This is a genomic window from Paraburkholderia sp. (assembly GCF_049581445.1).
Classification (GTDB): Bacteria; Pseudomonadota; Gammaproteobacteria; order Burkholderiales; family Burkholderiaceae; genus Paraburkholderia.
In genome coordinates this window covers 1-56,567 of record NZ_JBAURZ010000235.1, presented here as the reverse complement: position 1 = coordinate 56,567, position 56,567 = coordinate 1, and the positions used below count along the sequence as shown (strand labels likewise).

The 56,567-nt window shown below is 59.8% G+C and carries 52 protein-coding genes and 1 pseudogene; 36 read left to right on the top strand and 17 right to left on the bottom strand.

All coding sequences use genetic code 11. The features are described from left to right. The first annotated feature begins 4 nt into the window (after positions 1–4). From WCA85_RS20570 to WCA85_RS20550, 5 genes are all read left to right on the top strand, one after another. Positions 5–1,288, top strand: a complete 1,284-nt coding sequence (locus WCA85_RS20570; RefSeq protein WP_424066719.1) for a CaiB/BaiF CoA transferase family protein — start codon at positions 5–7, stop codon at positions 1,286–1,288. Then, positions 1,285–2,466 (top strand): thiolase C-terminal domain-containing protein, encoded by a 1,182-nt coding sequence (locus tag WCA85_RS20565; RefSeq protein ID WP_424066718.1) that lies wholly within the window; start codon positions 1,285–1,287, stop codon positions 2,464–2,466. Before WCA85_RS20570 ends, WCA85_RS20565 begins: the two co-directional genes overlap by 4 nt. Next, on the top strand, positions 2,463–2,918 hold the full coding sequence (locus tag WCA85_RS20560) for a Zn-ribbon domain-containing OB-fold protein (protein WP_424066717.1): 456 nt from the start codon (positions 2,463–2,465) through the stop codon (positions 2,916–2,918). The genes WCA85_RS20565 and WCA85_RS20560 overlap by 4 nt, the downstream gene beginning before the upstream one ends. 27 nt (positions 2,919–2,945) lie before the next feature. Then, on the top strand, positions 2,946–4,631 hold the full coding sequence (locus WCA85_RS20555; RefSeq protein ID WP_424066716.1) for an FAD-dependent oxidoreductase: 1,686 nt from the start codon (positions 2,946–2,948) through the stop codon (positions 4,629–4,631). A 105-nt stretch (positions 4,632–4,736) separates the two neighbouring features. Continuing rightward, the gene (locus WCA85_RS20550) at positions 4,737–5,519 is read left to right on the top strand and encodes a FadR/GntR family transcriptional regulator (protein WP_424066715.1); all 783 of its coding nucleotides are present in this window, start codon (positions 4,737–4,739) and stop codon (positions 5,517–5,519) included. Between the two features lie 45 nt (positions 5,520–5,564). Here the strand turns inward: WCA85_RS20550 and WCA85_RS20545 are convergent, their stop codons facing one another. Beyond that, positions 5,565–6,794 (bottom strand): porin, encoded by a 1,230-nt coding sequence (locus tag WCA85_RS20545; protein WP_424066714.1) that lies wholly within the window; start codon positions 6,792–6,794, stop codon positions 5,565–5,567. A 608-nt stretch (positions 6,795–7,402) separates the two neighbouring features. Between WCA85_RS20545 and arsB (WCA85_RS20540) the strand changes: the two are divergent. The 8 genes and pseudogenes from arsB (WCA85_RS20540) to WCA85_RS20505 form a co-directional block, all read left to right on the top strand. Beyond that, positions 7,403–8,366 (top strand): annotated as a pseudogene (arsB, locus tag WCA85_RS20540) (ACR3 family arsenite efflux transporter); the annotation flags it as partial. Positions 8,367–9,639: 1,273 nt separating this feature from the next. Further along, positions 9,640–10,020 carry a nuclear transport factor 2 family protein gene (locus WCA85_RS20535; RefSeq protein ID WP_424066713.1) on the top strand — a complete coding sequence of 127 codons (381 nt, stop codon included), beginning with the start codon at positions 9,640–9,642 and terminating at the stop codon, positions 10,018–10,020. A 114-nt stretch (positions 10,021–10,134) separates the two neighbouring features. Next, positions 10,135–10,620 carry a hypothetical protein gene (locus tag WCA85_RS20530; protein ID WP_424066712.1) on the top strand — a complete coding sequence of 162 codons (486 nt, stop codon included), beginning with the start codon at positions 10,135–10,137 and terminating at the stop codon, positions 10,618–10,620. A 454-nt stretch (positions 10,621–11,074) separates the two neighbouring features. Next, the gene (locus tag WCA85_RS20525; protein ID WP_424066733.1) at positions 11,075–12,619 is read left to right on the top strand and encodes a Rieske 2Fe-2S domain-containing protein; all 1,545 of its coding nucleotides are present in this window, start codon (positions 11,075–11,077) and stop codon (positions 12,617–12,619) included. A gap of 86 nt (positions 12,620–12,705) precedes the next feature. Next, positions 12,706–13,716 carry a PDR/VanB family oxidoreductase gene (locus WCA85_RS20520; RefSeq protein WP_424066711.1) on the top strand — a complete coding sequence of 337 codons (1,011 nt, stop codon included), beginning with the start codon at positions 12,706–12,708 and terminating at the stop codon, positions 13,714–13,716. A gap of 60 nt (positions 13,717–13,776) precedes the next feature. After that, positions 13,777–14,493: a GntR family transcriptional regulator gene (locus WCA85_RS20515; RefSeq protein ID WP_424066710.1), complete on the top strand. Its 717-nt coding sequence runs from the start codon at positions 13,777–13,779 to the stop codon at positions 14,491–14,493. A gap of 305 nt (positions 14,494–14,798) precedes the next feature. Continuing rightward, on the top strand, positions 14,799–15,644 hold the full coding sequence (locus WCA85_RS20510; RefSeq protein WP_424066709.1) for a class II aldolase/adducin family protein: 846 nt from the start codon (positions 14,799–14,801) through the stop codon (positions 15,642–15,644). Positions 15,645–15,764: 120 nt separating this feature from the next. Beyond that, complete coding sequence (locus WCA85_RS20505) at positions 15,765–17,072, top strand: MFS transporter (protein ID WP_424066732.1); 1,308 nt, start codon at positions 15,765–15,767, stop codon at positions 17,070–17,072. A gap of 87 nt (positions 17,073–17,159) precedes the next feature. On the opposite strand, the gene WCA85_RS20500 is transcribed toward WCA85_RS20505, so the two are convergent. The 7 genes from WCA85_RS20500 to WCA85_RS20470 all read right to left on the bottom strand — a co-directional run bounded on the left by WCA85_RS20500 (position 17,160) and on the right by WCA85_RS20470 (position 22,221). Further along, positions 17,160–17,855, bottom strand: a complete 696-nt coding sequence (locus tag WCA85_RS20500; protein WP_424066708.1) for a GntR family transcriptional regulator — start codon at positions 17,853–17,855, stop codon at positions 17,160–17,162. 251 nt (positions 17,856–18,106) lie between these two features. Beyond that, complete coding sequence (locus WCA85_RS20495; RefSeq protein WP_424066707.1) at positions 18,107–18,658, bottom strand: hypothetical protein; 552 nt, start codon at positions 18,656–18,658, stop codon at positions 18,107–18,109. 513 nt (positions 18,659–19,171) lie between these two features. After that, positions 19,172–19,936, bottom strand: coding sequence for an arsenical resistance protein ArsH (gene arsH, locus WCA85_RS20490; RefSeq protein WP_424066706.1), 765 nt, complete (start codon positions 19,934–19,936; stop codon positions 19,172–19,174). Further along, positions 19,936–20,358, bottom strand: a complete 423-nt coding sequence (arsC, locus tag WCA85_RS20485; RefSeq protein ID WP_424066705.1) for an arsenate reductase (glutaredoxin) — start codon at positions 20,356–20,358, stop codon at positions 19,936–19,938. Before arsC ends, arsH begins: the two co-directional genes overlap by 1 nt. A gap of 8 nt (positions 20,359–20,366) precedes the next feature. Then, entirely contained in the window at positions 20,367–21,437 is a 1,071-nt protein-coding gene (arsB, locus tag WCA85_RS20480; protein ID WP_424066704.1) for an ACR3 family arsenite efflux transporter, read from the bottom strand. Further along, the gene (locus WCA85_RS20475; RefSeq protein ID WP_424066703.1) at positions 21,434–21,892 is read right to left on the bottom strand and encodes an ArsI/CadI family heavy metal resistance metalloenzyme; all 459 of its coding nucleotides are present in this window, start codon (positions 21,890–21,892) and stop codon (positions 21,434–21,436) included. The genes arsB (WCA85_RS20480) and WCA85_RS20475 overlap by 4 nt, the downstream gene beginning before the upstream one ends. Further along, positions 21,889–22,221, bottom strand: a complete 333-nt coding sequence (locus WCA85_RS20470) for an ArsR/SmtB family transcription factor (RefSeq protein WP_424066702.1) — start codon at positions 22,219–22,221, stop codon at positions 21,889–21,891. The genes WCA85_RS20475 and WCA85_RS20470 overlap by 4 nt, the downstream gene beginning before the upstream one ends. Positions 22,222–22,977: 756 nt before the next feature. On the opposite strand from WCA85_RS20470, the gene WCA85_RS20465 reads away from it, so the two are divergent. The 6 genes from WCA85_RS20465 (at position 22,978) to WCA85_RS20440 (ending at position 28,552) form a co-directional block, all read left to right on the top strand. Continuing rightward, positions 22,978–23,838, top strand: a complete 861-nt coding sequence (locus WCA85_RS20465; RefSeq protein ID WP_424066701.1) for a MurR/RpiR family transcriptional regulator — start codon at positions 22,978–22,980, stop codon at positions 23,836–23,838. Between the two features lie 212 nt (positions 23,839–24,050). Further along, positions 24,051–25,103 (top strand): C45 family autoproteolytic acyltransferase/hydolase, encoded by a 1,053-nt coding sequence (locus tag WCA85_RS20460; RefSeq protein WP_424066700.1) that lies wholly within the window; start codon positions 24,051–24,053, stop codon positions 25,101–25,103. A 41-nt stretch (positions 25,104–25,144) separates the two neighbouring features. Next, entirely contained in the window at positions 25,145–26,491 is a 1,347-nt protein-coding gene (locus tag WCA85_RS20455) for an aspartate aminotransferase family protein (RefSeq protein ID WP_424066699.1), read from the top strand. A gap of 29 nt (positions 26,492–26,520) precedes the next feature. Further along, entirely contained in the window at positions 26,521–27,075 is a 555-nt protein-coding gene (locus WCA85_RS20450; protein WP_424066698.1) for a carboxymuconolactone decarboxylase family protein, read from the top strand. Between the two features lie 206 nt (positions 27,076–27,281). After that, positions 27,282–27,707, top strand: coding sequence for an OsmC family protein (locus WCA85_RS20445; RefSeq protein WP_424066697.1), 426 nt, complete (start codon positions 27,282–27,284; stop codon positions 27,705–27,707). A 563-nt stretch (positions 27,708–28,270) separates the two neighbouring features. Further along, a complete protein-coding gene (locus WCA85_RS20440; RefSeq protein ID WP_424066696.1) occupies positions 28,271–28,552 on the top strand; it encodes a YodC family protein in 282 nt (93 codons plus the stop codon). Positions 28,553–28,775: 223 nt separating this feature from the next. On the opposite strand, the gene WCA85_RS20435 is transcribed toward WCA85_RS20440, so the two are convergent. After that, positions 28,776–29,408 carry a LysE family translocator gene (locus WCA85_RS20435; RefSeq protein ID WP_424066695.1) on the bottom strand — a complete coding sequence of 211 codons (633 nt, stop codon included), beginning with the start codon at positions 29,406–29,408 and terminating at the stop codon, positions 28,776–28,778. Positions 29,409–29,435: 27 nt separating this feature from the next. Further along, on the bottom strand, positions 29,436–29,750 hold the full coding sequence (locus tag WCA85_RS20430; RefSeq protein WP_424066694.1) for a superinfection immunity protein: 315 nt from the start codon (positions 29,748–29,750) through the stop codon (positions 29,436–29,438). Between the two features lie 172 nt (positions 29,751–29,922). On the opposite strand from WCA85_RS20430, the gene WCA85_RS20425 reads away from it, so the two are divergent. Both WCA85_RS20425 and WCA85_RS20420 read left to right on the top strand, forming a co-directional pair. Further along, positions 29,923–31,386: a M20 family metallopeptidase gene (locus WCA85_RS20425; protein WP_424066693.1), complete on the top strand. Its 1,464-nt coding sequence runs from the start codon at positions 29,923–29,925 to the stop codon at positions 31,384–31,386. A gap of 13 nt (positions 31,387–31,399) precedes the next feature. After that, positions 31,400–32,503, top strand: a complete 1,104-nt coding sequence (locus WCA85_RS20420; protein ID WP_424066692.1) for a malate/lactate/ureidoglycolate dehydrogenase — start codon at positions 31,400–31,402, stop codon at positions 32,501–32,503. 28 nt (positions 32,504–32,531) lie between these two features. Here the strand turns inward: WCA85_RS20420 and WCA85_RS20415 are convergent, their stop codons facing one another. Continuing rightward, complete coding sequence (locus WCA85_RS20415) at positions 32,532–37,343, bottom strand: DEAD/DEAH box helicase (RefSeq protein WP_424066731.1); 4,812 nt, start codon at positions 37,341–37,343, stop codon at positions 32,532–32,534. Positions 37,344–37,559: 216 nt separating this feature from the next. Between WCA85_RS20415 and WCA85_RS20410 the strand changes: the two genes are divergently transcribed. Next, positions 37,560–38,612: an aldo/keto reductase gene (locus WCA85_RS20410; RefSeq protein WP_424066691.1), complete on the top strand. Its 1,053-nt coding sequence runs from the start codon at positions 37,560–37,562 to the stop codon at positions 38,610–38,612. Between the two features lie 76 nt (positions 38,613–38,688). Here WCA85_RS20410 and WCA85_RS20405 read toward each other — a convergent pair whose 3' ends face one another. Together WCA85_RS20405 and WCA85_RS20400 are read right to left on the bottom strand one after the other, a co-directional pair. Then, positions 38,689–39,270 carry an FUSC family protein gene (locus WCA85_RS20405; RefSeq protein ID WP_424066690.1) on the bottom strand — a complete coding sequence of 194 codons (582 nt, stop codon included), beginning with the start codon at positions 39,268–39,270 and terminating at the stop codon, positions 38,689–38,691. A gap of 75 nt (positions 39,271–39,345) precedes the next feature. Next, complete coding sequence (locus tag WCA85_RS20400; protein ID WP_424066689.1) at positions 39,346–39,885, bottom strand: PRC-barrel domain-containing protein; 540 nt, start codon at positions 39,883–39,885, stop codon at positions 39,346–39,348. A 638-nt stretch (positions 39,886–40,523) separates the two neighbouring features. Between WCA85_RS20400 and WCA85_RS20395 the strand changes: the two genes are divergently transcribed. Continuing rightward, positions 40,524–40,931 (top strand): hypothetical protein, encoded by a 408-nt coding sequence (locus WCA85_RS20395; RefSeq protein ID WP_424066688.1) that lies wholly within the window; start codon positions 40,524–40,526, stop codon positions 40,929–40,931. Positions 40,932–41,025: 94 nt separating this feature from the next. On the opposite strand, the gene WCA85_RS20390 is transcribed toward WCA85_RS20395, so the two are convergent. Both WCA85_RS20390 and WCA85_RS20385 read right to left on the bottom strand, forming a co-directional pair. After that, positions 41,026–41,700 (bottom strand): HAD family hydrolase, encoded by a 675-nt coding sequence (locus tag WCA85_RS20390; RefSeq protein ID WP_424066687.1) that lies wholly within the window; start codon positions 41,698–41,700, stop codon positions 41,026–41,028. Positions 41,701–41,818: 118 nt separating this feature from the next. Further along, positions 41,819–43,141: a DNA topoisomerase IB gene (locus WCA85_RS20385; protein WP_424066686.1), complete on the bottom strand. Its 1,323-nt coding sequence runs from the start codon at positions 43,139–43,141 to the stop codon at positions 41,819–41,821. A 287-nt stretch (positions 43,142–43,428) separates the two neighbouring features. Here WCA85_RS20385 and WCA85_RS20380 point away from each other — a divergent pair, with 287 nt between their 5' ends. The 5 genes from WCA85_RS20380 to WCA85_RS20360 all read left to right on the top strand — a co-directional run bounded on the left by WCA85_RS20380 (position 43,429) and on the right by WCA85_RS20360 (position 46,729). Next, complete coding sequence (locus WCA85_RS20380; protein WP_424066685.1) at positions 43,429–43,779, top strand: chemotaxis protein; 351 nt, start codon at positions 43,429–43,431, stop codon at positions 43,777–43,779. 130 nt (positions 43,780–43,909) lie between these two features. Further along, positions 43,910–44,461 carry a type 1 glutamine amidotransferase domain-containing protein gene (locus tag WCA85_RS20375; protein ID WP_424066684.1) on the top strand — a complete coding sequence of 184 codons (552 nt, stop codon included), beginning with the start codon at positions 43,910–43,912 and terminating at the stop codon, positions 44,459–44,461. Positions 44,462–44,529: 68 nt separating this feature from the next. Then, a complete protein-coding gene (locus WCA85_RS20370) occupies positions 44,530–44,874 on the top strand; it encodes a DUF1488 domain-containing protein (protein WP_424066683.1) in 345 nt (114 codons plus the stop codon). 64 nt (positions 44,875–44,938) lie between these two features. Next, positions 44,939–45,520 carry a glycine zipper domain-containing protein gene (locus WCA85_RS20365; protein WP_424066682.1) on the top strand — a complete coding sequence of 194 codons (582 nt, stop codon included), beginning with the start codon at positions 44,939–44,941 and terminating at the stop codon, positions 45,518–45,520. Between the two features lie 756 nt (positions 45,521–46,276). Beyond that, a complete protein-coding gene (locus tag WCA85_RS20360; protein WP_424066681.1) occupies positions 46,277–46,729 on the top strand; it encodes a PA2169 family four-helix-bundle protein in 453 nt (150 codons plus the stop codon). A gap of 218 nt (positions 46,730–46,947) precedes the next feature. Here the strand turns inward: WCA85_RS20360 and WCA85_RS20355 are convergent, their stop codons facing one another. Beyond that, the gene (locus WCA85_RS20355; protein ID WP_424066680.1) at positions 46,948–47,286 is read right to left on the bottom strand and encodes a BON domain-containing protein; all 339 of its coding nucleotides are present in this window, start codon (positions 47,284–47,286) and stop codon (positions 46,948–46,950) included. 505 nt (positions 47,287–47,791) lie between these two features. Here WCA85_RS20355 and WCA85_RS20350 point away from each other — a divergent pair. After that, a complete protein-coding gene (locus WCA85_RS20350; RefSeq protein WP_424066679.1) occupies positions 47,792–49,297 on the top strand; it encodes an RNA polymerase factor sigma-54 in 1,506 nt (501 codons plus the stop codon). 163 nt (positions 49,298–49,460) lie between these two features. Here WCA85_RS20350 and WCA85_RS20345 read toward each other — a convergent pair whose 3' ends face one another. Then, the gene (locus WCA85_RS20345; protein WP_424066678.1) at positions 49,461–49,622 is read right to left on the bottom strand and encodes a hypothetical protein; all 162 of its coding nucleotides are present in this window, start codon (positions 49,620–49,622) and stop codon (positions 49,461–49,463) included. A 160-nt stretch (positions 49,623–49,782) separates the two neighbouring features. On the opposite strand from WCA85_RS20345, the gene WCA85_RS20340 reads away from it, so the two are divergent. The 7 genes from WCA85_RS20340 (at position 49,783) to WCA85_RS20310 (ending at position 56,462) form a co-directional block, all read left to right on the top strand. Further along, complete coding sequence (locus tag WCA85_RS20340) at positions 49,783–50,967, top strand: pyridoxal phosphate-dependent aminotransferase (protein ID WP_424066677.1); 1,185 nt, start codon at positions 49,783–49,785, stop codon at positions 50,965–50,967. 100 nt (positions 50,968–51,067) lie between these two features. Next, positions 51,068–51,337, top strand: coding sequence for a transglycosylase SLT domain-containing protein (locus WCA85_RS20335; RefSeq protein WP_424066676.1), 270 nt, complete (start codon positions 51,068–51,070; stop codon positions 51,335–51,337). Positions 51,338–51,438: 101 nt separating this feature from the next. Next, positions 51,439–51,978 (top strand): hypothetical protein, encoded by a 540-nt coding sequence (locus tag WCA85_RS20330; RefSeq protein ID WP_424066675.1) that lies wholly within the window; start codon positions 51,439–51,441, stop codon positions 51,976–51,978. Then, positions 51,969–52,505, top strand: coding sequence for a hypothetical protein (locus WCA85_RS20325; protein WP_424066674.1), 537 nt, complete (start codon positions 51,969–51,971; stop codon positions 52,503–52,505). Before WCA85_RS20330 ends, WCA85_RS20325 begins: the two co-directional genes overlap by 10 nt. A gap of 854 nt (positions 52,506–53,359) precedes the next feature. Beyond that, on the top strand, positions 53,360–54,091 hold the full coding sequence (locus WCA85_RS20320) for a FadR/GntR family transcriptional regulator (protein WP_424066730.1): 732 nt from the start codon (positions 53,360–53,362) through the stop codon (positions 54,089–54,091). Positions 54,092–54,330: 239 nt separating this feature from the next. Next, entirely contained in the window at positions 54,331–55,074 is a 744-nt protein-coding gene (locus tag WCA85_RS20315) for a (Fe-S)-binding protein (protein WP_424066673.1), read from the top strand. Beyond that, complete coding sequence (locus tag WCA85_RS20310; RefSeq protein ID WP_424066672.1) at positions 55,071–56,462, top strand: lactate utilization protein B; 1,392 nt, start codon at positions 55,071–55,073, stop codon at positions 56,460–56,462. Before WCA85_RS20315 ends, WCA85_RS20310 begins: the two co-directional genes overlap by 4 nt. Positions 56,463–56,567 lie beyond the last annotated feature (105 nt).

Sequence of the window (56,567 nt, the reverse complement as noted above, 5' to 3'; positions counted from 1 at the left end):
CCTCATGCTTTCAACGTTTGCCGAAGAATTTCCCGAGCACGAGTCTCGGCCGAAAGACGCGCCGACGGCACTATCTGGCATTCGGGTGGTGGACTTTACACATTTCATTGCAGGCCCTTTCGCTACGATGATGCTGGCCGATATGGGGGCAGACGTTATCAAAATCGAAGCCCCAGGCCGCGGTGATGACTTTCGCCAATATCCGCCTATCAATCCCGAGCTTGGGCAAGGCGCGCCTTTTCTCTGGTCGAATCGCAACAAGCGAAGCATTGCCATTGACCTGAAGACGCCCGAAGGGCTCGCAGTTGCGCGTGAGCTCATTGCGAGCGCGGACGTTGTCGTCGAAAACTTCTCGACGGGCGTAATGGAGCGCTTCGGTCTCGACTATGCGAGTTGCAAGCACCCGCGCCTCGTCTATTGTTCGGTATCGGCATATGGCCGCAGCGGCGAATACTCCGACCGCCTTGGTTTCGACCCCGTTGCTCAAGCGGAAAGTGGCTTCGTGTCGATGAATGGCTATGCCGACCGCGAAGGGGTGCGGGCGTTGTCGCCGGTCATGGACATCAGTACGGCCATGATGGCTTGCAACGCCATCTTGGGCGCGCTCTTTTCGCGTGAAAAGTCTGGCAAGGGCCAAGCGGTTGAAATCGCGCTGTTCGACAACGCTGTATTGATGACGGGCTATGCCCCGATGCAGCACTTGTTCAGCGGTGCTGACCCTCAACGCCATGGCAACACGAGCCCCGACACGTGTCCGTCCGGCGTCTTCAAGGCGAAGGACCGCTCGTTCTACATCAACTCAGGCAACAACGGCATCTTCCAACGCCTGATGACCCAGGTCATTGGACGCCAGGACCTGGCGGCAGACCCCAATTATGCGACTGGCGACCTGCGCCGCGCGCGCCGCGAGGAACTGTTCGGGATTCTCGGGCAGGCATTCGCCGAACATCCGTGGAGCCACTGGCAGGGCCTCATGCGTTCCGCTGGCGTTCCCTGTGGTGAAGTACGCAGCGTGGGTGATGCGATTCGCTCGCCCGAAGCCAGAGAACGTCGAATTGTTAGCCGTATTCCGCATCCCAAGGTGGGATGGGTTCCCAATATCGCTTCGCCGATTCGCTATAGCGAGACGCCCATGGTCGACCCCGTTCCAGCGCCAGCCGTGGGACAGCACACTGTCGAAGTTCTTCGCGACGTGCTTGGCTACGACGATGGCAGGGTCGAAGAACTTCGGTCCGCCGGCGCACTGGGCGCAGACCAACGAGCGCTGTCCAAGGAATCTGCATCGTGACCAGAACTCTAAAGGGCGAGGTCGCGGTCATCGGGATTGGCGAGAGCCAGTATTACAGGCATGGCAAGTCGCCCGATAGCGAGTTTAAGCTTGCTCTCCAGGCAATCCTGGCCGCTTGCCAGGATGCCGGCATCAACCCGCGCGAGATTGACGGCTTCTCGTCCTTCAGCGATGACCGCAGCGAACCCTCAAGGATTGCTGCTGCGCTGGGGCTTCCGAGACTGCGCGCGACCACCATGCAATGGGGTGGCGGAGGAGGCGGTTGTTGCGGTGCCGTGGCAAACGGTGCGGCCTCCATTCAAGCAGGCCTGGCAGACTGCGTGGTGGTCTTTCGCTCGCTTGCTCAAGGTGAGTTTGGCCGCTTCGGACGCACAGCCGGCATCGACACGATTTCCGGTGAGAAGGCGTATCTCATGCCTTATGGCGTATTAGCGCCGCCGCAGCGTTTTGCGATGCGCGTCCAACGGTTCATGCATGACCACGGCGTTCGCCAGGAAGCGCTTCGCGCCATCGCCCTCGCGTCGTATCACCACGCGCAGTCAAATCCGCGTGCGGTCATGTACGGGAAGCCGCTCAGCGAAGCGAAGTACGACGAGTCTCGATGGATTGCCGAGCCATTCCACCTGTACGACTGCTGCATGGAGAACGACGGCGCCGCGGCACTGATTCTCGTGCCAGCAGAGCGCGCCAAGGAGTTTCCCGGCAAAGCGGCCTACATCCTGGGAGCCGCCTCAGGTTCCGGCTATCGAACCGGAGCGATTCCTCACAACTCGCCGTTGTACGGCAGTGCGAGCTTCGACACGGTTGCGCCTGACCTGTTCCGTATGGCGGGCGTTGGACCGAGCGACGTTGGCGTGGTGCAGAGTTATGAGAACTTCACCGGTGGCGTCGTGATGGCGCTTGCAGAACATGGATTCTTTAGGCCGGAAGAAGCAAACGAGTTCCTGACCTTGGAAAATCTCATGGCGCCCTCGGGAAAACTCCCGCTGAACACCAGTGGCGGGAACCTTGCCGAGTGCTACATGCACGGGTTCGAACTGGTTCTGGAAGCAGTTCGCCAGATTCGCGGGACATCGTGCAACCAGGCACCGAAGAACGATGTCGCGCTTGTCATCGGCGGGCCCATGGTTACCCCAGTAAGCAATCTGCTTCTGGCATCGGAAGAGGCAGCACGATGACCCACGAAGCCATCAACACTCCATACCTCCCGCCGGGCTTGCCCATTCCGGTTCCCGAACCCGATGGCCTTTCGGCGCCGTACTGGAATGGTCTGCGCGAGAGCCGCTTGCTCATCCAGCGTTGCCCAATCTGCGAGACGTGGCAGTTTGGCCCTGAATGGCTCTGTCACCGTTGCCACCGGTTCGACCCTGGCTGGCAGGAAGTGAGGCCACGCGGCCTCATCTACAGCTGGGAACGCGTCTGGCATGCGTCTCACGACGCACTATCCGGCCACCCGCCTTATCTGGCGGTAATCGTTGAATTGCCGCAAGCCGGTAATGTCCGACTCGTCGGAAATCTTCTGGGCGACCCGATGCAAGAGGTGGCTATCGGCTCGGAGGTGAAAGGGGTTTTTGAACATCACCCGGAGGTTGCGCCGTCGTTCTCACTGCTCCAGTGGCACCTCGTGTGATGACTTTGCCGACCGTGACTCAGAAATATGGCTGAATACGATGTTGTGGTGTGTGGTGCAGGTGCCGGCGGTATGACTGCCGCGCTTACTGCTGCACATAACGGGCTCAGTGTCCTGCTGTGCGAGGCGACCGAACAGGTCGGTGGAACGACTTCAACGTCTGCTGGCACGCTTTGGTTACCTGGGAACCGTCATGGGCGGGCTGCCGGTCATGACGACACGGTGCAAGCCGCTCGTGAGTATCTGGATGGTTTGATTGGACCGGACGACCATCTAGGCCGTCGGGAAGCGTTTCTTGAGACGGCCGACGACGCCATAGCGTTCCTCGAGGCTCGATGTGGGCTAGCCTTTGTTAGCTCCGGCCGCCATCCTGACTATCTCGAACGGCCGGGCGCTGCAATGTGTGGGCGGGCGATTTCGCCGGCTGAGTTCGATGGGCGCCGCCTTGGACCAGACTTCAATAGGGTTCGTCCGCCGCTAAAAGACTTTCTTCTCCTTGGCGGGATGATGGCGGGCAAAGCGGATGTACAGGCCCTTGTTCAACGCTACCGGTCTTGGCCAGCGTTCGTCCGAACCGGGCGGTTGATTACGCGGTACGCGCTCGACCGTCTTTCATACTCCCGAGGCACGAGACTCGTGATGGGTAATGCGCTTGTTGCGCAAATGCTGTTTGGACTTAGACAAGTCGGCGTTGAGATTCGCTTCGGGACTCGTCTTGTCAAGCTCGAGCTGACAGGTGGCCGGGTGAGTTCCGTCATTGCTGAATGCAGCGCAGCGAGCGAACGTATCGGTGCTCGGGTAGCCGTAGTGCTCGCCGCTGGCGGGATTGGCCACGACACCGGGATGCGTCAGAAAATGGCCCCTACCGAGTTTGATTCGTTAACACCTCCCGCTGTTCGCGGAGATGCTGTGATGGCCGCCAAGGAAGTAGGCGCGGTAGTTGAGCGTCAGGCCCGTGACTATCTCTGGCAGCCTGTATCACGGGTTCCCGACGGCGCTGGCGGATACCGCCTGTTTCCACACCTCTATCTCGACAGAGCCAAACCCGGGCTCATTGCCGTCAATAAGGCGGGCAAGCGCTTTGTCAACGAAGGTTGTTCGTACCATCACTTCGTCGAGGGGATGCTAGGCCTGGATGACACCGCACCAAGCAACCTACCGGCATATCTCGTCTGTGACCGCGACTTCGTCGAAAGATACGGCATCGGAGTCGTGCCGCCTGGAACAAAGAACCTCCGCGCATTCGAGCGCACTGGTTACCTTGTCTCTGCGCCAACTATCGTCGAACTCGCAAAGAAGCTCGACATTGAAGCTACAGACTTCGCAGCGACCGTCGCGCAACAGAACGAATTCGCGAGTCGAGGAAGCGACCCCCAGTTTGGAAAGGGAGCCACAGCCGTCAGCCGCTTCAATGGTGACGCGACGCAGGATGGCAATCCCTGCCTCGGACCAATTCAGTCTGCCCCGTTCTGCGCGGTCAGGTTGTTCCCCGCTGATGCGGCGAGCTGCACGGGCTTGAAAACCGACAAAGATGGTCGTGTACTCGGCAGCGACGACCTGCCGATTGATGGGCTATACGCTTGCGGCAACGATATGGCTTCTATCATGCGGGGCACGTACCCGGGGCCGGGAGCGACCCTTGGACCTGCAATTGTGTTTGGTTACAGAGTAGGAAGGCACGCATCGGCGTGTTCGAACCTCGGCCCGAGCTGACGTCGTTATCTGCCCCTTAAACTAGAATCCCCGGGACCAACGGGGCTTCGGAAGAGGTCGCCTGTATAATTCAAGGATACTCATAGGAACCCTTCGATAAGCGATATGGAACATACGCCTGCCGCAACGCGTGAAGCAAACCCGCGCTCAGAGCTTGTCGGGAAGATGCTCGCGTTCTTCAAGGAGCGCGGTTACGAAAGCGGTGAACGGTTGCCCTCTGAGCGAGCGCTGGCCGAACGTTTCGGCGTCGGGCGTAACGCGCTGCGCGAGGCGCTGTCGACATTGAGTGCGTTGCGGGTTATCGAATCCCGTCCGAACTCCGGCATCTATTTGCGCCGGATGTCGACCGACAGCAGCTTCGAGACGATTGTGCTCCTTACTGAGATGGGCTCTGAGCCATCAATGAAGGAGGTCAAGGAGACGCTCGAGGTACGATGGGCATTAGAACTTCGGGCGGTTCAGCTCGCTTGTGAGCGTCGTACCGAGGCAGACCTTGACGGCCTTGTGTCCATCATCGATGCGACGAAAGCAGTGCTGTCCAACAAGGGCAATATCTACGTCCAGGACACCGCGTTTCACATGGCGCTCGCGCGTTGCGCGCACAACGAAGTTCTCGTCCGCCTATTGAATTCGTTCTATCGAATATCCGAAAGTCGGCGATTCGCGCTGTTCGCGGATTCGGCAAGGGGAGAAACGTCTGCAGAGCATCATGCAAAGCTCTATGAGGCTGTGAAAAAGCGCGATGTGAAGAAGGCCATCGCGTTAATGGAGGGGCACTTTGCGAGCGCTGTTGGCGCCTGGAATGAAATTCTTGGAGATGAAGACGGCGTATCGCCCAAACGTGCCAAAAAAGCTCAATCGAGGAAGCCGGCAAACCAGGACAATTGATTTGCCGCGACTCGGCTCGATGACTAAACCACCAAAGCATAATGCTCAGAAGGTGTGGACAATGCCGAGGCGTACCAATAGTTGATGGTCCGTCGGCGATGCAGTCAATTGGGTGATTGACGCGACGGCAGGTTGCCCGAGCGAGTCTGTTCCTGATGCTTTCTGGTAGATTGCGAGCGCATAGAGTTCCGTGCGTTTCGAAAGTAGATACGCGGCCGAAAGCGTCCCTTGGTGATATGTTGCTTCGCCAGACGCTCCTACGCTTGCCTTCCGAGTATAGCTGTACGCCGCATTGACGCTGAAGGCAGGCGTGAAGGTGTACGTCGCATTGACCTCACCGTTATTGAACACCGCCGTTCCGGTGTATCTCTGGGGATTTGGGCCCGCCGTTGTGTCTCCAAGTCCGTCGAAGCTTGCGTGCGTGTAGGTTCCGCCGAGGGTCACCGCACCGAAGTGGTACTTCGTGCCAGCAATAAGAATCTGGTAAGTCGTTGCCGACGCAAAGCCTGAGTAGATAGGATTCGTCTGCCCTGTCGTCGCTGAGCCGAACGAGCCCATATTATTGGTTGTGCTCCCTCCAGCATTTCCATTCGTCCCGAAAAACGAGAGATTTGGGTCTCGCGCGTTCACATACCCAACACCGGCTCCGAACGGTCCTGCCGCATAAGTAGCCGCGAGAGCCCAGACTTGATTCCGACCGGGCGACCCTGCTACGCCGCCGACTGAATATAGCCCACCGACGGTCACGCCCGCGAATTGAGTGCTTCGGAACTTGATGCTGTTGTTCACGCGGATAGAGTGGCCCAAGTCATCGAAGTCGTCCGGATTTGCGCCCATATGGCCAGGAATCTCGCCCGCTTCAGAATAGGCAAAAAGCATGTCGCTCACGATGTCGTACTGACGACCAAACGTGATTTGACCAATGGGGGCGGCCAGTCCGACGAACGCTTGACGTCCAAACATCAGACCTCCTTGGGCGAGGCCTCCCGTATTGATGTTGAAGCCGTTCTCCAGCGTGAAAACGGCTTTGTACCCGCCGCCAAGGTCCTCCGACCCTTTGAGCCCCCACCGACTGCCTCCAATCCCCGTCGCGCCGTCCGACAGCGCGTACTGATGCTTGCCTGTAAGCGCTCCACCGCTCCGGCCCGTCTGAACGTTACTGACGTAGTTAAACCCTTGGTCGATAAGCCCGTACAGCGTGACCGATGATTGAGCGTGAGCCGGTAACGCAGTGATTCCGGCTAATGCGCTTACCGCGAGCGTGAGTTTTCTCAAAGTCCCCTCCGTGAAATTCCCGAACGTAAGTTTGCGGTGAGCCAAACTGGTCCAATCAAATTGGTCCACCAAAACTGGTGGACCAATCGTAAGAGTCCGGGCGCTATGCTGTCAAACTGAGGACAACCCTAATGAGCGAAATACAACGTAACGAGGAACCACTGCCGTGTTCCACGGTGGCGCGGCAGGCTCGTTCCACGCTAGATACCTTTCCCTGATTGGAGGGGAAGGGGCTGGAGAACGCGATGGATACCGCAGGAAGATTTTCGGCAGAGGCCTGGACCGCGAAGGTGATTTCAGCGATTGGTACCGACTCATTCGAAGACGGTCTCAACCAATACCTAAGTAGTATTTGTCGTGTTGATTTCTGCGCTTGCTATAGCGTTCGTGCAGATTCTGTAGTTTCGAGTTCCTCGAGTGACCCGGCGCGCTTCGGTTCCGCTGCGAGAATTACGTTGAACGGGCTCATCGGCTTCCTCACGGAAAACAGCTGCGCTGGCGCCGACTGCACTTTATGGGTATCGCCGCAATGCTATGGAGAGAAGAAATGAAGCGCATGCCTGGCAACAGGCCCGCAGAGGATGCAAGTGAGCAGCGCTGAAAATGTAATGCCGGCCGCCCGCACTGCAGCCATTGGCTTCTTCGAACGTTACCTCACTGTGTGGGTGGCGTTGTGTATTGTCGGTGGCATCCTGCTTGGTCAATGGGCGCCGGCGGTGTTCGCAAACATCGGTCGCATAGAAGTCGCGGAGGTCAAGATTCCGGTGGGAGTGCTCATCTGGGTGATGATTATTCCGATGCTGGTCAAGATTGACTTCAGCGCGATGGCACAGGTGAAAGGACACTGGCGGGGCATCGGAGTGACGCTCTTCGTGAACTGGCTCGTGAAGCCGTTCTTAATGGCGTTGCTCGGATGGATTTTCGTGCGTCATGTGTTCGCGCAATATCTTCCGGCTGCACAACTCGACAGCTACGTTGCCGGCCTGATTCTGCTGGGAGCCGCGCCATGCACTGCGATGGTCTTCGTCTGGTCGCAGCTTTGCAAAGGCGAGCGTACTTCACGCTGTCTCAGGTCACACTTAATGACGCAATCATGACTGTCGCGTTCGCACCCATCGTGGCGTTCTTGCTGGGCTTGTCCGCTATCACAGTGCCGCGGGAAACGCTGATTACTTCCGTCGGACTGTACATCATCATTCCGGCCATCATCGCGCAACTGATGTGTCGAGTATTGCTTGCCAAGGGCGACGCTCACTTTCAGCGGGTCGTATCGGCGCTCGGTCCGTATTCAATCTGCGCATTGCTTGGCACCCTCGTCTTGCTCTTTGCATTTTAGAGACAGGCTATTGTCAAAGAGCCGCTGGTTATCGCCATGCTCGCGGTGCCCATCCTCATTCAGGTGTTCTTGAATTCCGGCTTGGCATATGTGCTGAATCGACGACTCGGTGTCGCTCACCGTGTCGCTGGCCTACCTAGTCTGATTGGTGCGAGCAACTTTTCGAGCTGGCAGTTGCGACCGCCATCGGCCTGTTCGGTTTTCAATCTGGTACTGCGCTGGCGACGGTCGTTGGCGCGCGAAGAAAATGACCTGTGGACCGAAGTTCGCGTCCAGGTGGAACGCATGGATTAGTCATGGCACAGCACATCGAAATGCACTCTTTAAAAATAAAAGGACGCGTTTCGTCTATCGGTTTAAAGCACGGGGCCAGAAATAGGTAGTGAGGCCGCACTCCAGCGTCGAGCATTTGGCGGCCCGAATGATTGTCGGTGCTGCGCTTTTAAGGCAACAAGAACTTCTCACTGGCTTACTGCCGAGTCGTAACAGACTTCAGCAGGAATGCGATGGAGGTATTCCATGTCAGCAAATCATGCCCTCACACTCAATAGGCGGAGTCGTGCGGTTGCCCGGCGGGGTCTCGCCGTATCGGTTGCGTTGTGCAACTGTTTTGCCATCAGCGCAAATGCGGCTAACCCGGAGATTTTTCGGGTCAATCTGGAGAGCGATGCCATACAGGTTTCGTGGGGTTGGCCACCAAACATTTCACAAGGCGCAGATTTCTGGAATTTACGAATTTACAAGGAAGGCACTTTTGTCGGGCAATCAAAATATGATGCTACGGCTGACGGAATGCGAGGCGGCGAAGTATCAGTGGGAAATATCGACACGGGTGCCTATTACAGCTTTGAAGTCGAGGCTTGCTTCAGCGGCGGCCCATTTCAGTCGTCAAATTGTGGAGGCTGGTCAAACATGGCGTACTGGTCGCCGGCGCCTGGCTGGTGCTTGTCGGGGTATGTATGGCGTCAGGTTCGGCCTGATGACCACGTATGCGTAACGCCGCAAACGCGAACACAAGTCCAGGAAGACAATGCTGCGGCCGCGGAACGGAGAAATCCAGATGGCACGTGCCATGTTCCTTATGTTTGGCGCGAAGCTTTCGTCGGCGACGACGTTTGCGTAGCGGTGTCAACCCGGACACAGACACAGCAGGACAATAGCGAGGCAGTTCAACGCGTTGTTCCGCCATCTCCTTGACGACAAAAAGCAGGTTAGGAAAACGTCTACGAAGCGCCGTCGCGACTCAAATCGGGAGTGGGTGTGCATGCATTGGTAGGATGTTAAGGCAACGCATTGACGAACAACTCAACAGCAATGTCAGGACGAGGAGTTGATACCCGTCTCGAATACCAAAGCGAGTTCCGCATTTGGCTTTGGAACGCTCTGCCGCGCCGCAGCGCAGCGTGAATGTTAGGTTGGTCATTCATACACTGACGTGAACGAGTAGCGTTTTTCTAGCTCCTGCAAATACGGGAGCGTCAGCGGCGTAGTCGTCACAGGAGAATTGACATGAGCGAGGCGCTAACTGTCGTCAAGGAAGCTTACGCGGCCTTTGAAAAAGGTGATATCAACGGGCTCCTGCAAATTGTTTCCGAAGACGTTGACTGGCGAGTTGTCGCTTCTACTAGCCTGCCGTACTCCAACCATTGTCAGAAACGCGCTGAGGTGAAGCACTATTTCGAGGACCTTTTAGCGGCGGAGGAGATTACTAAATTCGAAGTTCGTGAATTTATTGACGCGGGTTCGCATGTCGTCGTTATCGGGTTTGTCGCTGCGACCATTAAGTCAACGGGAAAATCGTTCGAATCGGAATGGGCCCACATTTTCACGATACGGGATGGAATGATTACTCGCTGGCAGGAATTCTTCGATACTGCTGCACGCCTGTGACACTTGGAAGATACGTTGCACGCAATTACTACGTACTACTCGCTGTAGGTGGCATCGTCGGATGCGCCTGTCGAGGTTCCATATCGGCCAGCGATATCGCGCACGGAGAAACAAATGATGAAGAATGCGATTCGCTTAGGGTGGCTCCTACTAACGAGCATCATCTTCTCAGGATGTCAGGTTACCAACCCACCACCCACTGCGGTCGCACCGACGTTGACGTGGTTCGTGGACGATTTCTCACCAGAAACCGGCCATCACTTTCAGACACTGGACGGAAATGCTTCGCAAAACCTGGGCTTCCTAGTCAACAGCGCGAATGAAATAGATGTCAGTTTTCAGGCCGACGAAGCTTACGCGCCGGGCTTCCCGGATACCCCGACGTTCTGTCAATGGAGCTTTGCCGACCCGCTCGCCGTCGATGTAACCGATTTGGAACGGCAGCGTGCTTTGGAACAGGTCTTCCGCCAGATTCTGCGTCGCGTCAGTCTTTTTGTTGCTCTTCCTCTGCACTCGATGAGACCGTCGGAACGGCGTGCCGCGGGTGGCGCCATGGACGAACATCCATCGGCCGCGGTGTCTCTCGATGTGAATCCCTAGCGAGAGCAAAGCGTATGCATCAGCGCCGGCGTGCCGGGAAAGCAGTTCGTAACTGAACGGATGTCCCGTCCGTCTCTGCGGGTTCGGCAACGCTGGGCGACCGCGTAGGTTCACATCTTGAACATCTGTGCGGCCCCCTGAAGCTGCAGTGGCCATACCGTGCTGCTTTAGGCTTCGTACTTACGCCGTCTGCCCCCTTACTCCTCCAGCCCCTTCCGTCATTTTGTCACCGCATATCGCCGGGTTGGCAAGTGAATCTTTTCCGGTCGCAAAAATTCGAAGCAGCTGCCGAGGACTGTGCCACGGTGGTTTGCTGGCGTTTGGCCGGTATTTCAAGTCGCGCCTAAGTGTTAACCCATACAGACACATCGAGCTCTGAATACTAATCTCTGTATACAGAGTTCAGAACACAAACAGAAACTAACATCCCTATCAATCATTGGAGGCAGGAATCATGAACATTAAGTCAGACAAACTGGATGGCCAGAAGGGTTCGGGTGGCGGAACGCCTGTCGTCAAAAAGCTGATTCCCTTTGGCGGCTATTACACCAACAAGGTGCCAGAGCACGACCCCGAACTGACAGAGACCGGTCCCGGCACCCCGACAGGGGAGTACATGCGCCGGTTCTGGCATCCAGTCTGCATGTCGCTTGAGCTGACCGACACGCCGCGCTTCCTGAAAATACTGAACGAAGAACTCGTAGCATTCCGTGACGGCAGCGGCAGCGTTGGCCTGTTGCATGCCCATTGCGTACACCGTGGCGCATCGCTTGAATACGGCGCCATTCAGGAGCACGGCATCATGTGCTGCTACCACGGCATGGTCTTCGATGTCGACGGAACCTGTTTGCACGTTCCGTTTCCGAAGGGTGAGGAAAAGGAAGCCGAGAAGTTCGCCTGTTCGATTCGCCAAGGTGCTTACAAGGCGGTCGAGCGCAATGGACTCGTTTTCGCGTACATGGGGCCGCCCGACGAAGAGCCGCCTTTCCCCGAATGGGAGGGCGACTTTACGGTTATGGAGGGCGACGAACTGGTCGCGTACAGCAACTTCCAGCATTGCAACTGGATGCAGGTCCAAGACAACGCGGCCGACAACTACCACCCTACCGCGCTTCATGCAGGGAAGAATGTCGTTGGTGGAAACTATCAGGGGACGACTTTTGACGAGGTCGGTGCCGCGTCGATGGAGGTTGCACCCGACATGAACTTCGTCCCGGTGCAGGGCGGCCGTAGCCTTGCCTGTGCAGGTGCGCGCCGAGTCAACAAGGACAAGCTCTTCGTACGTGTGCAGCACCAGGTGCTGCCGAATCTCAGCCTGCACGCATATACCTCCGAAGATGGTTCGAAAAAGAAGCTATTCAGTCGATTCCACATCATTCGCTGGACCGTGCCGGTCGATGACGAAAACAGCAAGATGATTGGCTGGCGCGTCATGGGCCCAGGCATTGACACGCGCGGCATTGGGAACAAGGAGCTTGTTGGATACGAAACCATCGACTTCCTTGAGGGCCAGGTAGCGATGCGCCGTCCCGAGCGTTTCGGGAAATACAAACTCGAGGACCTACCGCCCATCCCGACGAACCACCGTGAGCGTGCGAATTACAAAGAAGCGCAATACGCGCCAGGCGACTACGAAGCAATCATCAGCCAGCGGCCGATTGCTGTTCACTCCCTGGAACATCCGACGCGCTTCGATGCTGGTCTGTACCAGTTCCGGAAGATGTTGCGTGATGCCGTTCGCGGTACCAACACGGCGGCCTCTGCCCAGGGGTTCGCGGAGTGGCTCCGCGAACTAGGTGGTGCACCCAACAGCTACTGCACGGGCAATGTCTTCGAGATTGCCGAAGGTGACTCGCTTGAAGAAGAAGTCGTGCGCCGTCGGAAAGTCCTGAAATCCGTCGTTGAAGCACTGACTCAGAGCGAGGGTTTGAAGAGCAAGGACCGTAGCGATTTCGTCCGCGCGAAGTTCGAAGAACTCGAGCAGTCCATGAAACGCTAATGGTAGGGCACGCTAGCAACGCTACCACGCGCCCTTTATGGCGATTGCGTGGCCGGTGTGCCCCGGGTCAAGCTCGGGAGGGGAAAATGGAATCCGTATTGGAAGCAGAAGAGGCCGTTGAAGACATCGAAACAGGAACACTCGACGTGAGGGTGAAGCAGATTCGATATGAAGGACGAGGGATTAACTCCTACGAATTCACGAGCCTGGCGGGGCGGCAATTGCCTCCTTTCGAGGCTGGCGCGCACCTGGATGTCCATCTGAAGAACGGCATCATCCGACAGTATTCTCTGTGCAATTCTTCGGCTGACCGAAATCGCTACGTTATCGCGGTCCTCAAGGACGAGAAAGGTCGAGGTGGCTCGCGTGCGGTGCACGAGCAAATAAGTGCAGGCGACGTCATCACTATTAGCAAACCTCGAAACCATTTTGCTCTCTCTCGAGACGCAAAGGAGGTAATCCTGATTGCTGGTGGGATTGGTGTCACACCGCTGAAAGCGATGGCGCACGAACTCGAAGCACGCGGCGTTAAGTTCCAGATGCATTACTGTGCCCGAAACGCGGATGCTGCCGCGTTCGGTCCCGAGTTTGACGGGATGCTTGGTGCGGGGAAGCTTCAATATCACTTTGACGACGGCGAAGCCGGCAAACAACTGGATATCAAAAAGCTTCTTGGCAACCCCACTCCAGGAACGCATCTGTATTACTGCGGCCCGGCGCCTTTCATGGCGGCATGTGCGGACGCTGCGAGCCACTGGCCCAAAGGCTCGGTTCACTTTGAACATTTCAAAGCTCCGGACCAGCCCAAGAAGGACCCAGCAGTTACCGAGAGCTCAGAGGGTTGCGATGTGACCATTGCAAGCACGGGACAGGTTATACACCTGACCCCGAACCAGAGCTTAGCCGATGCTCTCAATGAAGCAGGCGTCGAGGTGCCCACATCGTGTTGTTCGGGTCTCTGCGCAACATGCAAGGTTCGCTATCTCGAAGGCGAAGTCGAGCACGCCGACTACATTCTTGGCGAAGACGAGCGCCGCGAATACCTGACAACCTGCGTTTCAAGGCCAATCAGCAGCAAGCTGGTTCTGGACCTTTGATGCAGGTAAGCACAGCGCTTCTCGACCGGTATGCGTACAGCGTAGGCAACGGAGGACACCGTGACAACAAGGCTGTTTCAGATTCCTGCTAGAACCGATTACGTCGAGGAGGTCTACAAGGTGCTCGTCGACGCCATTTGTGACGGCTCTCTCGGCCCGGGTGCTCGTTTGACGCAGGAGGAAATAGCCGAGCAACTTTCGGTTTCACGGTCGCCCGTGCTTCAGGCCCTGCGGCTTCTCAAAAAAGATGGGTTGGTTCAGGATGCGCCGGGGAGAGGTGTAGTCGTTGCGCCGCTGGATGTCCAGTGGCTGGGCAACCTGTACGAAGTGCGAGGAACGCTGGACTCGCTTGCCGCGAAGCTGGCTGCGACGCGTCGGGCGCAGTTAGACCCTTCGCTAGTAGTTCGAGGGCGAGAGTCCTCGCGGAAGGGCAATATTCCCGCAATGATTGATGCAGACATGGAGTTTCACTTCGCCATCTACGCTGCTTCGGGGAACCCGCTCATTGGCGAGACCGCGCGGGTTCACTGGGTTCATCTTCGGCGAGTGATGGGCGCGACGCTACAGGCATCAAGTCAACGAGCTTCAATCTGGGACGAACACGCAACAATCGCCGCAGCGATAGAAAGCGGCGACGTCAAGCGTGCGATGAGCATGTCTGAATCGCACACGCGACGCGCGAATCTGCATCTAGTCGATGAACTCGGGATTGCTCTGAGCGGCGAGACCAGTTCTGTATTCGGAAAGATGCATCAGGCCGAGGAAATTCCTACCTGACGCGAAGGCGCCGTATGAACAGTCACGCCGCGCCATCGCGACCTACGTCTGTACGGCATATGTGAAGGTCTGCGGTCGTGCAACTACTTCGAACGCACGAAGCAATATAAAGTTAGGAATCCGTTACATATATTCGCAATTTGTATGAACCTCATTCATGTTTCTATGAACAGTTACTGTTTGTCGAGGCTGCTCGCAAGAGTGGACATGCCGGTATTGGCCCTGCTGATAGGAAGAAGCGACAGCTGCCGCAGTGCCAACGAAACAGCTTCATTTTTCCCCCTTTCAATTTTTAGGAGGTAGTTATGAATACACCAGTCGCGGAAAAGAAGGTCGAGACGATTGTGAAGCCCGGCAAGATTTCAATTTATCAACCCGACCAGGAAGGGTTGATTTTTCCGGAGTTGCCGACGTTCAAGACGGCTGCTGAGCATCGTCAATATCTGCAGGAGCATCTTGTCGCCGCATGCCGCGCATTCGCCTTGCAAGGTTTCGACTACGGATTTGCAGGCCACCTGACTGTGCGTGACCCAGAGAATGCCAGTCTGTACTGGACCAATCCGATGGCTGTGCATTTTGCGCAGGTGAAGGTTTCGAATCTCATCTGCGCGGACCACACCGGCACGGTCGTCGAAGGCGAGTACGCCATCAACCGCGCGGGCTTTGTGCTGCACGCTGCAGTTCACGAACAACACCCGGACATTGTCGCCATGTGCCACGCGCATACGGTGTACGGCACTGCATTCGCCTCGCTCGGGAAACCGCTCGCGCCTATCTCACAAGACGCAGCTGCGTTCTTCGAAGACCACGTCGTTATCGGAGACGAAGCCGGGAAGGTAGCCGTGGAGGTGAAGGGCGGAAACAAGGTGGCCAACGCCTTCGCTGGCGTGAAGGCTGCCATTCATCAGAATCACGGTCTGCTGACGGCAAGCCGTCACAGCATTGACTCGGCTGCTTTCTGGTTCATCGCGCTCGAACGCTGCTGCCAGCAACAACTCATGATTGAAGCCACTGGTACTACGCCGAAGGAAGTGTCTCCGGACCGCGCCAGGTACAGTCGTGAGCACGTTGGAAGCGACTACATCGGTTGGTTGCACTTCCAGACAATCTGGAATGACCTGGTCGCGACGCAGCCGGACATGTTCGACTAGCCAAGGTCACCGACCCACGATACGCAGCGATGCCAAAGCGTGGTATCGCTGCCCGTTAGCAGAGGCGGAGAAGAGCATAAACAGCGCACGCCGTTATCAGAAGTCCCCCAGGAGACAACAATGAGTTCCCACAGTCCGGCCGCATATCTGGAAGCTGGTGAGTCGTCAGCGTTCGCGAAAGCGGCGTGGCGGTTAGTGCCATTCCTCTTCCTCTGCTATCTCTCCGCGTACCTCGACCGAATAAATGTGGCATTTGCGAAGCTACAGATGCTCAATGACCTCGGGTTCAACGAAGCTATCTATGGCTTCGGCGCAAGCGTGTTTTTCATCGGCTACCTTCTATTCGAGGTTCCGAGCAACCTGCTACTTCTTAAGGTTGGTCCGCGTCGGTGGATTGCGCGAATCATGGTCACGTGGGGATTCATCTCAGCCGGCATGATGTTCGTCAAAACGCCAGCAATGTTCTATGTCATGCGCTTCATGCTTGGTGTCGCTGAAGCTGGCTTCTTCCCTGCAATCGTTCTATACCTCACCTACTGGTTTCCTTCGTCACGTCGTTCGAAAGTGACTGCACTGTTCATGACAGGGATTCCCATGTCTGGGGTGATTGGCGGCCCGCTTTCTGGCTGGCTGATGACCACACTTGCTGGGGCTCACGGAATGGCGGGTTGGCAGTGGCTCTTTCTGCTGGAGGGCATCCCAACAATTGTCCTCGGCATAGCTGCCTTTTTCTTCCTCGATGACAAGGTGCAGGACGCGGGCTGGCTGACCGATTCGCAAAAGGCCGCCATTGAGCAGAAGCTGAAAGACGAGGAGCCTGACAACGTTCTGCATTCGGTCAAGGATGGCCTGCTGAATCCGAAGATTCTCCTTGTCAGCGCTGTCTACTTTTTCTACACGATGGGGCTCTACGGAGTCAGCTTCTGGCTACCGACGCTAATCAAGTCCAGTGGCGTTTCGGACCCGCTGAATGTAGGCTTACTCACGGCGATTCCATATGGTGTAGGCGCAATAGCCATGGTTGTCGTCAGTCAGAGCTCCGACCGCACAGGAGAGCGGCGCTGGCATTTGATTGTTCCGGGTCTGGCAGGCGCACTTGGGCTCGCGTTGAGCGTTTGGGCGGCCCATTCGACAGTCCTTGCGATGATTGCCTTGACGATTGGGACGATGGGCGTGATGACGACCATTTCGCAATTCTGGGTTCTTCCCACGGCCTTTCTGGGCGGCTCTGCGGCTGCTGCTGGACTCGCATTGGCAAATTCCGTCGGCAGCATATCGGGTGTAGTGAGCCCGTCGCTGATTGGCGTAATCAAGAACGCGTCCGGTTCCGCCGGTGCAGGCGTGTTGGTGCTCTCTGTCAGTCTGGTGATTGGTGGGTTGCTGGTGCTGCTGGTGCCTCCGACACTCGTCAATAGCCCACGGCGGTAGGACCTTGAATCCAGCCTTGATTCGTCGGTATCGGTGTCTGAACTTATACCGACGAACAGGCACCGCGCATGAGATGTCCCTTGGACCTCATCTCCTCGCAGACTGCTGAGTTCCGTCGACAGTTCCGACTGCCTGAGCCATGTGGCGAACAAGGTTCTCGCGTGCAAACTCGGTGTGTTGCAAGCTGAGCCTGGCTGCAAGCTCTTCGTCACCCTGGAAGATGGCCTCAGCTATCGCAGCGTGTTCATCCCAGACGGTTTTTCGTTGCCCAGCGACCTGATGAACCGCGCCCATCACACGTCGTAAGTGCAACCAGTGCAAACGTGCATTCTCGAGAATGAGCGGATTTCCGGATGCCGTGTAGATAGCGATGTGAAACGCCATGTCAGCCTCAATCATGGCTCGAATGTCATCGCCTTTGGAGACCCTTCGACCCGTTGCGATGAGGGACTTGTCTATCTTTGTTCGCTTTTTAGCTGCGAGGCGGGCAGCGAGACCGTCGAGGGCTCCCCGAAGCTCGTAGAGGTGGCCAATCCGCTCCGCGTCCAATGGGGTAACCTGCAAACCACGGCCCGGCGCGTCCTCCACAAGTCCGTCCTTCTTCAGCATCCGGAAAGCTTGCAGTACCGGCGAACGGGAGACCGCCAGTTGTTCCGCAATCTCCTCCTGGACAATTCTGGTTCCCGGGGCGATGGAGCCCTCGCTGATGGCGTCGAGAAGTACCTTGTAGACCTCGTCGACGTAGTCAGTGCGGGCCTGGAGTTTCAGGAGTTTTGCTGGCATGGCGATAGCTGCTGTGGATACAGAATACCGTCAGCTTACCAGCATTGATTGGGCGTGCAAGGAATACCATGCCTCCGCAATGGCATGCCGAAGGGCCGTTTGCGCACACGGCGGTGCCGCCTGGGTGGAGTCATCAAAGCGCACGGAGCAGAGACGCCGATTAGGCCTTTAATCCGGTTCCCGATTTCCAACGCGACAAGTGGTTGGGGTGGTATCAAGTAGCCGCGACCTATGCAGCCGTACCTCATGCTTTACCGGTTCGCTGTCGACACGCTGGCGAACCAGACGGGCAACTCAGCAGCTATATTGCTGGCATACAGCTGGTCCGGATTGACGGAGGCCGTTTTGAATACTTTTTGTAGCGCGGTTCGGCAGCTATCCGGTTCTTTGTGCCTACTTTCCTGCACCAGAACAACGACTGACGACGCGCAGTATCGTTTCGCCTCGACAACCGCGAAGGCCATGTCTTCCTGAAGCTGGCTTGGCTCGCAGGTGTTTGCGTCGCGAACGACAATGGAAACCAGTCCCGACGACGTGCGTACCAGAATCCACTCCGCATGAACTTCGTCTGCCGCGTCCGACTCGGTCGGGACCCGAATGAGGCCAGTTACATCTTTGAACTGGCCATGTCTTTCCAGAACCTTACGCGCTGCGTCGGGAATGTCTTCGCCCGAAACCCACTGGTTTAGTGTCGCTGCAGGACGCTGACTGTTGTCGAATGAAAATCCGGTTTCGCCAATTGCAAATGTGTTTGAGCGCCCGTCTGTCGCAGAATGGGCCATCAGAAAATCCGGCATTTTCATATTGTCTCCTAGTTCCTGCGTCGTTGGCTCAGTCCAACTGGGCTGCCCGTCCAACAATGAATGTACTCTGGGCACCGAGTGCCGAACTCTGTATACAAAGAGAGTACGAGGTCCATAATGATGGGCATATTCGTACAAACACTGAGTCCGAATTCTTAGTGCGTACTGGCAAGCGGCCCGAACATCGACGAATACGTTGTTGATGCCGACGGCGCAATTGCGCGGACGGTAGGTCCGCTCTCTATGGGAACAAAAAGACTCTCTTCCAATTGATGTCAAAGGTCGTTCCTCATGTGAGGAAGAAGCTAAAGACATCTTGGCGACCGAACTTATACGTTGCGACGGTCGCATTTTTCGACATGCTTTTGCCTCATCGCGCACGGGTGCGACCGAGCGATGGGGCAATGCTAACCGTGACTATCTACCCATGAACGAGCCCCGACGGAGCCCCACGAGACGAGTTAAACCAGAGCGGGCGCCGATGCCGACAGCGCATGAGTGGGCGCCGAAGTGCTATTCGACCTCGCTCTGGTCCGTGTCAGAGTTTTCTGTGCTTCGCTCATGGCTCATCGCTGCGTTGGCAAGCTCGGAAACAGATGCTGGGACTCTCTCTTTACGTTCACTGTAGCGGTCCGTCAGATAGTCTGAGCGGTCGCGGATTAGCAGCGTGAACTTATAAAGCTCTTCCATGACGTCGACCACGCGGTCGTAGTAGGCCGATGGCTTCATGCTTCCGTTTTCGTCGAACTCCTGAAACGCTTTTGCGACCGAGCTCTGATTCGGAATGGTCACCATCCGCATCCAGCGCCCCAGCACGCGCAAGGCGTTCACGGCGTTAAATGACTGGGAGCCTCCAGAGACCTGCATCACTGCGAGCGTGCGCCCTTGCGTCGGCCGGATGCTTCCTATCTCAAGTGGCAGCCAGTCGATTTGGTTTTTGAATACGCCAGTGAGCGCTCCGTGTCGCTCCGGGCTGCACCAGACCTGTCCTTCCGACCAGGTGGAAAGCTCGCGCAGTTCCGCGACCTTCGGGTGGTCAGCGGGAACGCTGTCGGCCAACGGGAGTCCGTGCGGGTCGAATACCTTTGTGTCGGCGCCAAACCGTCGAAGGATTCGTTCAGCCTCTAGTGTGAGCCGCTTGCTGTATGACGTGGGCCGCAGCGAACCGTACAGCAGGAGGATTCGTGGGGCATGCGTCGATACCGCGAGAGGTTCGAGCTTCTTAAGGTCAGGCGTGTCGAGCGCTGACGGGACGATATTGGAAAGCGCCGACTCCATCAACCCAGTCTCCGACCTTCGGCGTCCACTACCTTCTCGCCGTCTTCCTTCGTGAAAGCACCGCGCTGCTGCACTGTAAGGATATCGAGGACCGTCTCAGATGGGCGACAAAGCCGCACGCCAAGTTGCGTAATGACAAAGGGCCGATTGATGAGAATAGGATGGGCCATCATTGCATCGAGCAACTGCTCGTCGGTCAGCGATTCTTCCCCAAGACCGAGGTCGCCATAAGGAGTGCCTTTCTCCCGGAGCGCGGCGCGAACAGTCAGGCCTGCCGCCGTAATCATCGATTGCAGCTGCTCGCGTGTGGGCGGATGCTCAAGGTACTCTATGATTTGAGGTTCGATACCGGCATTTCGAATCATGGCCAGTACGTTCCTCGACGTTCCGCACGCGGGATTGTGATAAATGGTGACGTTCATTGTCGTTCCTAGTGATTGCCGGTTTCGTACCAGCGCTGCGACCGATTCACCACCCCGACAACCAGCAGCATCACTGGCACCTCAATCAGCACACCCACGACTGTCGCGAGGGCCGCTCCTGACTGGAAGCCGAACAGACTGATGGCGGTGGCTACAGCCAGCTCAAAGAAGTTACTGGCCCCGATGAGGCTGGATGGTCCTGCGACACAGTGAGCGACGCCAAGTCGACGGTTCAGCAGATACGCAAGGCCAGAATTCAGAAAGACCTGAATCAGGATAGGGATAGCCAGCATCGCGATGACCATCGGCTCCCGAACGATAGCCTGCCCCTGGAACGCGAAAAGCAGCACCAGGGTCGCGAGCAGCGCACAGATTGAAAAAGGGCCGAGCTTCGCTACGACGCGCTTAAAGTGGGCTTCGCCTTTAATCAGCAGTCGGCGGCGCATTAACTGAGCGATGGCGACGGGGATGACTATGTACAGTCCGACTGACGCTATCAGCGTGTCCCAGGGGACCGTAATCGCAGACAGTCCCAGCAGCAATGCAACGATAGGCGCGAACGCCACAACCATAATGGCGTCGTTTAATGCCACCTGTGAAAGTGTGAAGTAGGGGTCACCCTTGCAGAGCTGCGACCATACGAAGACCATTGCTGTGCAGGGCGCTGCCGCGAGCAGGATGAGTCCCGCAACATAACTGTCGAGCTGGTTCGAAGGCAAGTACGCCGCGAAGACATGGCGAACAAAAATCCAGCCGAGGAGCGCCATCGAGAAGGGTTTGACGAGCCAGTTCACGAAGAGCGTGACCCCGATGCCGCGCCAGTGTCCTTGTACCTGCGCCATCGCCGCAAAGTCGATTTTGACGAGCATTGGGACAATCATCACCCAGATGAGCGCGCCGACTGGGATGTTGACGTGTGCGAGCTCCATCCGACCGAGTGCTTCGAACGTGGTTGGCAGCCACTGGCCAAGCGCTATACCCGCGACGATGCAAAGAGCGACCCAAAAGGTAAGGTATCGTTCAAAGAAGCCAATGGCAGGTGGCTGACGGCGGCGAGCTGAACTGTTGACGCTGCTCAAGTTCGACTCCGAAACGAGATAGTCGTCGGCGTTGGGGCGCAGCAGGCCGCAGCCTCCGGCTGCGGGTCGAGCCGGGACTGCCCATAGGCCGGAGCCGTCTCAAGTGTCAGGAAGGTTTCCCAAGCCACGCCCTGCGGGTCAACGGCCCACGCTTTATCGGACTTCGCGTAACAGCACGTTGTCTCTGTCTGGTCCATCGTAGGCAACTCTGCACTGGCGAAGCGTGCTCGCATCTCAGCGAGCTCATCGTCCGTTTCGACCTGGATTCCCAGGTGGTCGATACCAGGCTTCACTCCACGCTTTGAAATCGCGAAATTGACTCTCGGGTCGCTGAGCTCCCATTTGCGGTAGTCGTCCTTCGCAACAGTTGGCGCGACGCCGCCGAACATTGCAGCGTAGAACTGCGTGCTCACGTCGAGGTCTTCGACGGCGATATGGATATGCATTCGCTTCATTTCGATTCTCCGCAGCATTGCGGTGCGGCGGGCACGCCACAGGGGTTGCCGGCGCAGCAGTTTTCAGTGAGGAAACCTATCAGCCCACTCATCGCTTCGAAGTTGGCCGAGTAAAAGATGAACCGGCCTTCCTGACGCCCGATTACCAGCTCCGCATGTGCAAGGTCCTTCAGGTGGAAAGAGAGGCTGGAGGGCGCGAGGCCGAGTTGTTGAGCAATTTCGCCCGCAGGCAGGCCGTTGGGACCCGCCACGACGAGCGCGCGGAAGATTGCCAGTCTTGAATCATGAGCGAGCGCGCCGAGCGCGCGTACGACGAGGTTCGTATCCATTGCGAAATGGTACAACCGTCGTTTTGACATTTCAAGAATTATCGAAACATAGGTGGATAGGCCGAAGAGCTATGGCATGCCACAGCGGAAGAATTCAACCGTGCTGGCCGCCACCGAGGAGTTGTGGTAATTTTCCATGCCTGTATATTTATACAGTGTTCTGGGCCGGGGATAAGCATGCACGCGAAAATTGAGGACATCCACCCGTCCCTGTGGCGGGCTTCGCAGCTCGGGCGGGCCCATGGGAAGGTGGGCGCACAGTTTTGCTGTGCTAGTGATGACCTCGGACGCCCTCGCGCGCGCATGGAAAAAGTTTTTAAAAATCAAAATGTTATGGCGATTTTCTTGGGCCAGATATTGTTTGCCAGCGGGATTTTTCAGGCCAGGTTTGTTTGCAACGAAAATTTATAAGTGTTTGAATTTTAACAATTGTTTTTCTGGACTGAACGCACGCCGTCGAAAATGGACCCCTGTAAAAATTGCAACGACTGAAAAGTACGTGTTGAGTGGTTCGAGCGAGACTAAGGCTCACTGACGTTCAGTTTTGTGAAATCAAAGGGTTATCTCACGCGGAGGGCGGTGGACTGCGAGTCGTCATTTGCACTGAGCCAGATTGCTTTGCGCAAACCACGCTCGGACGACTTTGTTTGCGGCAGGACAGAGTTCGTTTGCGAGCCACCATCCTCGGGATAGCAGCGATAGGTCGGTGCGCCGGGTGGTAACATTTGTTGTCAAGATCACTCCCCGGAACACCGCATGCCCGACAGTTTCGACCAGCTCGCCGCCCTGATCCGGGCGCGCTTTTCAGAACTGAGCCCGCAGTTCCAGATGGGCGCTGCGTTCCTGCTGGATCATCCGGACGAAGTCGCCGTATCCTCGATGCGCAAGGTCGCCGAGCGGGCTCAGGTGCAACCGGCGTCGCTGGTGCGGCTCTCGCAGCAGCTCGGTTTTCCAGGTTGGAATGAACTGCGCAATCTGTTTGTCGCGCGCGTGCGCACGCGGCCGGAACCACTCACTACGCGCGCGCGTTCGCTGGTTAAAGCGAATGCCAAAGACGCTCTCGCCAACGATTTGCTCGTTGCACAGCAACACAATCTCGATGTCACCGCAGCACACAACGCGCGAGTCACCGTCGAAACCGCCCGTTTATTGCGGCGCGCTCCGCATGTGCATGTTGCTGGATTTCGCTCGTGCTATGCCGTTGCATTTGGTCTCGTGTACGGTTATCGGCTGTTTCGCTCATCCGTCTCGCTGTTGAGCGGGGAGGCGGGCACGCTGGAAATGCAGTTGCGCACCATTTCGCGTGATAGCGCGACCATCGTGATCAGCTTCGCGCCTTATTCCGTAGAAGCGGCGCGGGTTGCGGAAGCTGCGCTGGAAAAGGGCAGCAAACTGATCGCAATCACCGACAGCGCGGTTTCGCCAATCGCGCTGAATGCCGACAAGGTGCTGATCTTTTCGCACGAAAGCCCTTCATTTTTCCCCTCGCTAGTGGCGGCCACGGCGATTGCCGAATCGCTGGTCGCGCATCTGCTGGCGCTCGAAGGTTCCGAAGCCGTCGCCCAGCTTGAAATTGCAGAGCAGTCCCTACACGCCAAAGGGGCGTACGTTCCCTGAAGCCCGGTTTAAACGCCCGTTGTCAGCGCACGCTCATATTGACAACATATGTTGTTGAGATGTATAAATAAGTATCGAGTGTTGAGTTAATCGCGGCAACGAATGTTGCTGACGTTCAATGTCTCGCACAGACAGCCCGTTTGCCGCTGCCATGTCTGTGCGTGTAAGCAGGGTAGCGGCCAGAATGAAGCACGAGCGAGGCACGAGCGTCGATGCAGGAGTGGAGTCTTTTCCAGGTGACAGGTCGGCCGGACGATATCGGATACCGGCTGGGTGAACTGGCGCGGCCGGTTATGTCGGCTTACATGCAGCAAAGCGCGGCCTGGCAGCAGGTCAGTCGGTGGCGTGGTCATCCGTTCGTGAAGGCTTTGCGCGACGCAGCAGAGGCGTATTTTCCTGCGCAGATCGTCGAACTCGAAGGTATGGCTGCTGGTCTCGGCTGGCCAATCGAAGATGTGTTTTTGTGGAACTGCCGGGGCGAACTGATCCACAACACGCCCGACGGCTGCACCACGCTCGCGGCGGCTTCGGGTAACACACGCTTTATCGTTCACAACGAGGACGGCGACCCGTATCTGCGCGAACGCTGTTATCTCGTCGATGTGCAGCCTGCCGGCAAACCCGGTTTCGTCAGTTTTTACTATCCGGGCTCGTTGCCGGGGCATACGTTTGCCGCCAGTCGCGCGGGCCTTGTGCAGGCCATCAACAATCTGCGCATCCGTGAGCCCGCTGCCGGCGTACCACGCATGATCCTTGCACGCGCCGTGCTCGACGCGGACTCGCTGGATCAAGCGGTGCAACTGCTGCGCGATACGCCAAGGGCCAGCGGCTTTCATCACACGCTGGGGTGTGCTGGCGACCCACGCTTGCTGAGCATCGAAGCCACCGCACAGCGTTGCTCGATCGCGGCCGACATCACGCTCGCCGGGCACGCCAATCATCTGGTCCATCCCGGGTGCGAGGCCGAAGCGCAAATCGTGACCGACTCGTCCCGCGACCGGCAAGCGCGCGTCGAAACCTTGCTTCCCGCATTGCGCAGGCCGGTGAGTGACGACGCGTTATTACGCGTGCTGCAAGACCAGGCGCCCGCTGGTTTGCCGATTTATCGCGACGACCCCCAGGACCCTGACGACGAAAACACCCTCGCCACCGCGCTCTTTCGCATCGAAGCGGATGGCGTGGCGATGCAGGTGTATCGGCGAACCCACTGCGCGTTCGACACGTTTATCCCTAGAACCGCCCATATTTCCGAGGTGCGGCGTTAGCACACCGCGCGCTGGACGCCATCATGCGAAAAGGAACCCGTATGTCCACCGTATTTCACCGTGCCCCGAAGCAGGCACTCCCCGTCGCTGTCGCCGGCGACGGCATCGAGATCATCGATTCCACCGGCAAGCGTTATATCGATGCATCCGGCGGCGCCGCCGTGTCATGCCTCGGTCATAGCAACCAGCGCGTAATCGACGCGATCAGGCGACAGTCGCAGCAGTTGCCGTACGCGCACACGTCGTTCTTCACGACACAAGTTGCCGAAGAACTTGCCGAGCGCCTGGTGGCGAGTGCGCCGCAGGGTTTGGGGCACGTGTATTTCGTCTCCGGCGGCTCCGAGGCGATTGAAGCGGCGTTGAAGTTGGCGCGTCAGTATTTCGTCGAGAAGGGTGAAGTGCAACGACGTCATTTCATTGCGCGTCGGCAGAGCTATCACGGCAACACACTTGGGGCACTCGCGATTGGCGGCAATGCCTGGCGTCGTGAGCCGTTCCTGCCGATCCTGATCGAAGCGCATCACGTGAGCCCGTGCTTTGCGTACCGTGAACAACGCGCTGACGAGACCGAGGAGGCCTTCGCGCAGCGTCTTGCCGATGAACTCGAACAAAAGATTCTGGAACTCGGCCCTGACGCGGTCGCCGCGTTCGTTGCCGAGACGGTGGTGGGGGCCACGGCCGGCGCCGTGCCGCCGGTGCGCGAATATTTCCGCAAGATCCGCGCAGTCTGCGACCGTTACGGCGTGCTGCTGATTCTCGACGAGATCATGTCGGGGATGGGGCGCACCGGCTACCTGTACGCGTGCGAGGAAGACGGCGTAGCGCCCGACCTGTTGACCATCGCGAAGGGACTCGGAGCGGGCTATCAGCCGATCGGTGCAACCCTCGTCAGCGATCGCATCTATGACACGATCGTGGGCGGCTCGGGCTTTTTCCAGCACGGGCACACCTATATCGGTCATGCCACCGCGTGTGCGGCTGCGCTCGAAGTGCAACGTGTGATCGCCGACGACAAACTGCTGGACAACGTGCAGGCTCGAGGTGAGCAGTTACGCGCGCAACTGCGTGAGCATTATGCGCAGCACCCGCATATTGGCGACGTGCGCGGTCGGGGGCTGTTCGTTGGCCTCGAACTGGTGCGGGACCGCGAAATGAAAGCGCCATTCGACCCAGCGCTAAAGCTGCACGCAGCGATCAAACGCGAGGCGTTCGCGCTCGGCCTGATGGTGTATCCGATGGGCGGGACCGTCGACGGCAAGAGCGGCGATCATGTGCTGCTCGCGCCGCCGTTTATCTGCACGGCGCAGGACATCGACGCCATTGTGAGCCGCCTCACCGATGCCATCGACGGCGCGCTGGCTGCGACCGGCTCGCGCGTTGCCGTCTGATCCGCGTTGCGAAATTTGAGAGGTTTTCCATGACTGATCGTTTGCCGCGTTTCGACGCATCGAACGCTACGCCCGAGCAGAAGACCGTACTCGAGGAGATTCTGTCCGGTCCGCGAGGCAATCTGAATGGGCCATTTTTAGGCTGGATTCACAGTCCTGAACTCGCGCAGCAGGCGCAGCGGCTGGGCGCGTTTTGCCGCTACCGGACCGGCTTGCCGCTGCGTCTGTCCGAACTGGCTATCCTGGTAACGGCGGCACGCTGGCAGGCCCAGGCGGAGTGGTATATCCATTACCCAATCGCGCTCGAAGCGGGCGTGTTGCCAGGCGACGCCGAGGCGATCCGCCTTGGCCAGCAGCCCGCATTCGCCGATTCCGACGACGCGCTGATCTACACGTTTGCTACCGAGCTATATGACGCGAAGCGCGTCTCCGATGTGACGTACGCGGCGACCGTAAAGCGCTTTGGGCATGAGGTGACGATCAATCTGGTCGGCCTGCTTGGCTACTACGCGCTGGTGGCAATGACGCTGAATGTGTTTGACATGCGGGCGCAAGGGCAGGTGACGTTGCCGTTCGCGGAGTGAACATCCCGCCTGCCTGACCTTGGCAACGCTTGCCTACGCCGATCGCTGTTAGCGCCTATCATGAAGTTCGGTCTATGCCCGCGCCTGTCGCGCTGCGTTGCATGCACCGACCGATGCCGAAACCGCAAGAACCCGGGCTGGACCGTTGCGGCAGGTGTCATGGTCGAATCCAACGCTGCGCCGACAGGTCGACACTGGAGAGCACGATGAAGCGCAATGCATCAGCGGTCTGGCAAGGTGGCCTGCAGGACGGGAAGGGTTCGATTTCGACTGACAGCGGGGTTCTCAAGGACACCCAGTATTCGTTCGCGACGCGTTTCGCGGACGGGATTGGTACCAATCCGGAAGAGTTGATTGCGGCGGCGCATGCCGGGTGCTTCTCAATGGCGCTCTCAGCCGAACTGGGCAAGGCGGGCATCACGCCCGAACGCATTGCAACCTCGGCTGCTCTGACGCTCGACAAGGTCGACGGCGGCTTCGCCATTACGGCGGTGCATCTGAGCGTCAAGGTGAAGATTCCCGGCGGCGACCGAGCTGCATTTGAAAAAGCCACCGGCGACGCCAAGGCGGGTTGCCCGGTGTCGAAGGTGCTGAAAGCTGAGATAACCATGGATGCGACGCTCGAAACCTGAGCGCTAGCCGGTTTTCGCCAAGGCTCAAGCCGATCAGGCGTTATGAATGAGGCGGGCGCACCAGGCGCTCGCCTGATCGCATTTACTGCTGCAATGCAACCCGGGCGATTATGACGCCAATATTGCAGTACAGCATTTAATCGCAATCAACTTCGGACTGGTGTTATTCACGGTTGATCGAACTGTTTATGGGTGGTTGTGGCAATAATCGTTCGGTTAAAAAATCCATCAATCATTTAAAAGTTAATCCACTGTCTGACAAATTTGTCAGGCATGTTTTACATCAGAATATTGTCTGGGGACGTAAATAATTCCCGGCCGCTGGGTCGTCTGGACGCCGTTGGCCCTATCGCGGCCGGGTTTTCGATGGATGAGCATAATTTCGGAGAACGGGCGAATGATCAACACGTCTTTTCTGCGGCGCTGAAAACTGTATTGCTAAAAATCGCTTGCGAGTAATAAATTCGATTGTTAATCTTGGCAGACTTTAAAGACCGCTTCGCTTGCCGGTTGCCTCACACAATGGGTTAAAACAGCTCAACGCTTTCGTACCGGGGATTGATATGCTCACCGCCACACTCGATACCTTCGATACACCATCTGTCATTTCATATAACGTCGGCGACGTTGTCACGCTCAAGTCGGGCGGCCTGCGCATGACGGTAACGGCCGTCGGTCCCGTGGCTCTGACCTCGGGCGAGTGGCTGCTTTGCGAGTGGTTCGACGAACACGGCGAACTGCGCCAGGAACGCTTCGAGCGGGAACGGGTCCGGCTCGAACCGCGCTCTATCCCTGCTGGGTCGGTGAAATTTGGCGGCATCGGGCGCCTCTCGCAGTCCGCCTGAGTTCATCGGAAAGGGCTGGAAGGCCGTGGCCTCACGCAGCCCGGCAAACAACATAGACAACCGTCATAAACCGGCCAGGAGTTCTCCCGGCCATCCTTGCGCGCAGCCTTTTATTTAAACCGCCATATCCAAGCTGCCGCATCCCGCATCCCGCATCCAAGCTGCCGCATCTAAGCCACCGTCTCGCAGCCAGCCTCGTGAAGAACCGGCCCGGCCAGAAAAACTACCGTCGGGCTTCCGTAGCCATACGCACTGCGAGACCCGCGAGCACAGTGCCCATCAGCCAGCGCTGCACGACGATCCAGGCGGGACGTTTCGCGAGGAACACGGCGATCGAACCAGCCATCAGCGCGACCATGCAATTGATCGTCAGGCTAAAGCCGATCTGAACGGCGCCCAGCACCAGCGATTGCCCGAGCACATTGCCGTCCTGCGGAACAATGAACTGCGGCAGCAGCGACAGATACAGCACGGCAATCTTTGGATTCAGCAGATTGGTGACGAAACCCATTGCAAACAGTTTGCGCGGGCTGTCCGCCGGCAGATCACGCACCTGAAATGGCGAGCGCCCGCCAGGTTTAACGGCCTGCCACGCGAGCCACAGCATGTACAGCGCGCCGCCAAAGCGCAGCGCGTCGTAGGCGAACGGCACGGCCAGCAGCAAGGCCGTGATGCCGAGCGCGGCGCACAACATATACACAACGAATCCGAGCGCGACACCGCCGAGGGAGATGAGCCCTGCGGTACGGCCCTGGCAAATCGAACGCGAGACGAGGTAGATCATGTTCGGACCTGGCGTGAGCGCCATGCCGAGCGAGACGAGGCCGAAGGTGAGGAGTTTCGCGAGTTCAGGCATGTGTTTCGGTTCCGGTTGGTGGTTCTGTCATTCGCTCTTGCCGCGCGCGCCACGTGCCGAGCGGCTCTGCACCCGCTGCACCAGCATCACGGAGAAGTTTTTCATCTTGACGATACGGCGCGTCTGTTCCACTTCGCTGGCGATGTTCTTCGGTGGATTGGGCTGCAGCGCCCAGTAAAGCGCGCCCAGCCAGCCGAATCCCGTCCAGCCGAGGCATGCATTGAAGAGCGCGAGCGTCAGCAGGTCATGGCGTTTGCGCCGGTCGGCGATGATGGCCGGCAGGAAATACACGGCGAGCGCCACAACCGCGCCTACCGCCTGAACGACGATGCTGCTTCCCATGGCGGCGCTCCCTATGGGGGTGAATATGGCTGAACCTTTCAATTGTCGCGCGATTACCGGATTTGTGCAGCAGACACGTACTTTTGTCCGCTTCGTTTAGCCGAATGGGGGGCTTCAGGCCGGAACGCGAGAGGGCTATCATGTGCGTTTCGACCGTTCCGGACCCGCCACCATGATTTCCGACGATACCCTCCATCAACCCAAGGCCATCGATCACGACACGCTGCGCGAGTTTGTCGATCGCAAGTGGAATGACGAGATCGTGCCCGCGCTCACCGACTACATCGCGGTGCCGGCCAAGAGCCCGGCCTTCGATCCGGAATGGGTGAAGCATGGCTTTATCGAGCGGGTGGTGACGGACGCGGCGCAGTGGGCCGAACATCAGCCGGTGAAGGGGCTGAAGCTCGAAGTTATCCGCTTGCCGGGCCGCACGCCGGTGATCTTCTTCGAGACGCCGGCCACGCGCTCGGGCAGCACCGAAACGATCGTGCTGTACGGCCATCTGGACAAGCAACCTGAATTCGACGGCTGGCGTAACGACCTCGGGCCATGGACGCCCAAGCTGGAAAACGACAAGCTCTATGGCCGCGGAGGCGCCGACGACGGTTACGCGATCTATGCCAGCCTGACGGCACTGGCCGCGCTGGATGCGCAAGGCGTCGAGCGGCCGCGCTGCGTCGGCCTGATTGAAACCTGCGAAGAATCGGGCAGCTACGATCTGCTGCCGTATGTCGATGTACTGCGCGAGCGACTCGGCAAAGTGGGTCTCGTGGTCTGCCTCGACTCAGGTGCGGGCAACTATGATCAGCTCTGGCTCACCACTTCGCTGCGCGGCCTCGTCTCGGGCGACCTCGAAGTGCAGGTGCTCGACGAAGGCATTCATTCAGGTGGCTACGGTGGCATCACGCCATCAAGTTTCCGCATCATGCGGCAACTGTTCGACCGTCTTGAGGATGCGTCGAATGGCAATCTGCTGCCCAAGGGCTTCCATTCCCCGATCCCGGCAGACCGTCTGCGCGAAGCCGAGGCGACGGCGCAGATTCTGGGCGACGACGTCTGGAAGAAAATCCCGTGGGCGTGCGGTCAGGATGGCCGCCAGGTGCTGCCTACCACGACGAATCCCAAGGAAGCGCTGCTCAATTCCACATGGCGTCCGTCGCTATCGGTCACGGGCGCGGCCGGTCTGCCGTCCATCGCCGATGCCGGCAATGTGCTGCGTCCGCGCACTGCATTCAAGCTGTCGCTGCGCCTGCCGCCGATGATCGATGCGGTCAAGGCAGTCGGCGAACTGAAAGCGTTACTCGAGCTCGATCCGCCCTACAACGCCAAGGTCACTTTCAAGCCGGACGCGGGCGCCGCAACGGGCTGGAGCGCGCCGGATCTGGCGCCCTGGCTGGCCTCGGCGCTCAACGATGCATCGCGCCAGCACTACGGCGCGGATTGCGCTTACATGGGACAAGGCGGCACGATCCCGCTGATGAACGTGCTCAGGGAAGGTTTCCCGCATTCGCAATTCATGGTGTGCGGCGTGCTCGGACCGAAGTCGAACGCGCACGGCCCGAACGAGTTCCTGCACGTGCCGTACGGCAAGAAGTTGACGGCGACGGTGGCTGAAGTGATCGCAGCGGCGCCTTGAGATGACGGTATCAGTGAACGATAATAACGCTGCCCAACCGTCCGTTTTGAAGATCCCGGCTGACGATCTGCATGCCTATGTGTGTGCGATCTGGGAACAGGCGGGCAGCGCGCCGCGCGAGGCGCAACTGGTCGCCGATCATCTGTTGGCCGCCAATCTGACCGGGCATGACTCGCACGGCGTCGGCATGATTCCGCGTTATGTCGCCTCGCTGGGCGATGATGAACTCAAGCTCAACCTGCATGCGGAAGTTTTGCGCGATGCCGGTGCCGTGCTGACCATCGAAGGCAACAAGGGCTTTGGTCAGGTGGTGGCGTTCGAGGCGATGGAGCGGGGCATCGAGCGCGCGAAGCAGCTTGGCATCTGTGCGGTGGGGTTGCGCGGCGCACACCATATTGGACGAATCGGCCACTGGGCCGAGCAATGCGCGCGTGCCGGGCTGGTCTCGTTTCACTTCGTCAACGTGGCGGGCGATCCCTTGGTCGCACCGTTCGGCGGCACTGACCGGCGGATTGGCACTAATCCGTTTTGCGCTGCCTATCCGCGTACCGGCAAGCCACCGCTCGTGCTCGACTTTGCCACGAGTGCGGTGGCGTTCGGCAAGGTGCGTGTCGCATACAACAAGGGCAAGCAGGTGCCGCCAGGCTCGCTGATCAATCACGCCGGCGAGCCGACGCTAGAGCCCAAGGTGATGCTTGAAGAGCCGGTCGGGTCGTTGTTGCCGTTCGGTGGCCACAAGGGGTTTGGGCTGGCCGCGATGTGCGAAATCTTCGGTGGCGCGGTATCGGGTGGATTTACGACTCACGCGGACACGCTGGGCACCAATAGCGCCATCATCAATTGCATGCTGTCGGTCATCATCAACCCGGCTGCGTTCGACGCTCCCAACGCTGAGGCGGAAGCGCAAGCGTTCGTCGACTGGGTGAAGGACTCGCCGCTTGCTGCGGGCACTCAGCATATCCAGGAACCTGGTGAACCGGAGCGCGTCACTCGTGCCGAGCGCGAAGCGCATGGCGTGCCGATTGACCTGACGACCTGGCAGCAGATTGGCGACGCGGCGCGTGCGGTAGGGATGCCGGCGGAACAGGTGGAGCGATGGGCGGGGAATTTGCGGTAGCGGGTGTGGCGGGAAGAGTGACCGTCAATCAATACCTGTGCGCAAGGCGCATACGCAGCAGTTCCTTCGCCGCCCCCTCGGCATCCACGAGGTAGTTGAATTCGCCTGCCACGAGCGTCGCCACCGCCACACCGTCGCGATACAAAACGCGGTTGCCAGCCACTGCCGGCACCTTGTTGCCCGGCAGGAGGGTGCCCACCAGGTTGAGCGGATCGGTTCCGGCCACGCAGATCAAAGCACCATCGCTGGCATGACGGCGCACTTCGCGCAGCAACGGAATCGCTTCAGGCAACGCGAACTGTTCACCCGCGAGCCCATTGATAAAGCGTCCGCCGCGCACCAGCCCACGTGCCTCCAGCCGCTGCAAAACGCGTAGCAGATCACGCCACGGCGGCAACCATTGCGCTTCGCGTTCGAGCACGCGCCAGAACACCACGCCATAGCGGCGCAACAGGGCCATCGCCAGTTGTTCGAGTACCTCCGGCGCGAGCTGCGCCGCACGACCGTTGGACTGGGACGATGCAGATTTCACCGCGTCGGCCGTCGCGTTGTCCATCAACGGATTGCGGCGGCGCACAAGCGCCCAGCGTCCCGCGTCGTCCATACCGCCGATCAGCGCGCCTGCGCGCGCCCCCCGCCGACCCGCGTAGTACGCGTGACGCTTGGCGACCGGTTTGAGCAACGCGCGCAGCCCCGCGAAACTATCCGAATTCACCAGGCCGGCAGCGACCAGTTCGCCTAGCGCGTTCTCCAGTTCGATACGCAACAGACGGACATCTGTGAGCAGTTCGTCGAAGAACATCGCGCCGTGCTGCTTCAATGCGTCGTACACGCTTTGCGCTTTTGACGATAGTTGCGGCTCTTTCGACTGATCGATCAGCCCGCTCCACATCGCTACATCCCGTCTTGGCAACAGCACGATCGGCGTACTGCGCACGGGCGCAGCCGCGGTGCGTGAGCGCTCGGTGAGGCGGGTCCAGACCAGTTTGCCGGCGCGGCATAGCTCGTCGAGCGAGCTGCCTGAATAGTCCTTGAGACGGGCAGGCAGGATATCGTCTTCCCACGCGCCTGCGGCGGCCTCGAATCCGGCCAACTGTTCCAGCACGGCGGCGAGCGCGTCGCGGCCTTCGCCGCGCGTCTCAGGAGTCAGATGCTGCCATTCGAACAGAAAGCGCATGTAGTCATGTCGCTCCACCGGTTCGATCTCGCGCCGCAAGCGTCGCACCGTATAACGATGAATCCGAGCCAGCAGATGCCGTTCGCACCATTCTTCCGTGGAGGCGCCCGGTGTGAAACGACCGCGCATCACATAGCCTTGGGCTTCGAGCGTCGTCAGGGCCTGTTCGACGGCGACATGGGGCAACGCCAAAGCGTCGGCGACTCTGGCGACGGGCAGCGGGCCGAAGCCGGTCAGCCGGGCGCGGATGGTCTCGACGAGCGCGTCGTCGACGTTCCATGAGTCGGTGAAGCCCTTGGGCGGCTGGATTGGCGGCTCGATCGGCGCGTCTGGATAGAGCGCGCGCAATGCTGTCAGCCGTTCGGCGGGCAGCCATAGCGAAACGTCAGGCGTCACCTGCATCTGGGTCGCACGGCCGGATTGCGTGAGCGCCGTTAGCCAGCTAGGCCAGCCGTCGTTCAGCTGCGCCTCGACGGAGGTGATGCAGGCAAGGCCGGTCAGCGCTTCGTGCATTTCATCGCTATTGCGCGGCTGCGGCCACGCTTCGTCGCGCACCCCTTCGATTGCGTTCGCATCCAGTGCACCCAGATCGTCCGCCGACGCGGGATCGGACCAGCGACGGTTGAGCACAGCCTGGGTGCGACGCTCTTCGATTGGCGCGTCGTCGAGGTATGCATAAGGCTTGGCCGTGAGGATTTCGGCTGCGAGCGGCGAGGGCGCAGGCAGTTCGCGCGTGACCAGTTGCACTTCGCCTCGTTCGATGCGGCGCAGCAGATGCAGCCAGCCGTCAGTGTCCATGGCTTCATGCAGGCAGTCGTCTACCGTCTGATCCACCAGCGGGTGATGCGGCAGCTCGCGCTCGCCGACAATGTTTTCCAGACACGCCGCCTGATCCGGAAACACCGCCGCCAGCAGATCTTCGCTGCGCATGCGCTGCAATTGCGGCGGGGTTTTGCGGCCGCCGCTATAGCGCGGCAGAGCGAGCGACGTGGTAGCGTTCCAGCGCCAGCGCACGCCGAACAGCGGGGCATCGAGCAGTGCCTGGATCAGGATATGTTCTGCCGTGTTCGAGTGCAGATAGCGCCACACTTCATCCAGTGCGAAGCTATGGCTGCCGGTCAGCGAGAGGATGATGGCGTCCTCGGTGGCGGCGGCCTGCAATTCGAAATTGAAGGTGCGGCAAAAGCGCTTGCGCAGGGCGAGGCCCCATGCCCGATTGAGACGGCTGCCGAACGGCGCATGAATGACCAGTTGCGTGCCGCCTGACTCGTCGAAGAAGCGCTCCATGACGAGCGTGTTTTGTGTGGGCAGCGTCGTTAGCGCGGCGCGTGCCCGCGCCAGGTAATCGACGATCTGGCGCGCGGCCGCTTCGTTCAGGCCGAGAGTGCCGCACAACCAGTCCACCGCACGTTCGATGCGGGGGGCAACGGATGCGGGCGTGTGTGATGGACTGGTGCCGTTGACTGACGTTCGACTCTCAGTGTTGCCCACGTTCGGCACGTGCCCAACGGATACGCTTGCGGCTGGCAGCCGCGTAACAACTACGTCGGAGACCGAAGCATCGGAGATTGAAACCTTTGAAGCTGAGACCCTGGAGACCGAGGCCTTCGAAACTGACGCCTTCGAAACGGAAGCCCTCGAAACGGAAGCCCTCGAAACAGAAGCCTTTGAAACAGAAGCCTTTGAAACAGAAGCCTTTGAAACAGGGGTCTCGGTCTCCGAAACGGAAGCCTCCACAACCGTGAACTGCCGTCCACGCTGACCGCCATGCCGTGCCGCGCTAACCGGAGCACCCGCCACTGCCTCAACCGTCTGCGGCTCATCAGCACCATCGAGCAACTGATCGATTTGCGTGCGCAACCGCGCCACACCAAAGGACAGCTCGTCGCTACGCCCCGGCGCCTCACCCAGCCAGAAAGGGATGTTCGGCGGCTGACCCTGCGCGTCTTCCACTCGCACGCGTCCACTTTCGACCCGCAGAATCCGATACGACGCATTACCCAGTTGAAACACGTCTCCGGCGAGACTCTCCACGGCGAAGTCTTCGTTGACGGCGCCGATATTCACGGCTTGCGGTTCGAGAATCACCGCGTAATCGGCGTTCTCGGGGATCGTTCCGCCGGAAGTCACCGCCACCAGTTTGCCGCCGCGCCGTCCACGCAGCGTGCCGCCTACCGCATCGCGATGCAGATACGCGCCGCGTGGTCCGTGACGGCTGGTATAGCCCTCTGCGAGCATGCGCAGCACGGCATCGTATTGGTCGCGGGCCAATTCGGCATAGGGTGCGGCCCGCCGCACCAGATCAAACAGCGCATCCTCGCTCCATTCCGCGCTCGATACTTCCGCGACAATCTGCTGTGCGAGCACGTCGAGCGGCGCGCGGGGAATCTGCAACGCGTCAAGCTCGCCGCGTCGCACGCAATCAAGCAGCGCGGCGCATTCGATCAGGTCGTCGCGTGAGGCCGGAAACAGCCGTCCCTTTGGCATGCCACCGACGTGATGCCCCGAACGTCCGACCCGCTGCAAAAACGGCGCGATCGCACGGGGCGAACCCATCTGGCAGACAAGGTCGACGTCGCCGATATCAATGCCCAGTTCCAGCGAGGCCGTCGCGATCAACACGCGCAGTTCGCCGCGCTTGAGCCGTTGCTCGGCGTCGAAACGATGCTCTTTGGCAAGGCTGCCGTGATGCGCGGCAACCGCATCCTTGCCGAGCCGTTCCGTGAGATGGCGCGCGGCGCGCTCGGCCATGCGGCGTGTATTGACGAAAATCAGCGTCGTGCGATGCTGCGCGATCAGTTCAGCGAGGCGGTTGTAGATGAGTTCCCACACCTCGTTGGCCATTACGGCTTCCAGCGGCACCGGCGGAATCTCCAGCGCGAGATCACGTTCGCGCACATGACCGACGTCGACGATCGCACAGTCCGCTGGCGTCTCGCTCGTCACGCTGGCGCCGCCCACCAGAAAACGTGCCACCGCACCAATCGGTTTTTGCGTCGCGGACAGGCCGATGCGCGGCACGCGCCGGCCGCACAGCGCGTCGAGCCGTTCGAGACTGAGCGCGAGATGGCTGCCGCGTTTGCTGCCCGCAAGCGCGTGAATTTCATCGACGATCACGGTGCGAGTCGTCGCCAGCATGCGGCGGCCCGAGTCGGAGCCGAGCAGCACGTAAAGCGACTCTGGCGTCGTCACGAGAATGTGCGGCGCGCGCTTGCGCAGCGCGTTGCGCTCCTGTTGCGTGGTGTCGCCCGTGCGTACGGCGGTACGGATTTCCAGCGATGGCAGGCCGCGTTGCGCCAGTTCCGCGCCGATGCCTTCCAGCGGAAGTTGCAGGTTCAGGCGAATATCGTTGGATAACGCTTTTAGCGGCGAGACGTAGACCACCAGTGTTTCATCCGGCAGCGCGCCGCCGTTGGCGAGTCCTTGCTGGACGAGGTCGTCGAGTGCCGATAAAAACGCCGTGAGCGTTTTGCCTGATCCGGTGGGCGCGGCGACCAGCGTCGAGCGCGCGCTGCGGATGGCCGGCCATGCGGCCGCCTGCGCGTCGGTGGGCGCGGGAAACGTCTTCAGGAACCAGCCGGCGACAGCCGGATGAAAACTATCCAGCACGCCGGCGGACGAAGCGGCGAGAGAGCCTGGCGAGGCAGGAGAGGCGGGCGACATGCTGGCGTAGATGGGGACGCGGCGAGCCATATCCAGAGGACGGCAGTACCGTCCGGTTTGCGGAGTGTTTCACCAGTCTCGCAGGTTTCGCACACGCTTGCCAGGCGGGCATTCGCGCGTGCCTACGAACTCCAGCGCGCGCCGGCATGCCGTCAGCCGGAATTTCCCGCATGCAGTATCCTCAGATGTTTCCACTGACATGGCGGAGTGCTCACGATGCGTTATAACCAGCTAGGCCGCACCGGCCTGTTTGTTTCTGAGCTTTGTCTGGGCACCATGACGTTTGGCGGTGGTGAAGGCATCTGGCGGCAGATCGGCGATCTGCAACAGGCCGATGCGGAACGTCTGGTGGGCCGCGCGCTCGATGCCGGTATCAATTTCATCGATACCGCCGACGTTTATGCGCAAGGCCTCTCCGAACAGATCACCGGGCAAGCCCTGAAAAATCTCAAGGTGCCGCGCGATCAGGTCGTGGTCGCGACCAAGGTGTTTGGCGAGACGGCTAAATCGGCCAATACGCGGGGCGCCTCGCGCTATCACATCATGGATGGCATCAAGGCGAGCCTGAAGCGTCTGCAACTTGATCACATCGATCTTTACCAGATTCACGGTTTCGACCCGGCAACCCCGATCGAAGAGACGGTGCGCGCGTTCGATACCTTGGTCCAGCACGGCCACGTCCGTTATGTCGGCGTGTCGAACTGGGCCGCGTGGCAGATCGTCAAGGCGCTAGGTATTGCTGAGCGCCACGGTCTGGCGCGCTTCGAGACGCTGCAGGCCTATTACACGATTGCGGGTCGCGACCTGGAGCGGGAACTGATGCCGATGCTGCAAAGCGAAGGCTTGGGTCTGATGGTCTGGAGTCCGCTCGCAGGCGGGCTACTCAGCGGCAAGTACGGTCGTGAACAGCAGGGCGAAACGGGTAGCCGTCGCACGACATTCGATTTTCCGCCGGTGAATCGAGAGCGCGCTGATGACTGCATCGACGTCATGCGTGGCATTGCCGACGCAAAAGGCGTATCGGTGGCGCAAATCGCGCTTGCGTGGCTGCTGCAGCGACGCGCGGTGATGTCGGTGATCGTGGGCGCGAAGACGGTGGAACAGCTCGACGACAACATCGCGGCTACGCAAGTGAAGTTGAATGCCGACGAACTGGCGAAGCTCGAGGCGGTGAGCGCGCTGCCGTCCGAATATCCGGGGTGGATGCTGGAGCGCCAAGGCGAGCCGCGCCGGGCGCAGCTCAAGGAAAGCGGTCAGCGCGGGGAGTGATGGCGCGTCAAGGGGAATGAAGGGCGGCAGCCGCATCTGCGCGGCCCGCCAGTGCCTTAAGGAGGCTTAGCGTCGCTTAGCCTGCCTTGGCTTCGCCCTCGACCTTGCCGAACCAGCGCCGCTCGGCGTTGGCAATCAACCAGCACACAAGCAACGCGCTGACGGTGCCGAGGGTGACCTGGCCGAGCCGCTCGAGCGCTACCTGCCACGGCGGCCCAATCCGTGGCACGAGCAGCATGATGGTCGCCGTGATGCCGCCCAGACGCGCGGCGCTGCCGATATTCGCTCCCCAGCAGATGATGATCGCGCAGGCCACCGTCGCGATGTACGCCAGAAAATGGTCGTGGCCCAGCACCGCACCAGCGAGACCGCAAACGCCACCGACCATCGCGCCGATAAACTGGTCGCGCGATAGTTTGCGGGTGTCCACGTAGCTGTGCTGCGAAACGCCAATCGCCGTGATGGCGGCCCAGAAGGGCTGCTCGGCGTGGACCAGTTGTGCTATCCAGTAGGCGAGGCTCGCCCCCGCCACGGCTTGCAACGCCATGATGCAGCCTTCGATCAGCCGGTCGGGGAGCGGGATAGCCTTCAGAAAGGCAAACAGCGAATTGGCGGCGCTAAGCCGCGCTGCGCGCCGGGCGTGGGGGGATGGCGTCATGGGAGATGAGGGCTCGCGTCAGCATGGTTCGAGGAAATGCCCTCCATTTTATGGGGTTGCGCGCGCCGCTACCCATCACAGTTTGACGCCGCCGGCTTCTGGCGCATCGGAACTGCCCGGCGGAATGGCTTCGACGCCCAGGTCGTCGCGGCTGCGCGGTTCGACAAGGTCCCCGTCGTGGACCCGGCCGGGATTCCAATACGGCTCGCGGCCGTAAAACTGATGAATCGAAGTGGCCCAGGTTTCATCGGCCATCGACGGCCAATGGTCCTTGTCGAAGCCCGGCGCATTCTTGATGCGCTCGGACGACATCCCCACCTGAAAGCATTTGCGCTCGGTGTCGAGCGTGAGTGCGTGCCACGGGATAGCGAGCAGCTTGTCGCCGATGCCGAGAAAACCACCGCTAGATAGCACCGCATAAGCGACCCGGCCGGAGCGCACGTCGAGCATGATGTCCTTGATCTTGCCGATGTCGTCGCCCTCGATAGAAAGCACCTTGTCGCCATCGAGCGTACTCGCAGCCATCACCTCCGGGCCGGGCCCAGCCGCGCTGGCGCCGCCTGCACCCACGATCTTCGCGCCTGCTGTGCCGCGCGTTTCGTTGAGCATGGTCATGATGATTCTCCCTATGAAGGATTGATGTCCTTGAGTTTTAGCAACGCGTGTTCCTCGCATGAAGCGTTATGGCAGGCTGGTTTTGTCGGTGAGTGGGCGCATAGCCCTGTGGCGAGGTGAGCCTGGGACCGCAAGTCGTAGTCCGTGGGTTTATACGTTCTGCGCGCTGGTCTCTTACAGTTGCCTTAGACCGGCGGTTCGCCAGACGCCCATAGATGGACGACCGCACGGTAATGCGTGCGAAAAATTTGCAATTCTTGCGCGCGTCAAGTGTTCTGGTCCACGTGCGAGTCCTACGTGTCTCCCTTGGAGCGCCGCTGCATAAAGGCGGTGACTCGCCGAGCCCGTATTCGGCCCAAATCTTGCTGCGCTGCAGTGAAAGATGGGCCTGGCAATGCCGAACGGCGGCGTCGGATCCGAAGAAACCGGGTCGCCTGCAATCCGATCCGGCTCTTTCGCAGCGAAGCGCATCAAGACTTTTCACCGGATCAAGCATGACCGCGGACAGATTTCACTCGCGCGCCACCTCGCGGCACGGCCCAGGCCACCGCACGGAAATTCGGCCACCGGCATCAGACGAGCGTCGGGACGGCCGCGCCGCGCAACGAGATCAGCCGATTGTGCAAACGTTGCCAACGGTGCAAATAGCACAAACGGTCAGCGCGCTGCAGACCCTGATCGCGCTGCTGTTTGCGCCGCTAGCGTGGCTGGCGCAACTAGGTATTGCCGAACTGGTGCTGGGTCAGGGATGCGTGGCAAGTGGTCCGCTGTTCGAGGTCCATACCATGCCGAGGACGCCGCTCACGGTTTCCATTGCAAGCTTGCTCTGTCTGATCTTCGCGGGCCTCGGCGCGTCGATTGCCTGGCGCAACCTGTGGCGTACGGCGCGGATTCCGTGGCGTTTTCCCGCAGCGTTCAAGGGCACACGAGCCGAGCGCGACTGGTTCCTTTCGCGCGTCTGTGCACTCTCCAGCACGATGTTCGTCCTCGGACTGCTGGCAACTGATATCGCGATGCTGTTGATGGCGCCTTGCAGTCCCTGGTAGCTCATCCTGGCGAGGTGGCTGTCCAGAATCGGTTCTGTTCAAGCGCATGCATTGGAGCGTCCGGTGCAACCCGAACGCCCGCGTTTCGTGAGGACTAAGGCCGCGCGGCCACTTCATCCAGATGCAGCAACAGATCCGCTGGATCTTCGTAGACACGCAACGCACCCGCGCGCTCGAGCTCATCCGCACCGTAACCACCGGATAGCACACCCACCCCTAGGGCCCGGCAGCGCCGCGCTGCAAGCATGTCCCAGATGCTGTCGCCGACCACTACGCTATGGTCGATCGGCACACCGAGCCGCTGCGCTGCGGCGATGAACAGATCCGGATCGGGCTTCGCGTACTTGACGTCGTCACGGGTCACGACGACCGTTTTGTCCGGATCGACGCCGAGCGCGGCCAGGTTGACGGCAGCGGTTTCCATCCGGCCGCTGGTCGCAATTGCCCAGCGTGTGCCGCTTTCGGTCAGCGCCGCGAGCAGTTCACGCGCGCCGGGCAGCGGCCGCACCTGGGTACCCAGCCGCTTGTACGCCTCGGCATGCAGATGGCGCAGTTTCTCGATCAGCTCGGGCGTCATGTTGCTGTGGGTCTCCCGCAGCAGTTGATTCGTGAACAGACCGCCGCTCATCCCAATCTTGCGATGGATGCGCCACACTGATAGTTCAATGCCTTCCTGATCGAGCGCCTGCTTCCACGCGAGGACGTGCTGATACACGCTGTCGACTAGCGTGCCATCGAGGTCGAACAGAAAGGCGGTTTCGATACGCATAATGACTCTCCGAAACAAAGTGGGGGCGGGCGGACAAGTCACTATGGTAATTCGCCTTGGTGCAACTGTGCTGCGAATGCGGCAATCGGGCGGGAAGTCGAGGCGGTGAGCGCGCCGATCAGGTGGAGGTGGCCCGCGCTCCGCCACGTTTGACCTCGTGCGCGTGCGAACCGCTGGCGACACCTTTGCTGGCCGAGGTTTTTTTCAACGTGCGTGATTTCTTCAGGAGTGCTGTGAGATCCTTTTCGGCCGCTGCTGCGATGGCATCGCAGCCGGCTGCGGCCCTGGCGCTTCTCCCAGCCACGGCGCGTGTTCCGGGCTTGCGGTTCACCGCACGTTTTGCTGCCTGTTTTGTGGCTTGCCTGGCGGCGCGTGCGGCAGTGCGGGTCAGCAGTGTGGCGAATGCCGCTTCATCGACGCGCAGGCCGCGGCGTGCGCGACAGTCGATAAGTCCGTGCAACTCGTCAGCCTCGAAGGCTTCGATCACCACCGGGTGGATATAGCAACGGCGACACACGGCAGGCGTGTTGCGCAACAGCGCGGCCACTTCTTTAACCGTCGCCACAAGGTGGCGCCGCGCTTCCGCCGCGCTGCTGCATAACAGGCGACGCAAGGCGGCGAATGCGTAGACACTGCCCGCCCACGTGCGATAGTCCTTGGCGGTGAAGTCGGCATCGCTCGCGCGTTTCAGATAGTCGTTGATATCCGCTGACCCGACTGTGTGCCGGGTGCCGTCGTCGTCGATGTACTGGAACAGATCGTGGCCGGGCAACTCGGCGCAGCGTCGCACGATACGCTTGACGCGTGGATGGTCGATGGTCACATCGTGTTCGATGCCACTCTTGCCACGAAACCGGAAGCGCAATTGGCCCGCTTCGATTTTCAGGTGCTTTTTACGCAGCGTCGTGAGCCCATAAGACTGGTTATCGCGCGCATATTCGACGCTGCCGACGCGAATGAGCGTCGCGTCGAGTAATTGCACGATGGCTGCGATCACTTTGTCGCACGGCATGCCGCCGAGCTTCAGATCGCGGGCGACGCGTGCGCGGATCTTCGGCAGTGCCCGGCCGAAGGCGGCGAGACGCTCGTATTTGTCTGCGTCGCGCGTCTCGCGCCAGCGCGGATGATATCGATACTGCTTGCGTCCGCGCGCATCGCGACCCGTCGCCTGCAAGTGGCCGCGCGGATCGGGGCAGATCCATACATCGGCGTACGCGGGCGGGATGGCGAGTGCGTTGATGCGCGAAATCTCGTCAGTGTCGTCGATCCGCTTACCGTCCACGTCGAAGTAGGCGAATCCCTCTTTAAGCAATTTGCGCGTGTAACCGGGACGTGTGTCGTCTGCGTGGCGCAAACCGCTGGGCATCGCCGCATGCGCAGTGACCGCGTTCGCAGCGGCGTCTGCAGCCTGATCAGGAGTGGATTGGGACGGAGTCGTCATGATTGGCGGTCAACGCTGAGGTTTAGGGCGGATTATGCGGTTCGCCGGGATTAGCGCCGCGAATGCCGAATCGTTGCAGTCGCTGGCGTTTGCCGTTTGCCGTTTGTCGTAGTTCAAAGCAAGGGCAGTGCCTAAGCCTGCGAGGACGCCTCGCATGCAGCCCTTGCGCAATCTGCACGCACCGAGCGGCGAAGCTTTCCAACCCTCCAGCCGCGGCGTGTGCGGAACAGTCCTTGCGGCGCTTTCATGCAGGTACTGAATACTTCCCGCAAACCATGGAGGTTGACATGAGCAGCACATTGAACCCTGACGACGAACCACACGGCGAGCCGCAACAGATTCACGAAACCGCCAGCACAACCGGTGCGTTAGGCCCGAGCGATTCCTCGGATAGCGGCAGCGACGTGGCGGGCGCCAAGCGCCATGTTTTCGATGTCGATTCGGAATTGGACAATCACGCACTGGAAACCGGCGACTCAGAACTGGGCAGCGATACCGACAGGCACGGCACCGGCGAACGGGCCGCTGCCGATGGCGACGCCAATCTTTCGCCAGACGCGGACATCGAACCGGACCGCGTGGAAAACCTCGTTGCACCTGACGACCTCGACGAACCGGGCAGTCCCAATAACGCCTGATTCGTATGGGCATGGGTTTTGCTGAATAGCGTGAAACGAATGCGGAGAAGCTTCGGGACAGGCTGTATGCGAGATCCAGGCACAACGATCGCTGAATTTTTTTCACTCTCGCAATGATGGAGAAATACGAATGGATAAGTCACTTCAGGGCTGCAAGGTTGCAGTCCTCGCACTCGATGGTTTCGAGGAGGCTGAACTGGTCGAGCCGAAGCGCGCGCTTGCGGAAGCCGGCGCGACGGTCCACGTGATCTCGGCAAAGCCCGGCACGATTCAAGGTTTCAAGCACGTTGACAAAGGCGACACGGTGAACGTCGATGCCACTTTTGACAAGGCAATCGCGGCCGATTACGACGCGGTAGTTTTACCTGGCGGCGTCGTGAATGGCGACGCGATTCGTTCATTGCCGCAGGCGCAAGCCTTCGTGAAAGCGGCCAACAGCGCGCACAAGCCGATTGCAGTGATCTGCCATGGCACCTGGTTGCCCGTCTCGGCCGGCATCATCAAGGGTCGCACGGTTACAAGCTGGCCGAGTCTGCAAGACGATATTCGAAATGCGGGCGGCACGTGGGTCGATCAGGAAGTCGTCGAGGACGACAACTTCATTAGTAGCCGCAAACCGGATGATCTGCCTGCTTTCAACAGAACGTTGATCGCACAACTAAGCAAGCATAAGTCAGCTTGAAAGTTGCGAGCCGTCAGTCGACCTGCGAACCAGGGAGAAAGTGCATGAGATTCAGGTATTCCCTTCAAATGAACGCGATTCTGTCGCGGCCTGCTTATGAGGACGCCACCATGCGCATCACTTTTTCTGACGACGCGCCGGACTTCGACGGTTCGAGCCTGAGCGTACAATTTATAGCAACCGTGGACGGTTCACCGGTTATTTGCGCGATTACAGCTGAAGCGCTGGAGGACCATTTCGGCGCACCATCGGCGCTCGAAGATGCGCTGCTGGCAGCCTTCCAGCGCGGACGCTTGCGGATCCGCTCGGTGTGCGCAGAAGCCCTCGATCAGAACGACGGCGGCAGTGTCGTGCTGCATAGCGGGTTGTTCCGGGTTGAAGGTTTGGATCCGGGGCATGGTCACGCCGCATGACGTCCACGGTTGCATCAACCATCTGATCGATGCGTTACTTCTATTCGCGATGAAAGGAGGTTTTATGTCACTCATCGTCGCAGCACGCTTTACCACTTTCCCTGCAGCTGAAGACGCCGCGCAACGACTCTTTAATAGCGGGTTCGTCGAAGAAGATGTAACGCTCTTCTTTGTCAATCCAAGCGGCCAGCACGCACGTTATCCGATTGGCGGTGATACCGGCACGGACGCCGAAGCCCGGGAAGCGCCCAAAGGTGCGGGCAAGGGCGTAGCCATAGGCGCGGCGCTCGGCGCTGTGGTGGGCGTCGGCATCTTCACCTTCTTTGGGTCGCCGATGCTCGTCTCGCTTATCGCTGCCGGGGTGGGTGCGTATGTCGGTTCACTGGTCGGCGCCATGTCTCACACGCGAACAGGCGGTCGGCGCGGACAGCACGAGGCTCTCCCTCGGGAGATGCGGGATTCCGGCGTTCTGGTGGCGGTTCACGTCTCACCGGATAGCCAGTACGACGCCGCGCGTGTTCTGCGTGACGCCGGTGGTTCCGCGATCGAACGGGCGACAGGCCGCTGGCAACAAGGCCGTTGGGCCGACTTCGATCCTACTCAGCCGCCCAAGCCACTTGGCGAATTTACCGAGAAACACGCCTGAACGGCTTGGGCGCGTCTCCTGCCTCGTGATGGCGTAGTGGGGGCAGGAGATGCTGCTGTTCGGCGAGATCGCGGCGTCACGCTGTGCGACACCGCTTATCTGAACTGAATGCGCGGAAAAAGCGCCAAAAAAACGCGGCGGCCCGTTCATGCGGTCGCCGCGCGCCTAAACTTGAATCAAACCCAAATCTGAGGCGTGGTCTGGTGGGTGCGAGGAGCGCCTTCCACCGCCCGTTCGCTGCGCGTCGCTGCGCACGAAGCTGGAGCGAGACCCGGCTGAACGGCGCCGCAGGATAGTGCGGCCGCGGGGCTTTGCGCCGGCGCTTTCAGCATGTGTTCACGAATCTGCAAGACGGCGGCCGATGTAACGATGGCTACGGCCAGCAGAAATTCCGCTCTCCTGATCTTTTTCATGGTTTAGCTCCCTGTGTCGGTGTTGCCTGCCCGTTGCTGTTTGATTTCGCCGCGTTCCGCCGACTTATGGGCGAATACGTGGTGTTGTGGGCAGCATCAAACGAGCAACATTCATGCCATTGCCGTCACGACTCGCCAGGCCTTCCTGCACGAGGCTTTTCCCGCTTTCATGGCGTTTTGGCATGGAAGATTTACCTGACCGGGGGAGTTGTTTGCAACTGCGCGCGCCTTCGACAAGCGGAGATAGCAAGACGAACCGGGCACGCCTCATGCGGCCTCGTGATGTTCAAGCCGTAGCCGTTGGCGACGGCTGTCGGTCAACCACGAAACCCGGAGGAACAGTATGTCTACCAACGTTACCGCTGTACTGAACGACCTCGTTGAAACGTCGAAGGACGGCGAGCGCGGCTTCCGCAAGGCGGCCGAAGACGCTCACGACACACAGCTAAAGGCACTCTTCGTCTCGCGGGCAGAAGATTGCACGCAGGGCGCACGCGAGCTACAGGACGTCGTGCAGAAACTCGGTGGAAAACCGGAAACGGGCGGCTCGATGAGCGGTGCGCTGCGGCGCGGCTGGGCCGACGTGAAGTCGGCCGTGGCTGGACGTAGCGACTACGAGATTCTCGCCGAGTGTGAAAAGGGCGAAGACGTCGCGAAGAAACACTACAGCGACGCGCTAGAAGAAGATCTGCCAGCCGACGTGCGAATGGTGATCGACCGGCAGTTTCAGGGCGTGATTCAGAACCATGACCGCATCCGCGATCTGCGTGACCAGTTTGCCGCTGCGAAGCGCTGAGTGCTGAGCGAGGAGCGAGTGATCAGTTAGCGCGCGGCTCGCGCTGGCGTCTTGCCACGGCGGTGTGTAGTGCTGGTTCGGCTATTTGCTTGACTCAATACAGGGTTAAGCAATAGCCAAACGCAGCGCAAATTCAAAAGCGGCCGTGCATAATTTGCACGGCCGCTTTTATCTGTCCGTTGTCACCGGCGTGCCGGCATCAACAGCACAAGGGACGGTTAGTCCGCCACCACCTTCAGATGGTTCTTGACGCTCTGCACGCCGTCGACGTTTTGGGTGACTTCGGCTGCCGCTGCCTTGTCATCCGAACTCGGCACCGTACCCGTGAGCCACACCACGCCCTTGCGGGTCTTCACGTGGATATGGGTCGATTTCACGTTTTTTGCGCCGAGCAGATCGGCCTTCACCTTGGTGGTGATGGTGCCGTCGTCGACATGCTGACCAATGGATTCTGAACTGGCGGACGGCGCTGAGGCACTGGTCTGCGCGGTGGCGTTCAGTGCGAATGCGACACAAGCGATGCTGCCAGCGGCCTTGAGGAAATGGAGAGGCTTCATGAATGCTCCTTTGTGTTGTTGAAAAATGGCGGTCTTGTTGCCTATGCGGTCGATGCGGCCGGAACGGCGCGCCGATGACTCGCGTGGGATCGTTGCCGCTACGGTTCCGTGAGGCCCGTCATCGACACCGGATGCCTGACTGCACGAGAGAAGCGGCATCCGTCCACGACAACCTGTACCGCAAGGGACGTGCCCGGGAACTTGGGATCTGCGCCAATGCTTCGCACTTTGCGTTGCAGCACCAAGATGGGCCGAGGTTTGCGCGGCGCAACATCCGCTTTTTAGCAGCGGTCTTTGGGCCGTCCACGCCCAGCGGATAAGCCGCGAGCGGATTGACCACGCAGTCCGCATTTTTCCGGCCGGTTGTAAAAAGCGACGCTGTGAAGCAGCGTTCGGACCCGCTCGAAAAAAGCAAAGCCGTGAAAAAACAGCACTTTGCGAGAGCTGGTACGACAGTTGCTCTGTACTGCGGAAACAACCTTTCCGAACTATTCAGAGGACTACAATGCCGCCTTCAATCGAACTACGCACAAGGCAGTCGCTCGCACTGACACCGCGCTTGCAGCAGTCCGTGCGGCTCTTGCAGCTGTCGTCCCTCGAGTTTCAGCAAGAGTTGCGCACCGCCCTCGACACCAATCCGTTCCTCGAATACGACTCGACCGAAACGGAGGACGTTGCGCTCGCAACTTCTTCCACGGGAGAGGAAAGCATCGCTGTTACGGCGGGCGACAGCGCCGCCGTCAGCGAACCTGAGGCGATGATGGAAGCGCCGGTGGCCGATTCGCGTGAGAGCGAAGGCGATAGCATCGGTCAGGACGATTCGTCCGGCGACTACGCAACCGAATTCTCCGGTGACTCTTATAGCCGCAGCTCGTCGCGCCAGAACGGCGATTCGGACGGTAGCGATCCAGCCGACTGGGCGCGCTCGCAACCGAGCCTGCGCGAGCAGCTGCACGACGCACTGCGCCTTTATCGTCTTGACGAGCGTGATCGTGAAGTTGCTCGTTTCGTGATCGAAGCCCTCGATGACGATGGTTACCTGCGTCAGGATCTTGCCGATCTTGCCGCCATCGTCGACCTTGATCCTGAACTGACCGAAGAAGAGTTGCTTGTCGCACTGCGCCTCGTGCAGTCGCTGGATCGTCCCGGACTCGGCGCACGTTCGCTCTCCGAATGCCTCGCTCTGCAGCTGCGTGCAATGCCTGCCGACGTGCCGGGCAGAGAGGTCGCGTTGCAAGTGGTCGAGCATCATCTTGAACGCCTCGCCCGCCGCGAGCAGGCGGAGTTGCAAAAGCAGATTGGCTGCTCCGCAGAAGAACTACGCGTGGCTTGTGCGCTGGTGCGCAAGCTCGATCCGAAGCCCGGCAATTTCTATGGCCGGACCGAAGACAACTACGTGGTGCCGGACGTGATCGTGCGCCAGGTGCGTAACAAGTGGACCGTGGCGATCAATCCGGCCGTGCAGCCGCGCGCGCGAATTCACCGCATGTATGCGGAGTTGTTTGCGCAGTCAGCGGGCGCGAGCCGCTCGCCGCTCGCGCAGCAGTTGCAGGAAGCCCGCTGGCTGATTCGCAACGCGCAACAGCGGTTCGATACGATCCAGCGTGTCGCGGAGTGCATCGTCACGCATCAGAAGGCGTTCTTCCAGTACGGCGAGATCGCGTTGAAGCCGATGGTGCTGCGTGACGTGGCCGAAGAACTCGGCCTGCATGAATCCACGATTTCACGCGCGACGGGCAACAAGTACATGGCTACGCCGCGCGGGATTTTCGAATTCAAGCATTTCTTTCCGCGCGAATTGGGCACCGAAAGCGGCGGCACGTGTTCCGCAGCGGCGGTGCGCGCGCTGCTCAAGGAAATGATCGCTGCGGAAAACACCAGCGATCCGCTCTCGGATGTCTCGCTTGCCCGCATGCTGGCCGAGCAGGGTGTACTCGTCGCGCGCCGCACGGTGGCAAAGTATCGTCACTTGATGAAGGTGCCGCCTGCGGAATTGCGTCGCCAGATTTAAGCGTCGCGTGCGGCCACGGGTAGCCGGATCACAACGGCTTTCGGTGGCCGCACGTTCGCCACTTTTCATCTCCGCGTAGCTGTCCATCTCAACGGTTTTCTAATCTTTCACATCCCACATAGGCCCCGAGCGCGGGCTCCCTGCCTCTAACGGCAGTAGCTCCTTACTGCGACTCAGTCCGCATCAAGCCATCGTCCCACAGACTCTTGCCCCGCTGATCGAGCACTACGCCACCGTAGACGTTTAGCGCGCGGCCCATTACATTGTTGGCCGGGCAGCATGGCACGCGTTTGCTGACGGCGCGTGCCAGCACGTACGTTGTCATCGCTTGATGGTGAGCGTAAGCGGCTCGTTGTTGCCGAATCGGCAGATAACCAGGTGAACCAATCGAACAGGGCGTGCTGTTGTGTTCGGCACGCAAAAACGGCGGCGCGCGGTACCGTGGACCTCCAGGTCCGCAGGTCTGCGTCGCGAGGAGTGTGGGGATGAAGTATGCGAGTCTGGTCGAGCGCCTGCAGGGCAAGCGCACGTCCGCGTGGGAAATTCATCATGCCGCGCAGGTGGCGCGCGCGAGAGGCGAAGATGTAATCGTGCTGAGTGTCGGCGATCCGGACTTTGCGACGCCCGAAGCGATCGTCGAACGGGCAGTAGAGGCTCTGCGTGCAGGCGATACGCATTACACCGCCGTGGTGGGGCGTGAACCGCTGCGCGCCGCGATTGCGCAGGAGCATACGCGTACCACGGGGCGCGCGGTTAGCGCTGAGAACGTGATCCTGTGCGCCGGAGCGCAGAACGGCATCTTTGCGACCTCGCTGTGCCTGTGCGAACCCGGCGACGAGGTCATCGTCCCTGAACCGCTTTATCTCACCTACGAAGCGTGCGTGCGTTCGTCCGGTGCGACGCTGGTGCCGGTCCCGGTAGATCCCGCGCGTGGCTTTCACCTCGATTGCGATGCGCTCGCGGCGGCCATCACCCCGCGCACCAAGGCGATCTTCTTCGCGACGCCGTGCAATCCCACCGGCGTGGTGATGCCGCGCGCCGATCTGGAACGCATCGCGCAACTGGCTCGCGAGCATGACCTGTGGGTGCTCTCCGATGAGGTCTATGCCGACCTGACTTTCGAGCGTGAGCACGTCAGCATCGCTGCGCTCGATGGCATGGCTGAGCGCACCGTGACGATTGCCAGCCTGTCGAAATCGCATGCGATGGCGGGTTGGCGGGTGGGCTGGGTAATCGGCCCGCAGGCATTGATTGGCCATCTTGGACGATTGGCGTTATGCATGCTGTATGGCTTGCCCGGCTTTATCCAGGAGGCGGCGCTCACCGCGTTCGAGCAGAAGGCACAGATCGTCGCCGAGATGCGCGAGGTCTACCGGCGCCGCCGCGATGTCGTGTATGAACGGCTCAGCCGGGTGCCTGGCCTGCGCTGTCTGTTACCTGAAGCGGGGATGTTCATGATGGTCGATGTCAGCGGTTGCGGACTCGATACCGTCGATTTCACATGGCAACTGTTCCGTGCGCAGGGCGTTTCGCTGCTTGACGCGAGCGCGTTCGGGGAGACGGCTAACGGCTTTGTGCGGCTCGGGTTTGTCGTTGACGAGTCGCGCCTGGTCGAGGCATGTGACCGGATAGCGGCGTTCGTGGGCAGTTTGCAACTCAAGCAGGGTTAATGGCGTCTTGATGCCGCGTTTACACCGGGCGGACAGGTTTTGCTCGCCTGTTACATGGTTCCACGTACTGTTCATCGCAAGCAAACAACATGCGGGCGATATGCAGGACAAACAGAAGAACCACCATCAATCACTGCTCGCGGGCGGCAAGGACCTGTCCGACCCAACCGTCAACGTCACGATCGGCTCGTCAATTCTGCGCGGTTATCTCGACGACAGCGGCGGGGATCTGGCCTCGGCGTTGGCACGCTATAACGGCGGCGGCAAAGGCTACGCGCACCGCGTCGCGCTGAATATGCAGCAATTCTCCACGCGCCTGCAAGCGCAACCCGATGCATTCGTCAAGGTCGCACTGGTCGAAACGCGCTAGCACGCCGGCTTCAGTGTGCTTCGACGGGCGCGAATACCGCCCCAAGGACATGTGCAATCTCCCGTAGCTGGTTAAACTCTGCGGAAAGAGAGGGGGAGTGCATGGGCAACCATTTTCGAATTTCGCGGCGAGGATGTACTGCAGCGGTACTCGTTGGCATTGTCTGGGCCGTGCCGGTTCAACGAAGTCACGCAGCGGACCTTGCCGCAAGTTCAGCGTCAGCAACCGCAGGCACGTCCGCGCCTGCGACAACGAGCCCGCGCGGCAACGTGGGCTCGCAACCGGAACAGGCGAGTACCGGACGCACGCGTTCAACCCGTGCAAAATCCGCGACTGTGCCTGATCCCGGGGAAACCGCGGCGCACGGTGAAGAGGACGAAGCGCACGCCGGCAACGCAAAGCCCGGCACGGCGATTCCAGTCCCGCCCGAGACCGCGTCGGTCACGCGCCATACAGTCACGCTCGACGGCCGCAAGCTTGCCTACACCGCTGCGGCAGGCAATCTGCTGCTGCATAACGACGCTGGCGAGGCAACGGCCAGCGTGTTCTACGTCGCCTACGTCGCGGATTCGAAAACCCCGTCGAATCGCCCGGTCACCTTCTGTTCAACGGCGGCCCCGGCGCCGGCAGTGTGTTTCTGATGATGGGTTCGTTCGGTCCGAAACGCGCGCATACATCGAGCCCGGCCATCACACCGCCTGCGCCGTATGTGCTGGCCGATAACCCGGACAGTCTGCTCGACAAATCGGACCTGGTATTCGTGGATGCGGTCGGCACCGGTTTTTCGAGAATCGTCGGCCACGCCACGGGCAAGAACTTCTACGGTGTCGATCCAGATCTCGCTGCTTTCACGCAGTTCATCGACCGTTATCTGACGGTCAATCAGCGCTGGAATTCGCCCAAGTATCTGCTCGGCGAATCCTATGGCACGACCCGCGCGGCGATGCTGGCGTACCAGCTGAGCGAGAGCAATATCGCTGGCGTACCAGCTGAGCGAGAGCAATATCGCGCTGAGCGGGGTGATCCTGATGTCCTCGGTCCTCAACTATGCGCACTACGCACCGGGCACGGATTTCCGCATCGAAAGCTACCTGCCGAGTTACGCAGCGGTGGCCTGGTATCACAACAAGATCGTGCCCAAACCGCCCAGTTTGCCCGCATATCTTGACGAGGTGCGCAGCTTTGCTCGTGGACCGTATGCGGCAGCGCTCGCCCAAGGTGACGCGCTGCCCGACAGCGAACGCGACGCCATTGCCGCGCAGGTCGCGCACTACACGGGGCTGGACGTGCAGTATGTGAAGGACTCGCGTCTGCGTGTCGGTCCGTCGGGTTTTCGCAAGCAGTTGCTGCGCAGCGAGTCGCGCACTATCGGACGTTACGATGCACGCTTCAAAGGGATCGATTACAACGATGTGGGTGACAGTCCGGATTACGACGCTTCGGTGACCAGCGTCGCCAGTGCGTTTGCTGCGACGCTGCATCAATATCTGGCTGATGACCTGCATTACACCCCGACGGATCGCTACCGCGTATTCAACAATGAAGCGGGCCGGGATTGGGACATGAAGCATCGTGCGGCGTGGGGTGAGCATCTTCTCGCTCCCTATGCAGCCGGGGATCTGGCCGAAGCGATGCGGCAGAATCCGCAGCTTCGCGTGCTATCGGTGAACGGCTATTTCGATCTGGCGACGCCGTTTTTCGCCACCGAATACGATCTGGCTCACATGCAACTCGACCCGTCGCTGCGCGGCAATGTGCAGATTGCGTACTATCCGAGCGGACATATGATTTACCTCGACGACGGTGCGCTGCATATGCTCAAGGGCGACCTTGACCGCTTTTATGGAGAGACGGTGCGCTAGGGGTGGGGGCCAAAATGCGGACGCTATAATTACAGCGCCCCGTTGTGCCCACTGCGCAGGCACCAACGCAACGCATACGGGCGACGACGGGGCTCGCGCAGCCGTCGCGGCGGCACCCTTGCACGTTTCCTTAAGCATCCACGCTACGTCCACCTTGCCTATGCACTTTCACCCGGTTCAGTCCTTCACGCGCAAACGTTTGTCCGATGTCGTGTCCGACCAGATCAAACGCCTGATCTCGGACGGCGTGTTGATGCCGGGTGACCGTCTGCCGGCCGAGCGCGATCTCGCGACCCAACTCGGCGTATCGCGGCCATCGTTGCGCGAGGCGCTAATCCGTCTGGAAGCGGACGGCTACATCGAGACCTCGGGGCGGGGCGGCTTTACCGTGGTGGACGTGACCGCGCCCATCATCTCGAAGCCGCTCGCGGAACTGCTGCTGCAAAATCCGCGCACCAGTAGCGACATTCTCGAACTGCGCCAGGGGCTGGAGTCGATTGCGACGGTCTATGCCGCCGAGCGCGCGACCGCCGCCGATCTGCTGAAAATCCGCAACGCGTTCGAAGAGCTGAAGGCCTGTGCGCTGTCCGAAGATCGCATCAACCTGGCCGAACTGGACGCGGCGTTCCACCTTGCTATCGCGGACTCGACGCACAACGTCGCGCTTGCACACGTGATCCACGGCATTCACACGCTGATCCGCGAAGGAATGCGGCAGTATCACCGCCTGATCGACTACGACGACGCGAAGGAAGCGCAACTGCTGCTCCAGCATCAGGCGATCTTCGATGCCGTGATGGCCCGCGACGCGCAAAAGGCCCGTAAGGCAGCGGAAAGCCATCTGACGTACGTGCGCGAGCTTTACGCAGAAGACGCGGCGAAGCCGACCTGAAGCGCTAAAAGCCCCGGATTGACACCCCCAGACAAGTTCCTTATAGTCTTGGTCATACCAACATGACCACATTGACCAGCGTCACTGACTGGCACTACTGCGTACTGCGTTAGGCGCACTTCCGCAGTACAGTAGGTGTCGCGACACCCCGCGCAAGCACGCCCCATGTGGTGCGGAATTGGCGCCTGGCAGCACCCGGTTATCAGCCTTGTTCCCTCAATAAGCTGGCCCTCGAACCCATGAAAGTCTCACTGTTCATCCCCTGCTTTATCGACGCGTTCTATCCCGAGGTGGGGATTGCCACGCTCGAACTGCTCGAGCGTTTCGGTATCGAGGTCGACTACCCGCAGGAGCAGACCTGCTGCGGCCAGCCGATGGGTAATAGCGGGGCGCAAAGCGAAGCAGCCGGCGCGGAGAAAGTGTTCGCGCGCAACTTCGCTGGCTATGACTACATCGTGGGACCCTCCGCGAGCTGTATCCATCACGTGCGCGAGCATTTGACCGCCATCGAGCAAACCGACGAGGTCAAACGCGTGCGGGCCGGTGCTTATGAACTGGTCGAGTTCCTGCATGACGTGGTCGGCGCCCGCGAATTTCCGTGGGCTGAGTTTCCGCATCGGGTCGGCCTGCACAACAGTTGCAGCGCGTTGCGACATCTGAAGGAAGCGTCCATCTCCGAGGTGGCCGGCACGCCGTTCTCGAAACCGCTCGCCTTGTTGCAAGGCGTCAAGGGGATCGAGTTCGTGAAGCCCACGCGGCCCGATGAGTGTTGCGGTTTCGGCGGTACTTTCTCGGTGACCGAGGAGCCGGTTTCGGTACGAATGGGGCAGGACAAGGTCCGCGATCATCTGAACGCGGGCGCGGAATATATCGTGTCGGGCGACATGTCGTGCCTGATGCATCAGCAGGGCTGTGCGGAACGGATGAAGGCCAACGCGCGCTTTATCCATATCGCGCAGGTCCTGAATGGAGCACGCGAATGAGCCGGATCGATCACGCGAAAGCGGCAGGCGCGTTTATCGCCAAGACTGAGCACGTGGCGTTTCATGACAAGCGTCTGTGGGATCTGCGCGAAAAGCGCGATGCACAGGCGCATCAGATTCCCGAATGGGAAACGATGCGTGAACTGGCTTCGGGTATCAAGGAACACACGCTATCGCATCTGTCCGAGTATCTCGACCAGTTTGCAAGCGCCGCCGAAGCGAACGGCGTGGTGGTGCATTGGGCCGCGACGGCCGAAGAGCACAACGAACTCGTCTACAAGATCATGTCCGAGCGCGGCATGACGACGCTGGTGAAGAGCAAGTCCATGCTCACCGACGAATGCGCGATGCGTGACTATCTGGAGCCGCGCGGCATCACGGTGATGGAGACCGATCTGGGCGAGCGCATCCAGCAACTCGATCATCAGGACCCAAGCCATATGGTTGTGCCGGCCGTGCACAAGTTGCGAGGCGATGTGGCGCAACTGTTCGGCCGCACCATCGGCACCGATCCGGACAATAGCGATATTCATTACCTCGCGGAAAGCCAGCGGATGAATACGCGGCCGTATTTCGTCCGCGAGAAAACGGCGGGTATGACCGGCTGCAATTTCGCAGTGGCGGAAACGGGTACCGTGACGGTCTGCACGAATGAGGGCAATGCGGATCTCTCCGCGAACGTGCCGCCATTGCACATTGCTTCGATTGGCATCGAGAAACTGATTCCAAAAATTGCCGATCTTGGCGTCTTTATTCGCATGCTGTCGCGCAGCGCGCTCGGCTCGCCGATCACGCAATACACCTCGCACTTTCGCGCGCCGCGTCCGGGCACCGAGATGCACTTCATCCTCGTCGACCATGGCCGCGCCGAGCGGCTCGCGATGGAGGACTTCTGGTACTCGCTCAAATGCATCCGCTGCGGCGCGTGCATGAATACTTGCCCGGTGTATCGACGCAGTGGTGGCCTTTCATATGGCGGCACCTACTCGGGACCGATTGGCGCGATCATCAATCCGACCTTCGATCTCAAACGCTATAGCGCGTTGCCTTTTGCGTCGACGCTCAACGGCAGTTGCACGAATGTGTGTCCGGTGAAGATCAATATTCACGAGCAGATCTACAAGTGGCGCGAGGTGATCACCGAGCAACACGAGGTGCCGTTCGTGAAGCAGGAAGTGCTCAAGATGGCGGGCCGTTTGCTGGCGAGTCCGACGCTGTATCGGGCGACGGTGTCGTCGATGGGCGGGGCGCTGCGGCGGCTGCCGAATTTCGTGCTGTATAACCCGCTCAACATCTGGGGTAAGCAGCGTGAATTGCCGGAGGCCCCGAAGCTGACGTTTCACGCGTGGTACAAGAAGAATCGGGGAGGTGGTGATGGCAACGCGTGAAGCATTTCTCGCCAAGGTGCGCGCGGCGCAGCCCGACGGGCGGCCGCGACCGGAGGTGCCGTTGTTCGCTTCCGTGGGCGGCGATCTGCGCGCGCGGTTTACGGC

What these genes read in the sequence shown, in the direction of transcription:
- WCA85_RS20370 (WP_424066683.1), top strand. Translation starts at nt 44,530, where the DNA reads ATGAACGCGATTCTGTCGCGGCCTGCTTATGAGGACGCCACCATGCGC.
- WCA85_RS20410 (WP_424066691.1), top strand. Translation starts at nt 37,560, where the DNA reads ATGCGTTATAACCAGCTAGGCCGCACCGGCCTGTTTGTTTCTGAGCTT.
- arsC (WP_424066705.1), bottom strand. Translation starts at nt 20,358, where the DNA reads ATGAACGTCACCATTTATCACAATCCCGCGTGCGGAACGTCGAGGAAC.
- WCA85_RS20345 (WP_424066678.1), bottom strand. Translation starts at nt 49,622, where the DNA reads ATGACAACGTACGTGCTGGCACGCGCCGTCAGCAAACGCGTGCCATGC.
- arsH (WP_424066706.1), bottom strand. Translation starts at nt 19,936, where the DNA reads ATGGAGTCGGCGCTTTCCAATATCGTCCCGTCAGCGCTCGACACGCCT.
- WCA85_RS20505 (WP_424066732.1), top strand. Translation starts at nt 15,765, where the DNA reads ATGAGTTCCCACAGTCCGGCCGCATATCTGGAAGCTGGTGAGTCGTCA.
- WCA85_RS20390 (WP_424066687.1), bottom strand. Translation starts at nt 41,700, where the DNA reads ATGCGTATCGAAACCGCCTTTCTGTTCGACCTCGATGGCACGCTAGTC.
- WCA85_RS20385 (WP_424066686.1), bottom strand. Translation starts at nt 43,141, where the DNA reads ATGACGACTCCGTCCCAATCCACTCCTGATCAGGCTGCAGACGCCGCT.
- WCA85_RS20555 (WP_424066716.1), top strand. Translation starts at nt 2,946, where the DNA reads ATGGCTGAATACGATGTTGTGGTGTGTGGTGCAGGTGCCGGCGGTATG.
- WCA85_RS20340 (WP_424066677.1), top strand. Translation starts at nt 49,783, where the DNA reads ATGAAGTATGCGAGTCTGGTCGAGCGCCTGCAGGGCAAGCGCACGTCC.
- WCA85_RS20330 (WP_424066675.1), top strand. Translation starts at nt 51,439, where the DNA reads ATGGGCAACCATTTTCGAATTTCGCGGCGAGGATGTACTGCAGCGGTA.
- WCA85_RS20430 (WP_424066694.1), bottom strand. Translation starts at nt 29,750, where the DNA reads ATGGGAAGCAGCATCGTCGTTCAGGCGGTAGGCGCGGTTGTGGCGCTC.
- WCA85_RS20360 (WP_424066681.1), top strand. Translation starts at nt 46,277, where the DNA reads ATGTCTACCAACGTTACCGCTGTACTGAACGACCTCGTTGAAACGTCG.
- WCA85_RS20405 (WP_424066690.1), bottom strand. Translation starts at nt 39,270, where the DNA reads ATGACGCCATCCCCCCACGCCCGGCGCGCAGCGCGGCTTAGCGCCGCC.
- WCA85_RS20475 (WP_424066703.1), bottom strand. Translation starts at nt 21,892, where the DNA reads ATGAAGCGAATGCATATCCATATCGCCGTCGAAGACCTCGACGTGAGC.
- WCA85_RS20440 (WP_424066696.1), top strand. Translation starts at nt 28,271, where the DNA reads ATGCTCACCGCCACACTCGATACCTTCGATACACCATCTGTCATTTCA.
- WCA85_RS20350 (WP_424066679.1), top strand. Translation starts at nt 47,792, where the DNA reads ATGCCGCCTTCAATCGAACTACGCACAAGGCAGTCGCTCGCACTGACA.
- WCA85_RS20365 (WP_424066682.1), top strand. Translation starts at nt 44,939, where the DNA reads ATGTCACTCATCGTCGCAGCACGCTTTACCACTTTCCCTGCAGCTGAA.
- WCA85_RS20550 (WP_424066715.1), top strand. Translation starts at nt 4,737, where the DNA reads ATGGAACATACGCCTGCCGCAACGCGTGAAGCAAACCCGCGCTCAGAG.
- WCA85_RS20520 (WP_424066711.1), top strand. Translation starts at nt 12,706, where the DNA reads ATGGAATCCGTATTGGAAGCAGAAGAGGCCGTTGAAGACATCGAAACA.
- WCA85_RS20460 (WP_424066700.1), top strand. Translation starts at nt 24,051, where the DNA reads ATGCAGGAGTGGAGTCTTTTCCAGGTGACAGGTCGGCCGGACGATATC.
- WCA85_RS20320 (WP_424066730.1), top strand. Translation starts at nt 53,360, where the DNA reads ATGCACTTTCACCCGGTTCAGTCCTTCACGCGCAAACGTTTGTCCGAT.
- WCA85_RS20450 (WP_424066698.1), top strand. Translation starts at nt 26,521, where the DNA reads ATGACTGATCGTTTGCCGCGTTTCGACGCATCGAACGCTACGCCCGAG.
- WCA85_RS20530 (WP_424066712.1), top strand. Translation starts at nt 10,135, where the DNA reads ATGATGAAGAATGCGATTCGCTTAGGGTGGCTCCTACTAACGAGCATC.
- WCA85_RS20470 (WP_424066702.1), bottom strand. Translation starts at nt 22,221, where the DNA reads ATGGATACGAACCTCGTCGTACGCGCGCTCGGCGCGCTCGCTCATGAT.
- WCA85_RS20510 (WP_424066709.1), top strand. Translation starts at nt 14,799, where the DNA reads ATGAATACACCAGTCGCGGAAAAGAAGGTCGAGACGATTGTGAAGCCC.
- WCA85_RS20495 (WP_424066707.1), bottom strand. Translation starts at nt 18,658, where the DNA reads ATGAAAATGCCGGATTTTCTGATGGCCCATTCTGCGACAGACGGGCGC.
- WCA85_RS20525 (WP_424066733.1), top strand. Translation starts at nt 11,075, where the DNA reads ATGAACATTAAGTCAGACAAACTGGATGGCCAGAAGGGTTCGGGTGGC.
- WCA85_RS20335 (WP_424066676.1), top strand. Translation starts at nt 51,068, where the DNA reads ATGCAGGACAAACAGAAGAACCACCATCAATCACTGCTCGCGGGCGGC.
- WCA85_RS20310 (WP_424066672.1), top strand. Translation starts at nt 55,071, where the DNA reads ATGAGCCGGATCGATCACGCGAAAGCGGCAGGCGCGTTTATCGCCAAG.
- WCA85_RS20570 (WP_424066719.1), top strand. Translation starts at nt 5, where the DNA reads ATGCTTTCAACGTTTGCCGAAGAATTTCCCGAGCACGAGTCTCGGCCG.
- WCA85_RS20375 (WP_424066684.1), top strand. Translation starts at nt 43,910, where the DNA reads ATGGATAAGTCACTTCAGGGCTGCAAGGTTGCAGTCCTCGCACTCGAT.
- WCA85_RS20435 (WP_424066695.1), bottom strand. Translation starts at nt 29,408, where the DNA reads ATGCCTGAACTCGCGAAACTCCTCACCTTCGGCCTCGTCTCGCTCGGC.
- WCA85_RS20445 (WP_424066697.1), top strand. Translation starts at nt 27,282, where the DNA reads ATGAAGCGCAATGCATCAGCGGTCTGGCAAGGTGGCCTGCAGGACGGG.
- WCA85_RS20315 (WP_424066673.1), top strand. Translation starts at nt 54,331, where the DNA reads ATGAAAGTCTCACTGTTCATCCCCTGCTTTATCGACGCGTTCTATCCC.
- WCA85_RS20535 (WP_424066713.1), top strand. Translation starts at nt 9,640, where the DNA reads ATGAGCGAGGCGCTAACTGTCGTCAAGGAAGCTTACGCGGCCTTTGAA.
- WCA85_RS20455 (WP_424066699.1), top strand. Translation starts at nt 25,145, where the DNA reads ATGTCCACCGTATTTCACCGTGCCCCGAAGCAGGCACTCCCCGTCGCT.
- WCA85_RS20415 (WP_424066731.1), bottom strand. Translation starts at nt 37,343, where the DNA reads ATGTCGCCCGCCTCTCCTGCCTCGCCAGGCTCTCTCGCCGCTTCGTCC.
- WCA85_RS20355 (WP_424066680.1), bottom strand. Translation starts at nt 47,286, where the DNA reads ATGAAGCCTCTCCATTTCCTCAAGGCCGCTGGCAGCATCGCTTGTGTC.
- WCA85_RS20380 (WP_424066685.1), top strand. Translation starts at nt 43,429, where the DNA reads ATGAGCAGCACATTGAACCCTGACGACGAACCACACGGCGAGCCGCAA.
- WCA85_RS20465 (WP_424066701.1), top strand. Translation starts at nt 22,978, where the DNA reads ATGCCCGACAGTTTCGACCAGCTCGCCGCCCTGATCCGGGCGCGCTTT.
- WCA85_RS20500 (WP_424066708.1), bottom strand. Translation starts at nt 17,855, where the DNA reads ATGCCAGCAAAACTCCTGAAACTCCAGGCCCGCACTGACTACGTCGAC.
- WCA85_RS20560 (WP_424066717.1), top strand. Translation starts at nt 2,463, where the DNA reads ATGACCCACGAAGCCATCAACACTCCATACCTCCCGCCGGGCTTGCCC.
- WCA85_RS20425 (WP_424066693.1), top strand. Translation starts at nt 29,923, where the DNA reads ATGATTTCCGACGATACCCTCCATCAACCCAAGGCCATCGATCACGAC.
- WCA85_RS20400 (WP_424066689.1), bottom strand. Translation starts at nt 39,885, where the DNA reads ATGACCATGCTCAACGAAACGCGCGGCACAGCAGGCGCGAAGATCGTG.